A 57671-nucleotide genomic window follows, 5' to 3' on the forward strand; every position below is an offset into this window, starting at 1 on the left:
ATCCAGGCCGCGCTGGATGCGCTGACGCAGTCGCCCGAGGTCTGGAGCAAGACGGTATTCCTGGTCACGTATGACGAAAACGATGGTTTCTTCGACCACATGCCCACGCCATCGGCGCCGTCGCGCAACGACGACGGCACGCTGGCCGGCAAGTCCACGCTGAGCGATGCGCAGATGGCCTTTGAGTACTTCACCTACCCGCCCGCCACGCCCAAGCAACTGACGGCCGATGGCAAGCCGTACGGCCCGGGCATGCGCGTGCCGATGTGGGTGATTTCACCGTGGAGCCGTGGCGGCTGGGTCAATTCGCAGGTGTTTGACCACACGTCCGCCTTGCGCTTTCTGGAGCAGCGTTTTGGCGTCGTCGAGCCCAACATCAGCGCCTTTCGCCGCGCCGTATGTGGCGACCTGACGTCCGCCTTGAATTTCGTGTCGCCCAACAGCGCCACCCTGCCCACCTTGGCGGGCCGCACCACCAAGACGGATGCCGACGGGCTGACGACGTGGCAAGAAGCGCAGCCGGCCATCGCCATCCCTGCGCAGCAAACGCTGGCCAAGCAGGCCGCGGGCACGCGCCCGTCGCGCGCGCTACCGTACGAGCTGCACACCAGCGCGCGCGAGCAAGCCCGCGAGAACCGCGTGCAGCTATTGTTTGCCAACGCCAGCAGTGCGCAAACGGCGGCGGTCTTTCACGTGTACGACAAGCTGCACCTGGACCGCATCCCGCGCCGCTATGTGGTCGAAGCGGGCAAGTCGCTGGATGACGTCTGGGACGTATCGGGCGACAGTGGCCAGTACGACTTGTGGGTGTTGGGCCCCAACGGCTACCACCGCTCGTTCACGGGCGACTTGATGCGCACCGCCGGCGCGCAGCCCGAAATCCAGGTCTGCTACGTGCCCTGCGACGACGCCCAAATACAGGTGAAACTGCACAACAACGGTACGCAGGACTGCGTCTTCACGGTGCAGGCCATGGCCTATCGCAACGATGGCCCATGGACGGCAACGGTGGCGGCGGGACAGGTCGGCGAACTGAGCTGGCCGGTCAGTGCCAGCGGCCAGTGGTACGACTTTGCGGCAACTTGCGACGGCTACCCGGCGTTCAAGCGGCGCTTCGCGGGCCGTCTGGAAACGGGCAAGGACGGCATCAGCGACCCGGCGATGGGTCAGTTGGACAACTGAAAACAAAACGGGACGGCGCCTGGGCGTCGTCCCGTTTTGCTGTCCGGCGATCGTTGGATCAATCGTCGGATCAGTCCGCCAGCAGCGCGCCCGCGAACTCATCAGCCACGAAGGGCTGCAGGTCTTCCAGGCTTTCGCCCACGCCGATCCAATACACCGGAATCGGCCGCACGCCCTGGCTACCCGCGGCCACGGCGGCCAGCGTGCCGCCCTTGGCGGTGCCGTCCAGCTTGGTCACGACCAGGCCCGTCAGGTTGATGGCCGCATCAAAGGCGCGAATCTGCGCCAGCGCGTTCTGGCCGGTGTTGCCGTCCACCACCAACAGCACTTCGTGCGGCGCCGATGCATCCGCCTTGCCGATGACGCGGCGGATCTTTTTCAGCTCTTCCATCAGGTGCAACTGCGTGGGCAAGCGGCCGGCGGTGTCCACCATGACCACGCCCATTCCCCGCGCGCGACCGGCGTTGACGGCATCGAACGCCACGGCGGCGGGGTCGCCGCCATCCTGCGAAATCACGCTGACGTTGTTGCGGCTGCCCCATTCCACCAGCTGTTCACGGGCCGCGGCACGGAAGGTGTCGCCCGCCGCCAGCAGCACGCTGGCGCCCTGGCGCTGGAACGTGTGCGCCAGCTTGCCGATGGACGTGGTCTTGCCCGCGCCGTTGACGCCGGCAATCATCACCACCAGCGGCTTCGCGCTGGTCAGGTTGAAGCCGCGCTCCAGCGGACGCAGGTGGTCGGCCAGCAACTGGCGCAGCGCCGTCTTCACCTTGGCGGGGTCTTCAATGCGTTCTTTCTTGACCCGCGCACGCAGCGCGGTCAGCAGCTTCTCGGTGGCCTCCAGGCCCGCATCGGCCATAATGAGCGCCGATTCGAGTTCCTCGAACAGGTTTTCGTCGACCTTGACGCCCACGAAAATGCCGCCAATGCTCTGCCCGGTGCGCGACAAGCCCTGCTTCAAGCGCGACAGCCATGACGACTTCTTGGGCGCCTCGGCGACGGGATCAGGTGCTGGAGTGGGTGCTGGCGTGGGTACCGGCGCGGGGGATGGCGCAGTCACCGGCGTTACGATCGGAGCAGGCGCGGCAGTCGGCGCAACCGAAACCGTAGGCGCAGGCATCGGCGCTGGCGCTCGGACCGGCTCGATAGCCGGCGCGGGTGGCGCGGCGGGTGCCGGTGAAATCACCGGCGCGGGCGCGGCAGCCGGCGTCGAATGGGTCGGTGCGGCGGTTCGCGTCAGAGTCGGTGCAGCGGTCCGCGTCAGAGTCGGTGCGGCTGCCGGCGTCGAAACAGTCGGTGCAGCAATCGGAGCAGCAGCGGGCGCCACGGTCGGCGCAGCAGGCGAAACCGGCGGCGCAATCGAAGGTGACACCGGCGGTGCAATCGAAGGCGAAACCGGTGCGGCGACGGGATCAATGGCCGGCGCGGGAGCGGGTGCGGGTGCGGGTGCGGGTGCGGGTGCGGGTGCGGGTGCGGGTGCGGACACCGGCTCTACAACCTCGGGACGCGGCGCGGGCGGCGGAATCACCGGCGCGGCGGCGGGCTCCGTGGGCGCGGCGGCGGGCTCCGTGGGCGCGACGGCGGCGTCCACGACCTCCGGCGGTGGCACGGGCTGAGCCGGTGCGGCGGGCGGAGGGGATTTTTTCTTGAAGAAGCGGCTAAACATGGGTAACAAGTATATTCGTATCGTCGGGGGCCAATACAGGCGCACCCCCATCGCCGTTCCCGACGTGGAGACGCTGCGCCCCACGCCCGACCGGGTCCGCGAAACGCTGTTCAACTGGTTGAATCATCTTTGGGCCGGCGAGTTCGCCGACAAGCAGGTGCTGGACCTGTTTGCCGGCAGTGGCGCGCTGGGCTTTGAAGCGGCCTCTCGCGGGGTGGCGCATGTGCAGATGGTCGAGCGGGACAAAACCGCCGCGTCCGCGCTGCGGACACTGCGCGACAAGCTCAAAGCCGACATGATACGCATCCATGTGGGCGACGCGATGCAGGTTGCCGAACGCATGGACGCGTCCCGCTTTGACCTCATCCTGTTGGACCCTCCCTTTGGACAGGGTTGGCTGGCGCGCCTCTGGCCCATTCTGCCGGGCATTCTGAACGAGCACGGGCTGGTCTACGTCGAGGCGGAAGCCCCCATCGAAGCCCCCGAAGGCTTCCAGATCTTGCGGCAGGACAAGGCAGGCGCGGTCCACTACCACCTGTTGGAATTTGCTGCATTGCGGAAATAGATCAATAATCCGAGCTTCGGAGGATGGTGTACACCACTAATAACGGTACGGAGCTCGCATGATCATCGCTGTATATCCCGGCACTTTCGACCCGCTGACCCGCGGCCACGAAGACCTGGTCCGCCGTGCGGCCACGCTCTTCGACAAGGTCGTGGTGGGCATTGCCCACAGCCGCAACAAGAAGCCTTTTTTCAGCATCGACGAGCGCGTGGAGATCGCGCGCGAAGTGCTGGGCCACTATCCCAACGTGGAAGTGCAAAGCTTTGGCGGCCTGTTGAAGGACTTTGTCCGCGACCAGAACGGGCGCGTCATCGTGCGCGGCCTGCGCGCCGTGTCCGACTTTGAATATGAATTCCAGATGGCCGGCATGAATCGCCATCTGCTGCCCGACGTTGAAACGCTATTCATGACGCCGTCGGACCAATACCAGTTCATTTCGGGCACCATCGTGCGCGAAATCGCCCAACTGGGCGGCGACGTCAGCAAGTTCGTGTTCCCGTCCGTGGAACGCTGGTTGCAGGAAAAGGCCAAGGAGCGCCGCGAGCAATCCTGGCCGGGCTGATCGGCCCGCAAGCACCATCCCGAAGGGCGCATCTTGCGCCCTTCTTGCGCTTTGCGGGCCGGCGGTACAATGGCAGCCGCCCCCGGCTTTACACCGCTGCCCACCATGGCCTTGCTCATCACCGAAGAATGCATCAATTGCGACGTTTGCGAGCCCCAGTGCCCGAACGACGCGATCTCCATGGGTGATGACTATTACGTCATCGACCCTGACAAATGCACCGAGTGCGTCGGCCATCACGACGAACCGCAGTGCAAGGTGGTATGCCCCGTGGAGTGCATTGAACTGCACCCCCAGTGGAACGAAGGCCAGGAACAGCTCATGGCCAAGTACCGCCGCCTGACCGGTGCCGCATGAGCGACGCCACGCAAGGCGGTATTCCCCTTTCCTCGAATTCCCACCACGCCCGCCGCGATGTGTCCGCATCGGCCATCGCCGCGGGCGTGGTGGCCGTGCTGGTCAGCTTTGGCGGCACCGCCGTGCTGATGGTGCAGGCCGGCCACGCGGCAGGGCTGGACGCGGCCCGCATCGGTTCGTGGATCGGCTCGCTTAGCCTGGCGTTCGGATTCGGCGGCGCGTTCTACAGCCTGCGCACCGGGCTGCCGATCGTCATGGCCTGGTCCACGCCCGGCGCCGCGCTGCTGGTGACCGCGCTGGTCGGCGTACCGTTCAACGAGGCCATCGGCGCTTACATGCTGGCCGCCGGCCTGACGCTGGCCTGTGGCCTGTTTGGCTGGATCGACCCCATCCTGCGCCGCATCCCCGGCGAAATCGCCGCCGCCATGCTGGCCGGCGTGCTGCTCAATTTCGGCATGGGTATCTTCAGCAACGTCGCCCTGCAACCAGGCCTGGTGCTGACCATGTGCGCCACCTACCTGTTGTGCCGACGCTGGGCGCCGCGCTATGCCGTGCTGCTGGTGATGGTGGTGGCCATTGCCCTGGCATTCGCGCTGGACATGATCCGGCTGGACCTGCTGGACTGGCGCCTGACGGAATTCGTCTGGACCACGCCCGAATTCAGCATGCAGGCGGTGGTCAGCCTGGGCATTCCGCTCTTCGTGGTGGCCATGGCGTCGCAGAACCTGCCCGGCCTGGCGATCCTGCAAGCGGCCGGCTATCGTCCTCCGGCGTCCCGCATCGTGGCCGCCACGGGCTTGCTGGGCCTGTTGGCCGCGCCCTTCGGCGCGCACAGCGTCACCATGGGGGCCATCAGCGCCGCCATCTGCACCGGCCCCGAAGCCCATCCCGACCCCGGCAAGCGCTATATCGCCGCCGCCACCTATGGCTTGGGCTACGTGGCCCTGAGCCTGGTGGCGGGCGCCGTGGCCGTCTTCTTCCAGGCCTTGCCCGCCGCCCTGCTGGCCGCGCTGGCGGGCCTGGCGTTGCTGGGTACGATCATGGGCGGCATGGCCGCCGCCATGGTCAACCCGCAACGGCGCGAAGCCGCGCTCATCACCTTGTTGGCAACGGCGTCCGGCTTCAGTTTCTGGGGTATCGGGTCAGCCTTCTGGGGCCTGGTGGCGGGCCTGCTGGCCCACGCGGCCTTCGAGTTCAAGCGCCGCGCCTAGCCCGTAGCACATATAGCGCTGGCGCGAGCCCTGCCCGCGCGGCGGCTTGTGACGCCGGCCGGTAAGGTCAGGCCGGCCAGGCGGTGACCGGCGTGTCCGGGTGCACCTTCATGATGCGGCAGGGCACCTGCACGAAGTTCGAAATCCAGGCCGCGGCCAGTTCGCCTTCGTCGATCACGTCTATGGTCTGGTCGCCCACGTTCATGCTGTAGCGCACGCTGTCGTCGTCTTCGATGACGTCCAGCGGGATGTCCATGCGCAGCATGCCGGGCGCTTTCAACACCAGATAGCCCAGCCGCAGCTCCACCGACACATCGGCCAGCTTGGGACACAGCTCGCGATTCAGCCATTGGCCGGAATCATTGGCAATGAGCCATTGGCGGTGATAAGCCGCCGCATTGGGCTGCGTGGTGGTGCCGCATTGTGCGATGGGCTGAAACGTATCGGTGCTCATTTGCCAAGCAATCCCTTTAAAGCCTTGTCCACGGCCTCGCCGCCCTTGCCCTTGCCCGTGACGGCCTCGCGCAGCTTGTTTTCCAGGCTGCGCTTGAGGATGCCGCCGATGGCGTCTTTCCACAGCAAGGTGTACGTCGGTTTCTCGAACGGACCCTGTACGTGCACGGGAATGGTCACGTCTTTCAGGTCGACCAATTCCTGGCCTTCCGGGGAAGCTGCGGGGTTGACGATGCGCGCGCGCACCACCACGTCCAGCTCGCTTTTCACGAAGTCGATATTCGCCGGAGAACCCTGGGTCACGCGCAACAGCGGCGACACAATGTTCAAGCGCTTCACCGCCGCAACGCCCTTGGTAAAGGCCAGGTCCGCGTCCATTTCCGAGAATTCGGTCTGCTTGCTGGAGTCAGCCGGCACGGTCTCGTCTTGCGATTCCGGCTTGAACGCCGCCTTCAGCTCGCGCAGCGTCTGCGTCAGGTTGATGCCCTTGACGGCACCATCACGCAAACGCACTTGCAGGCTGCCACCCAGGGCGTTCTTCATGGCGTAGGCATTGGCGCCGGCGGTCTTCAAGTCCAGCGCCAGGCTACCCGTGCCGCTAAGCATGTTGCGCTTGACCAGGTCCATCAGCAACGGCTCGATGGCGATACCGGCCAGGGACATCTTGGTGGCCAACTGATTGCCTTGCGCGGCGTCCACCGACATGGCGCCCGCCAGCTTGCCGCCATACAGGCCGGCCGTGAGGCTGGAGATTTCAAGCTTGCCCTTGTCCAGCTTGACCACGGCCGACACCTCGTCGGCCTTCAGGCCGCGCACCACCAGCTTGCCCACCTTCAGGGTGCCGTTGACGCTAGGCCCCACCAGCGCGGACAGGTCGATGGTGTCGTCCACCGGCGCGGCTGGCGCCGCGGGCGTGGCGGGCTTGGATTCGTCTTTCTTGCCATCGGCGGGCGGCTTGGCCGGGGGCTGCACGACGGGCGGCGCCAGCTTGTCCAGGTCCAGCGTGTCCACGGCCAGTGCAAACTTCACCACCGGCATTTCAGACAGCTTGGTGATGTCGGCGCTCAGATCGAATTTGCCGCCTTCCAGCACGGCATTGATCTTGCTGGTGGCCTGGTCTTTAAGCAGGTCGACGTTCACGCTGCCGATCACCGGAATCTGCAGGTTGCCCTTGGGCAGGCCGGGGTCGGTGATGTTGACGTCGCCCCGCAGCGCGGACAGGCTACCGGTACGCTGCCACAGGTTCAAGCTCAGCGGCGACGCAAAGTTCAGCTTCACGACGCGCTCGCCATTCTTGGACGTGCTGTCCACCTTGGCTTCCTTGATGTCCAGCTCGGCGGCGTTGCCGCTGATGCCGTTCAAGCCGAAGCTGGCGTCCAGGCCGCTGAGGCGCACGCGCCCGGTCAGGGCTTCGCCCGTGGCTGATGCCGGCGATATGTTCAGCGCGGGCGCGTCCACCGCGACCTCAAAGGGGCCATCGGCGGACCCGCCCTTGGCGCGCACAGCCAGCTTTTCAATCTGCAGTTGGCTCTTGTGGGGGTCGATGGCCAGCTTGGGCATGGCCACGCTGGCTTCCACATTGGTGGCGCGCGCGGCCGGGTCCGTGATGTCGCCCTGGAACACCACTTCCAGGCCGGCGATATCCAGCGACGACTTCTGTCCGTTGAAGGCCAGGTTGCCGCGCATGGCAAGGCTCTTGGCCTCGGCGCCGGGCAGCTTGCCGTCCAGGCGCAGGTCCAGCTTCTGGGCCGCGTAACGCTTGGCCGACGGGTCCAGCGTCAACAGGGCCTGCCCTGTCAGATTCGCGTCCACGCGGGGGTTGCCGCCTTCCACGCGGGCGGTCATACGCACGTCGAAAGGCTGGTTGAACGTGACACGGCCCGTGTTGGCGTTGATCTTCGTCACCGCCACGGCCATGCCCGAGATGGCGTCCTGCAGCAGCACTTCGCCGTCCTTCAGGTCCAGGCCGGCGATATCGATCTGCATGTTGTTGCGCGTGGCCGGCAAGGTGCCGCTGGTGATGACCTGGGCCGCGGTCTGGGCCGCGCCAACCAGCGCTTCGGCCGGATTGGACGGCGCTGCCGTCACGCCTGGCGTGCCGCCCACCAGATTGCTGAAATTGAACTGGCCGTCCTTGTCGCGCACCACTCGCGCCTTCAGGCCGCTGATGGCCACGTGGTCCACCACGAAGCTGTTGGACAGCAGCGGCCAGACGGCTACCGCCAGGCGCGTGCTGTCGATGGATGCAAAGGTGTCCGGGCTATTGGGCTCGGACAGCGACACGCCCTGCACCGACAAGCCGATGCGTGGGAAGAGCGATAGCTCGATCTCGCCGTCGATCGTGAGGGTACGGTGATAGCGTTCCTGAACAAGCTCTTCCAGCTTGTACTTGTACGCGTTGGGGTCGAATGTCAGCAAGAAGATGGCCAGGCCAACGACGGCCACGACAACCAACACTACCAGGCCTATCAAAATGCGCTTGAACCACGTTTTCATTGCTGCCCCGTCGGTACCTCGACTGGAAATTCTTGGATGCCGCCCACCGCGCCGCGCGCGGGGATGGTGCTGTAGCGGCGGAAAAACCGCGCGCCGGATGGAACTATCTGCCTTTTAGGGCGAGTCCCCGCTCCTGCCAAAAGCTTGCGGCTGCGGCGTATGAAGGGAGGGTCAACCGTGGAAGGTCTGCTGAAGACGCCAGCATGGCCAGCGTGCAGATTTCGCTATCGTAACAAATCAGGCGAGGTTCGCGCGGCCTTGTCAGACCATGACACCAAATACGCGCCGCCCTGCGCCGCCCAAAGCGCCGCGATGCCGCCGATTCAAGCCCGCGAAGCTGACGATTTTCTGTTTGCGGATTGTAGGGCTAAAATAATTGATCCATCAATAATTGATGTATCCAACAATGCCCGCCCCCACCCCAAGTACCCCACATTCACCCGGCCAGGTGCTGCCCTTCCGGCAAACGCTGCTGGCCATGCTGGGCATGTGCTTTGTCATGATGATGGTCGCCATCGACCAGACGGTCGTGGGCACCGCGTTGCCCACCATCGTGGCCGAGCTCAAGGGCTTCGAACTGTACGCCTGGGTCGCCACGTCCTACCTGCTGACCTCGGTCATCACCGTGCCTATCTTCGGCCGCCTGGGCGACTACTACGGTCGCAAGCCCTTCGTGGTGGCCGCCATCATCCTTTTCACGCTGGCCTCGGCCCTGTGCGGCGCGGCCGACAGCATGCTATCGCTGGTGCTGGCGCGGGCCTTGCAGGGCATCGGCGGCGGCATGCTGGTGGGCACCGCGTTCGCCTCCATCCCCGACCTGTTTCCCGACCCGCACGTGCGCCTGCGCTGGCAAGTGATGCTGAGTTCGGCCTTCGGCATTGCCAACGCCGTCGGCCCCACGCTGGGCGGCGCGCTGACCGAGCACTATGGTTGGCGGTCCGTGTTCTACGTGAACCTGCCGATCGGCATCCTGGGCCTGTGGTTCGTGGCACGCTACCTTCCGCATCTGCGCAACCACACGGCCGGCAAGGTCCGCCTGGACTGGCAAGGCGCCCTACTGGTCGCGCTGGCGCTGGGCAGCCTGCAACTGCTGGTGGAACTGCTGCCCAAGGAAGGAATAAGCGGCCCCATCATGCTGCTGGGCCTGGGCAGCATCGCCTCGTTCGTGCTGCTGATCTGGTGGGAAAAGCGCTGCCCGCATCCCCTCTTGCCGCTGGACATGTTCCGCAACCGCGGCCTGGCCACGCTGTTCACGCTGGCGCTGCTGGTGGGCGTAACGATGTATTCGCTGCTGTTCTATGCGCCGCTGCTGCTGCAAGGCGGCTTTGGCCTGTCGCCGCAGGACGCCGGCATGCTGATCACGCCCATGGTTGTGTTCATTACCGTGGGCAGCATCATCAACGGCCGCATCATCACCCGCATCCGCAATCCCAACCGCATGCTCTACGCGGGCTTTCTGCTGATGGCGCTGTCATGCCTGGGCATCGTCACCACCCACAGCTACACGTCGCATGTGTTGATTGCCGTCTACATGCTGATGGCCGGCCTGGGCATGGGCTTCATCATGCCCAACCTGACGGTGTTCGCGCAGCAGACCGCGGGCCGCACGCACCTGGGCATCGCCACGGCGCTGTTGCAATCGCTGCGCATGATTGGCGGCATGCTGGGCACGGCGGTCGTCGGCACCATGGTCAGCCACAGCTATTTCAGCGGCGTCGAGTCCACGCTGCACGGCGCGTCGGCGCAATGGCTGCCGGAACTGAACGACCCGCAGATGCTGGTCAACCCGGCGGCGCAAACGCAGTTCCTGGCACAATTGGCGCATCAAGGCCAGGACGGTACGTCGCTGATCGAGATTGCGCGAGTCGCGCTGGTGGGCGCCATCCATGAAGGGCAACTCATCGCGCTGGCCGTCGCCATCTTCGCGCTCTGGTGCGTGCGGCGCGTGCCGCTGGTGCAATTGGCCCGCCCATCCAAGGCGGAGCCCGCCGGCGTCGGAGAATAGCTTTTGCCCAGACAACAACAAGGCCTGCAAGTCATCCAGCACATGGGGCAGACGTACCGCGTCATGCAAAGCGCATTCAGCAGCAAGGTAGGCCACGCCCTGCCTCGCTGGCGCATCTTGCTGGCGCTGCATGAAAACGGACAGTGTTCGCAAAAGCATCTGGCTGAGCGTTGCCGGCTGGATCCCGCGTCATTGACCCGGCAGTTGCAGGCGATGGAGAAAATGGGCTGGATAGCGCGTGCCGTGGATGCTCAGGACAACCGGCTGACAAATGCCACGTTGACGGCCGCTGGGCAGGTGGTGGTGAATGAAGCGCTGCCTAAACGGGCGGCGTTTTTTGAAGAGGCGTTGAAGGGGTTGAGCGCGGCGGACGTGGATACGCTGAACCGGGTGCTGAGCGTGCTGGAAGCGAATTTTTTACGGGCGGCGGGGGATAAGGCGGGGGGGTGATGGGGCGCGCGGAACCCGGGTCAGTCAGGCTTCAGTTCGTAGCTGGTGCTGCGACCTCCAGCCCCCGAGCGTTGCAACACGCCAAGATCAACCAGTTCGGTAATGTCGCGCAGCGCGGTATCGCTAGAACACTTCGCAAGCGCAGCCCACTTGCTGCTGGTCAGCTTGCCCTCGAATCCGTCCAGCAAACGGTTCAACACCTTCACTTGCCGGTCGTTTAATGCAGCGCCGGACACACGGTTCCAGAACCGTGCCTTGCCTAGCACCGTATCCAGCGTGTGATGTGCCTGTCGCACCGCCTCATCCAGCATCTGCACAAACCACAATAGCCACGCCGTCACGTCCAGCGAGCCCTTCTGCGTGCGCTCAAGGATGTCGTAATAGGCATTTCGCTGCCGCTGGATCTGCGCGGACAAGCTGTAAAAACGCTGCGGGCTGCCATCGGCGCGGGCCAACAGCAAATCGCCGATCGCTCGGGCGATACGGCCATTGCCATCATCGAAGGGGTGCAAGGTCACAAACCATAGATGCCCCAGTCCGGCGCGGATCAAAGCGGGCTCCGACGCCCGTGGCGCATTCACCCAGTCCAGAAAGCGCATCATTTCCGCCGGCAGGCTAGCTGCGGCGGGAGCTTCGAAATGAACCTTATGGCGCCCGACGTGACCCGACACCACCTGCATCGGCCCTTGGGCGTCATCCCGCCATCCACCAGTGATGATCTTGCCGAGGCCCGAGTAGCCAGTGGGAAACAGCGCGGCATGCCAACCGTACAAGCGCTCGGCCGTCAGCGGCTGACTGCTGTTGCCGCTGGCATCAAGCACCATGTCCACCACGCCTTCCACGTTGCGGTCGACTGGCTCCAAGGCACCGATATCAACACCAAGACGGCGAGCAATGGACGAGCGGACCGAGGCTGCGTTGAGGTGCTCGCCCTCAATCTCGCTGGTCTTGAGCACGTCATCCGTCAGGGCGGCCAGGCTGGCTTGCCCTTGTAAGCCAAGACCGACGTCGGCAAGCCGCCCCAGCAACATGCCCTGCACGCGGCTGACTCGCGCCAAGGGCTCGGCGAGAACAGCCAAGTCGTAGCGCCAGTTCGGCCAGTCGGGGGCCTGCCAGATATAAAGATAATCGCCGCAGTTCATGCGGCGATTATCGGGGCTATTCGCCGCAGCGGCAAGATATTCGCTGCGGGGGAATGGGCGAGATGTCACACGTTAAACAAGAAATTCATCACGTCCCCATCCTGCACGATGTACTCCTTGCCTTCGGCGCGCATCTTGCCGGCTTCCTTGGCGCCTTGCTCGCCCTTGTACGTGATGAAGTCTTCGTAGGCGATTGTTTGCGCGCGGATGAAGCCGCGTTCGAAGTCGGTGTGGATGACGCCGGCCGCTTGCGGGGCGGTGGCGCCGATGGGCACCGTCCAGGCGCGCACTTCCTTCACGCCTGCCGTGAAGTAGGTTTGCAGGCCCAGCAGCTTGAAGGCGGCGCGGATCAGGCGGTTCAGGCCCGGTTCTTCCATGCCCATGTCGGACAGGAAGGCCTGGCGGTCGGCGTCATCGAGGTCGACGATTTCGGATTCGATGGCGGCGCAGATGGCGACGACCGGCGCGTTGCGCGCGGCGGCGAATTCGGTCAGGCGGTCAAGCAGCGGGTTGTTGGTGAAGCCGTCGTCGGCCACGTTGCCCACGTACATCGCGCGCTTGGCGGTGATGAAGCACAGTTGGGCGATGTCGGCGTGTTCTTCCGGGCTGAGGTCCAGCGCGCGGATGGGCTTGGCTTCGTTCAATTGGGCCACGCACTTTTCCAGCACGGCCACGATGCGCTGCGATTCCTTGTCGCCGGAACGCGCGGTCTTCTGATGACGCTGCAGCGCTTTTTCAGCGGTTTGCATGTCGGCCAGGGCCAGCTCGGTTTCGATGACTTCGATGTCGGCAATGGGGTCGATCTTGCCGGCCACGTGAATCACGTTGGGGTCTTCGAAGCAGCGCACGACGTTGACGATGGCGTCGGTTTCGCGGATGTGCGACAGGAACTGGTTGCCCAGGCCTTCGCCCTTGCTTGCGCCGGCGACCAGGCCCGCGATGTCCACGAATTCGACGGTGGCGGACAGGATGCGCTCGGGCTTGACGATTTCAGCCAGCTTTTGCAGACGCGGATCCGGCACTTCGACCACACCGACGTTGGGTTCGATGGTGCAGAACGGATAGTTCTCGGCGGCGATGCCGGCGCGGGTCAGAGCATTGAAGAGAGTCGATTTGCCAACGTTGGGCAGGCCGACGATGCCGCATTGCAGAGCCATGGGAATCCTGTGTAAGTACGGTAGTGATCGTTAACGTTCTAGTTTACCCCGGGCGCGCCCCGGGGCAGTTTCGTCAGGGCCGGCGATACGGCCCCGCTATTTGGCGATGGATGGCGCCCAACGCATGACGGCCCAGATCATCAAAATGGGGCCGGCGTTGAACGTGGCGTGCAGCAGGATGGCCGCGCCGATGCCGCGTCGCACGCGCATCCAGCCCAGCACCAGCCCCGTCAGCCATTGCGGCAACACCAGCAGCGGCATCAGCCAGTACGGCGTCTTGCTATAGACGAAGTTGGTCAAGTGAACCGCGGCGAAAGTCAGCGCGACCAGATGGAACACCAGGCCGAAGTGCTTGAGGTAATAGCGCCGCCACGTCGTGTCCCAGCCCGTCAGCATCGTGTCGCGCGGACGCACGCCCCAGCAGGCCAGCAACATAAAAGCCGCCAGCAGCAGCCCCGTCCACAGTTGCGGGCCATACAAGACCACGGGCATCAATGCGGGCACCAACCAAAGCGCCTGCAAAGGCCGGCGCAAGCCGTAGCGAAACAGCATTTCTTCAACCAGCGGCGCCCAGATAACCGCCGTCAGCCACGGCAGGTTGGCCGGGTCGATGCGGTGGGTGGCGCCGCCCAGGCCAGCAGCCATCACGGCCACGGGACCCAGCGCAAAAAGATTCAACGCCCACAGCAACCCTGCCCAGGCCAAGAGACGCCCGGGGCGGATGCCCGGCCACCAGTCGGCCAGAAAGCCATTGCCCACACGCCCCGCCGCACGCCCCGACACGCGCGACAGCGGACGCGGGTGGCGGATGTAGCGCCAGAAATCCGCAACCTCTGAACGAAAGCGGGTTTTACCAGCGGGCGTGGACGGCGGAAGGTTGTTCATCCGGCAACGTTGCCGCTATGCAGTTGGCGCGTGGCCAGCGGGAAATCGCCTGCCAGCATCGCCGGCACCACGGCGCGGCAGCGATCAATGACGGCATCGATTTCTTTCTGCTCATCGCGCCGCGGGGGATGCAGTACGAAGTCAGCCACCTGCTGGGCCAGGCCCAGCGTGCGCGGATGGCCGATGCCGATGCGCAGCCGCCAGAAGTTGGGGCTGCCCAGCACGGCCTGTATGTCCTTCAAGCCGTTGTGCCCCGCATGGCCACCGCCTTGCTTGAGCTTGACCTGTCCGGGCAGCAGGTCCAGTTCGTCATGCAAGACCAGCACCTGTTCGGGCGCCAGCTTGTAGAAGCGCGCCAAGGCACCAACGGCCTGGCCGGATTTATTCATATAGGTGATGGGCTTGAGCAGCAGCACGTTGTCCGCACCCAGGCGCGACTTGGCGACCATGCCGAAAAAAGATTTCTCAAGCGCAAAAGAAGTGCGTAGATCGTCCGCCAGATGGTCGGCCAGCCAGAAGCCGGCGTTGTGCCGGGTCGTTTCGTAGTCGGGACCGGGGTTACCCAATCCCACAATGAGGCGTATGGGAATAGACATGATGGAGGGTGTTTAAACCAAAAAACCCTGCGCATGCAAATGCACACGCAGGGTTTCGGCACAAGCCGCGGAAAGCCCGAAGGCTTTCCGAGAAGACTTAGGCAGCCGGGGCAGCTTCTTCGGCTTCGTCGGCAGCGGCGGCACCGCCGCCCTTGACGATGGCGGCAGCCAGCAGCGGGTTGTCTTCACCGCCGTGGGGCACGTAGGTGACGCCCATGGGCAGCTTGATGTCGGCCAGGTGGATCGAAGCGCCGGCCAGGATGTTGGTCAGGTCGATTTCGATGAACTGGGGCAGAGCCTTCGGCAGGCAGGTGATTTCCAGTTCGGTCGTCACGTGGCTGATGATGGCGCCGGCCAGCTTCACAGCGGGCGAGATTTCGGCGTTGACAAAGTGCAGCGGCACCTTGGTACGCAGAGCCTGGTTGGCGTCCACGCGCTGGAAGTCCACGTGCAGGACTTGCGGCTTGTAGGCGTGCCATTGAACCGAACGCAACAACACTTGCTCATCCTTCGAGCCTTCGAGCTGCATTTGCAGGATCGATGCGTGGAATTCTTCCTTACGCAGGGCGTGATAGATCTCGTTGTGGTCGAGTTCGATGTTCAGGGGGGCAGCCGTACCACCATAGACAATGGCGGGAACGCGGCCCGCGCGGCGCAGGCGGCGGCTCGCACTCGAACCCTGGACGCTACGCGCAGTGGCGATGAATTTCATGGAAAACTCCAAAAACAAAATAAGGTGAAGAGGCTTCACCAGTTAACGGCACGGCGCGCAACATGCGCGCCGTGTTGATTGCGCCTTGCCGCGACCAGCAAGGTGCAAAAACTTGGGTGGGCTGTGTGGCCCGACCTACGCGAAGCGCGTCAGTCGACGAACAGCGAGCTGACCGATTCCGCGTTCGAGATACGCAGAATGGTCTCGCCCAACAGCGCGGCGCACGACAACTGGCGGATCTTGCCGCTGGCCTGGCCTTGCTCGGAGAGCGGGATGGTGTCGGTGACGACCAGTTCGTCCAGTTCCGACGCTTCAATGCGGTCAATGGCGCCGCCCGACAGCACGGGGTGCGTGCAATAGGCGTAAACGGCGCCGGCGCCGCGGTCTTTCAGGGCCTGGGCCGCCTTGCACAGCGTGCCGGCGGTGTCGACCATGTCGTCCATGATGATGCAGGTGCGGCCGTCGACTTCACCAATGATGTTCATCACTTCCGACACGTTGGCGCGCGGACGGCGCTTGTCGATGATGGCCAGGTCGGCTTCCAGTTGCTTGGCCAGCGCGCGGGCACGAACCACGCCGCCGATGTCCGGGGACACCACGACCAGGTTCGAGAAATTGCGGCGCCAGATGTCGCCCAGCAAGATCGGACCGGCGTAGATGTTGTCCACGGGAATGTCGAAGAAACCCTGGATCTGGTCAGCGTGCAGGTCCATCGTCAGGACGCGGTCAACGCCAGCCACTTGCAGCATGTTGGCCACGACCTTGGCCGAGATGGCGACACGCGCCGAGCGCGGGCGGCGGTCTTGGCGGGCGTAGCCGAAGTACGGAATCGCGGCGGTGATGCGGCCGGCCGACGCGCGGCGCAGGGCATCGACCATGACCATGATTTCCATCAGGTTGTCATTGGTGGGCGCACAGGTGGGCTGCAGGACGAAGACGTCCTTGCCACGCACGTTCTCGTTGATTTCGACCATCACCTCGCCGTCTGAGAAGCGACCAACGGTCATCTTGCCCAGGGACATATCGAGGTGGTTGACTACGTCCACGGCCAGCCGAGTGTTGGCCGTGCCCGTGAAGATCATGAAGCTATCGTTTGCCATGATGGATGATGCGATGGTCGTTGTAAGACACTAACGAGTGATGCGGGGTGAAAACACCAGCGGATCCGGAAAATAAAAAAGCTGCTGAACCCGGGCCAGTGTCTTACAGGCGTGTTCAACAGCTTTTTTATGTATTCGGTTGGCTGGGGAGGAAGGATTCGAACCTTCGCATGCCGGAATCAAAATCCGGTGCCTTAACCAGCTTGGCGACTCCCCAACTATCTTGCAATCCAATTCCGCAACGGATGTTCAGTTAAACCAGTACAAGCCTGCACTAACCGAAACCGTGGATGCGATGTGCTGTTTGTTTCAACAGCGCCGCGCATTATAGCGGATATTTTTGCTTTCGCCAAAACGGCTTCGGAAAGTTCAGAGAATTCGGCGAATAAACACGCGCCTGATCCCGACATGCGTACAGGGTAACCCTGTTCTGCAAGCCACCGCGATGCCCTGGAAACTTCAGGATAAAGACGGTGAACCACCGGCTCCAAGTCGTTTTTCCCGAAGGAAAAAGTTGGCGAAGCAAGAAAGTCCGCTATTGTGATGTAAGAAGAATCCCTTGTCAAATCGGGGGCTGAGAATATTCCAACCGTCGGCACGCTGCTGTCCGGTTGCGCCACCAGATAGGCGCGATCAGGCAGCGTCACGGCAGTGAGTGCCTCGCCCACGCCTTCCGCGAACGCCGATTGCCCGAACACGAAGACCGGCACGTCGGCCCCCAGGGGCAAGGCCAGATCCATGAGCTCGCGCCGCGTAAGCCCGGTGTTCCACAGCTTGTTCAACGCGATCAGCACTGTGGCCGCGTCGCTGGAACCACCTCCCAACCCACCGCCCTGCGGAATACGTTTCTCAAGGCCGATTTGCACGCCCTGGCGCGTGCCGGTGGCGTGCTGCAAGGCGCGCGCGGCACGCAAGGTCAAGTCATCGGCTTCGGACACGCCGGCAAGCTCGGTGGCCCGGCTGATGACGCCATCAGCGCGCGCGTCGAAATGCAGCGTGTCGCACAGGTCGATGAAGCGGAAGACGGTTTGCAGCAAGTGGTAGCCGTCGGCGCGGCGGCCCACCACATGCAGGAACAGGTTCAGCTTGGCGGGAGCGGGAACGTCGTACAGAGTCACAGAGAGCAGCCGATGCGTGCGGGACAAGCCCACATTCTAGCCACGCGCCGGACCTTGCGCCGTGTAGTAAGGCACGTCGGCGCGCGCAAGCGGCGTGCGGCCGCGAAGGTGGTCGGCGATTTTCTCGGCCATCATGATGACCGGCGCGTTCAGGTTGCCCGTGACGATGTCCGGCATGATCGACGCATCAACCACGCGCAAGCCCTCCAGCCCGTGCACGCGGCCGTAGCCGTCCACCACCGCCATTGGGTCGGACGCCGCGCCCATCTTGTTTGAGCACGATGGGTGGTACGCGGTTTCCGCGTGCGCGCGCACGAAGGCATCCAGGTCCGCATCGCTGCTGAGAGACGCGCCGGGCGAGATCTCTCGACCGGCGTATTGCGCCAGGGCGGGCTGCGCGAACAACTCGCGAGTGATGCGCAGCGCGGCACGAAATTCGCGCCAGTCCTGCGCGTCGGACATGTAGTTGAAGAGGATGCTGGGATGGTCGCGCGGCGAACGCGAACGAATGCGTACGCGCCCGCGGCTGGGCGATCGCATGGAACCCACGTGCATCTGAAAACCATGCACCTTGATGGGGTTGGACCCGTTGTAGTTGATGGCAATCGGCAGAAAGTGATATTGCAGATTCGGCCATTTGAAATCGTCATGGCTGCGTATGAAGCCACCCGCTTCAAATTGATTGCTTGCGCCGATGCCCGTGCCCGTGAACAGCCACTGCGCGCCGATCGCCGCTTGATTGTGCAGCTTCAGCGACGGGGCCAGCGACACGGGCTGCTTGCATTCGTACTGAACGTATAGCTCAAGATGATCTTGCAGGTTTTCCCCCACGCCCGGTAGCTCATGCTGCACGGCGATGCCCATGCCACGCAGCATGCCGCCCGCCCCCACGCCCGAACGTTGCAAGATCTGCGGCGAAGCGATGGCGCCCGCGCACAACAGCACTTCACGCAGCGCGTAGCTGCGATGATGTTGGCCGTGCTGCTCCCAGGCCACGCCTTCGGCGCGCTTGCCGGAAAACAGGATCACATCGGTCCAGGCGCGTGTGACGATCGTCAGGTTGGCGCGCCCGCGCGCCTGGTCCAGATAGCCGCGCGCGGTGCTGGCACGCCGGCCGCGCGGCGTCACCGTGCGGTCCATCGGCCCAAAGCCTTCCTGGCGATAGCCGTTCATATCCGGCGTTTGCGCGTATCCCGCCTGCACGCCCGCCGCCACCATCGCCGCAAACAGCGGGTTGTTACCGGCCTTGGGGGTGGTGACGCTGACCGGCCCCGCGCCGCCGTGATAGTCGCAAGCGCCCACGTCGCGGCTTTCGGCTTTCTTGAAGTACGGCAAGCAGGACAGGTAGTCCCAATGCGCCAGGCCATCGATGCGCGCCCAGTGGTCGTAGTCCAGCGCGTTGCCGCGCACGTAGCACATGCCGTTGATCAGCGACGACCCGCCCAGCCCCTTGCCGCGCCCACAATCCAGGCGGCGGCCGTTCAGATGGGGTTCCGGGTCTGTCTTGTAGCCCCAGTTGTAGCGCCTGCCCTGCAGGGGCATGGCCAGCGCGGCCGGCATCTGCGTTCGGAAATCCAGCCTGTGATCCTGGCCCCCGGCTTCCAACAGCAGCACGGTCGTGCCTGGGTCCTCGGTCAGTCGCGCGGCCAGCGTGTTGCCCGCCGATCCCGCGCCGATGATGATGTAGTCGTACTCGCGCTTGATGGACATTTTCTTCCCCCCGAACACGTGCAGAAATCGGGCCGCCCGCCAGCGTGGCGGGCACCCGTCGCCGAATCGTCAGTACGATCAGAACACCGACGCGAAAGGGCCGAGTTCAACCTGCACGGATTTTGTCTGCGTGTACTGGGCCAGCGCGTCCATGCCGTTTTCGCGGCCAAGGCCAGACTGCTTATAGCCACCCACCGGCATTTGCGCAGGCGATTCGCCCCAGGTGTTGACCCAGCAAATGCCCGCCTGCAAGCGATGCGCAACGCGATGCGCGGCGGCCAGATCGCGGCTGACCACGCCCGCCGCCAGACCGTAGCGGCTGTCATTGGCGCGCTGCACGACTTCGTCTTCGGTGTCGAACGCCAGGATGCTCATGACGGGGCCGAAGATTTCCTCTTGCACGATTTCCATACGGTCTTCGCAATCCGAAAACACAGTGGGCGCCACGTAAGCTCCCTTCGCCAAGGCGCCTTCCATCAAGCGCACGCCGCCAGCCAGCAGCTTGGCGCCCTCGCGCTTGCCGATTTCAATCCAGCTCAGCACGTGGTCCATGTGCGCCGCGCTGACCAGCGGGCCGAAGTTCGTGCGGGGATCGAAAGGATCGCCGATGCGGATGCGGGCCACCCGTTCGAGCACGGCGGCTTCGAACGCCGCCTTGTGCGATCGGTGCACGAACACGCGCGTGCCATTGGTGCATACCTGGCCCGAGCTGAAGAAGTTGGCCATGACCGCGATGTCGGCGGCGCGCTCAAGGCAGGCGTCGGGCAGCACGATCAGCGCGGACTTGCCGCCGAGTTCCAGCGTGACGCTCTTGAGTGTTGCCGCTGCCACGCCCATGACTTGCTTGCCGGTGTCCACCCCGCCCGTGAACGACACTTTCGCCACGCCGGGGTGGCCGGTCAGCCAGTCGCCGATTTCACGGCCGCTGCCCAGCACCACGTTGAATACGCCGTTGGGCACGCCCGCCTGCGTGTAGATCTCGGCCAGCCGCAAGGCCGTCAACGGCGTGATCTCGGCGGGCTTGAACACCATGGCGTTGCCCGTGGCCAAGGCCGCGGCGGACTTCCACATGGCAATCTGGATGGGATAGTTCCACGCGCCTATTCCTGCGATCACGCCCAGCGGTTCACGGCGCGTGTAGAAGAAGCTGGATTCGCGCAGAGGCACCTGAATGCCCTCCACCGCCGCCGCCAGCCCCGCGTAATACTCGATGACGTCCACGCCGGTGGCAATGTCGACAGTACGGGTTTCGGACAGCGGTTTGCCCGTATCCAGCGTTTCAAGCTCGGCCAATTCGTCGTTGCGTTCGCGCAGCATCTGCGCCGCCTTCAGCAGCACGCGCCCGCGCTCGGCAGGGGTGCGCGCCGCCCATGCCTTCTGCCCTTCCTGCGCGCTGGCCACCGCGCGGTCTATGTCCTGCCGCGCGGCCACCTGCACTTCCGCCAGCACCGCGCCGTTGGCGGGGTTAACCGTGGTGATGGTCTTGCTGCTGATGGCGTTGGTGCGCCGGCCGTGGATGTAGAGTTGCTGGATGGGCAAGGGCATGGGAATCTGTCCTGTTGTCAAAGTAAGGGCGGGCCCAAAGCCGGCTCGCCCTTGAATTGGCTGCGGTCAAGCAGCAGGTCCACATAGTCGTAAGCAATGTCGCGCGCCTTGTCGCTGGCAAAGTCCGCGCCCTGCAGGCTGCCACGCAGCCACAGGCCGTCGATCAGGGCGGCAAGGCCGCGCGCGGCGTCTCGCGCTTGCGCCAGCGGCAACACGCGCAGGAATTGGCAGCACAAGTTGGAATACAGGCGGCGGTCGTTGGCGCGTTGCAGCCTGCGCAGGCGGGGCTGGTGCATGCTGGCGGCCCAAAAGGTGAGCCAAGCGCGCATGGCGCTGCGTGATACCTGGGTGGGCACGAAGTTGCCGTCAATGATGGCGCGCAGTTGCGCGCGGGGCGTGGCCTTGGCACCCTGCCGCGCACGCGACACCGAGTCGCGAAGGTTGCGCAGCAATTCCCGCATGGTGGCTTCCAGCAGGCCGTCCTTGTCGCCGAAGTAATGGCTGATGATGCCGGTGGACAACTTGGCGGCGCGGGCGATATGGGCGATGGAGCTTTCCGCCAAGCCGACCTGGTCGATGGATTCAAGCGTGGCTTGGATGAGTTGATTGCAGCGGATGGGCTGCATTCCGACTTTTGGCATGGTGCGCGCGGTTCCTGGGCTGGCGAGGGCGGGAGCGAAAGGGGCGGGGACGACTGGGACGACTTCGGCGCAACCCTGGACTGCCCGGCCGGGTGCGGTCGAGTCTAATTTATATTAATTGATCATTCAATATAAAAACAGTAAGGTCCCGCAGACACCACCACGCAGTATCGGAAGCAGCAATATCAGAAGCAGCACATCGGAAGCACCACGGCAGTATCACCACACGGGGAGACAGCGGTGCAGCAAGATCAAAAAACCACGGCGCTGGCATCGGGGGCCGCGCCGCCCAGGCGCGGCTGGCTTGCGCACACCAACCCCATCGTTTTCCTCTGCGCGTCCGGCGCCGTGCTGCTTATCGGCGCCCTGCTCATCGTGCGGCCCGGCGCGTCGCAAGCCTGGCTTGAAGCCGCCCAGTTATTGGTGGCGGCGCATTTCGGCTGGTACTACATGCTGGCCATGGCCGTCAGCGTGGGCTTTGCGTTATGGCTGGCACTATCGCGACACGGCGCGCTACGCCTGGGCGATGACGACGAGTCACCGGAATTCAGCTATCTGTCCTGGGTATCCATGCTGTTCTCATCCGGCATCGGCATTGCGCTGGTGTATTACGGCGTCTACGAGCCGCTGGACCATTTCCTGATGCCGCCCACCGGCGCGGGCGGTACCCAGGAAGCCGCGCGCAACGCACTGACCCTGACCTTCCTGCACTGGGGCATCCACGGCTGGACGCTCTACGCCCTGACCGCCACCGCGCTGGCCTATTTCGCGTACCGCCACAAGCAGCCTCTGGCGCTGCGCTCGCCCTTGCAGGGGCTATCCGGCAAGCAGTTGCCCAAAGGCGTGGGCCACGCGGTCGACGGTTTTGGCGTGCTGGCCACCATCGTGTCCATGGTCACCAACCTGGGGCTGGGCGCCTTGCTGCTGCATGCGGGGCTGACGTACCTGTGGGGCGTGCCGAACACCGCCGCCGTCCAGGTGCCTATCGTGATCATCATGATGGTGGTCGCCACGGGCGCGGCGGCGCTGGGCATCAAGCGCGGCATCGCCATCCTGTCCAACGTCAATACCGGCCTGATGTGCCTGTTGCTGCTGTTCGTTTTCTTGGCCGGCCCGACCCGCCTGCTGCTGGACGGCCTGGTGCAGAACCTGGGCGATTACCTGAACGCGTTCCTGGGCAAAAGCTTTGACCTCTACCTGTACGACCGCAAGGCCGTGCGCTGGACCAGTGCCTGGACCATCTTCTATTGGGCATGGTGGATCGGTTGGGCACCGTTCGTTGGCATGTTCATCGCCCGCATTTCGCGTGGCCGCCAGATCCGCGAATTGATCTTCGGCGTGATGCTGGTGCCGCTGGGTTTCACGCTGGCCTGGCTGTCCATCTTTGGCAATACCGCCATCAACCTGGTGCTGAACGACGGTGCGGTCAGCCTGGGCCGGATGGCAATGGCCGATCCGCCGATGGCGTTCTACACGTTGATGGAATACCTGCCGATGACCCAGTTTGTGGCCGGCGTGGGCGTGGTGATGTCATTCATGCTGTTCCTGACGCCGGTCGATTCAGGCACGCTGATGATCGCCAACCTGTCGGCCCGCAACGCGGACGCCGGCCACGACGCGCCCATCTGGTTGCGCGTCTTCTGGGCGGCGCTGACGACAATGCTGGGGGTGGGCCTGCTGCTGGCAGGCAATTTCAATGCAATGCAGACGGCGGTGGTGCTGTGCGGCCTGCCCTTTTCCGTGATCTTGCTGTGCTACATGGTCAGCTTGTACAAGGCGCTGGTCCGAGACAACCCCGAACCCAGCAGCCTGCCCGCCACGCGCTGATGCTCAGGGTTGGTTGACCACCAGCCGCACCATGATGCGGCGGCCCGGCTCTTGGCGCTGCAGCACCAGCATCCGCGGGCCCAGGTTGTCATAGCGCGACAGGTTGGCCCGCCAGCCGCCTTGCTCGAACGACGTGGGCCGGCCGAGTTCGTCACGGGCGACGTCAGACGCTTCCGGATCGGCCGGCAGCCTGCCGCGCAGCCAATCACGCAGGCCCGACACCGGCATGCTGCTGCCCAGCGCTTCTTCAGCCAGGGCGTCGGGGTTGTCGGCCTGCAGGCGGGTGCCGTCGGCCTTGGTCAGGCTGGCCGCGCCGGGGCGCCCTTCCACGCGCGCTTCGGTTGAGCCCAGCGGATTGGTCAGGTCCAGCACATAGCGCTGGCCGTCGTCGGACCAGGAAAAACCGCCCTGCACGGCATTCTGCTTGCCGCCTTCCTCGTTGACCGTAATGGCAAAGCGGCCGATGCGTGAAAATGCGTCGGCGCTGGCGCCTTCAATGGGTTTGGGCGTGGTGGTGCAGGCGGCAAGCGCCACGGCCAGCATCGTCAGCAGCGCCAGGCGCAGCCAGCCAGAAAAGCCGGCCAGGCTGCGCATCGCAAACATCGTCACAGGTTGACTCCCAAGCGCTTGACCACATCCTGCACGGTCTTGTTCTTGGGATCTTTCATCAGCGCGGCGCGCAGCAGTTCCATGGCCTGATCGCGCTTGCCCTGGCTCCACAGCACTTCGGCCAGGTGAGCGGCGATGTCGGCTTCAGGGCGCACGCTGTAGGCGCGGCGCAAGTATTCCGCCGCGGACTCGGATTCGCCCATGCGGTACTTGACCCAGCCCATGCTGTCCAGAATGAATGGGTCATTGGGCGACAGTTCCAGCGCCTGGGTGATCAGGTCCAGCGCTTCGGGCAGGCGCTTGTTGTGGTCCGCCAGCGTGTAGCCCAGCGCGTTGTAGGCGTGCGCGTGGTCCGGGTCCAGCGCAATGACCTGGCGCAGCATGCGTTCCAGATCATCCAGCCGGTTCTGGCGTTCGTACAGCATTGCCAGTTCGTACTTGATTTCAACGGTGTCGGGCAGGGCTTCGTCGGCGGCTTCCAGCGTGCTGATCGCCTGGGGTACGCGATCGGCGTCGCGCAGGATCTGCGCCTTCGTCAACACGCCCAGCGTGCGTTCCTCTTCGTCTTGCGGGCCGGCCGCGTCAATCATGACCAGCGCGTCGTCGACGCGACCACTCTTGGCGCGCAGCGCCGCCTGGCGCATGCGCACGGAATAGCGCAGCGTAGGGTCGTCGATGCGGCCCAATTCATTGATGGCTTCGTCGTAGTTGCCCTGGTCTTCGGCAATGCGCGACAGCAGCACGTGCGCGTCGGCGGCGGCCGCGCCGGCGTCGGTGGCGCCCGGCACCGTGGCGCGCTGGCGCTGGTGCTGCACTTCCAGATACTGCTGAAGCAGGTTCTTGGCTTGCGGCAGTTGGCCGGCCTTGTAAGCCAGTTGCGCCTGCATGAAGAGCAGATCGAAGTCTTCCGGCGACCGGCGCGACATGGCTTGCAATTCAGCCAGCGCCCCGCTGTAGTCGCCGCTGTCGGCCAACTGGCCCGCCAGCATCAGGCGAACCTTGCGGGCGCCGGGATTGCGGTTGATATAGGTGCGGGCCTCGGCCTGCGCGCGTTGCGGATCCACCTTGAACCCGTATTCCAGCACGCGCTGGGCGGCAGGTTCGGATTTGGGATCGGCAGCCAGCGCCGCGCGGGATTCTTGCGCGGCGCGTTCGTAGTCGCCCGCGGCGGACGCCACGTCGGCCAAGGCCAGATGGGCAGCGGGCAGCTTGCGCACGCTGTCGCTCAGGGATTCGTCAAGAATGCGCAGCGCCAGGCGGCGGTCGTTCAGGCGGCTGAGCACGGCCAGCGCCTGACCGATGGCGGCCGGTTTGTCGCGCGAGGCGTCGATGCGGTTGCGCAGCGCCTGCGCCAGGCCCTTGGTCTGCCCATTGGCGGCGGCAAGCGCCAGTTCGGTGGAACTGGCTTCGACATCGTTGGGAGACAGGCGCGCCCAGACCCGGGCCGCTTCCAGCGCGCCGGGCAGGTTGCCGCCCGCCAACTGGAATTCCAGCCCGCGCCGGGCCAGGCGGGGGTCGCCTGTGTCGCGGGCCAGCCCCACCATGGTGGTCGCCGCCGTGCCGTACATGCCACGCTGGGCGGCGATTTCTGACGCGAGGACGCGATAGAAGATGTCGCCGGTCAGCGAAACATAGGGCAGTTGGCCCGGCCGCAGACGGATCACTTCGGTTTCAGGCTGACGGTTCTGCGGGGCCATGCGTGGCCCGGTTGCATCTCGCGTCCGGCTGTCGGCCGCCTGGGCCGGCAGCGAAAAACCTGTTGCCAGCGCAAGCGCCAACACGGCGATCCCGATATTCATTTGTTTAAAAGACGACTTCACGCGGCCCGTCCGGTTGATGGCACAATCTTCGTACACGCAATTGATGATCTTACACTGGCTCATGCCGGAACTGCCTGAAGTCGAAACTACGCGCCGAGGAATCGACGCCGTCATCACCGGCCGGACGCTCAAGCGCCTGGTCATCCACGAACCCCGCATGCGCTGGCCGATTCCCTTGGACCTGCCGGCGCTGATCGGTGGCCGCGCCGTCCTGGAATGCGCCCGCCGAGGCAAGTATCTGCTGCTGAGGTTCGAGCACGGCACGCAAATTGTGCATCTAGGTATGTCGGGCTCGTTGCGCAGCGTGGCGCCGGGTGAATTCCTGCGCAAGCACGATCATGTCGAATGGATTTTCGACGACGCCGTCCTGCGCCTGCATGACCCCAGGCGCTTCGGGGCAGTGCTGTGGCACGCCGATGCCGATGGCCCCATCGATGCTCACCCCTTGCTGGCCAAGCTGGGCATCGAACCCTTCGACCCACGCTTTGACGGAGCCTGGCTGCATCGCCACTTCAAGAACCACGGCGCCGCCATCAAGCAGGTATTGCTGGCGGGCATGGCGGTGGTGGGAGTGGGCAATATCTACGCATCCGAAAGCCTGTTCCGCGCGCGCATCAACCCCAAGACCCCCGCCAACAAGCTGTCGCTGGCGCGCTGCGAACGGCTGGCCGACATGGTGCGCGCCACCCTGGCCGACGCGCTGACTTCCGGCGGCAGCACGCTGCGGGACTACGTGGGCGCCACGGGCGAACCCGGGTCGTACTTCGAGATTCATGCCGCCGTCTATGAACGCGAAGGCCTGCCATGCCGGGTCTGCGAAACGCCCATCCGGCGCTTTGTCCAAGGGCAGCGCGCCACGTATTACTGCCCGAAGTGCCAGCGGAACTAGGCGCAACACCCTGAAATTACTGGGGAAATCCCTGCAAAAGCGGCACAATTTGTTTATAGCGAACGTATTGCACAAACACTAACGCCAAGCTATATTCCTTCCACACACCTATTCCTATAACAGTGGAAGGAGCCTCCATGAGCAAGCAATTCGCCTCGCACGCCGATATGGACGACAAGGTCGTCTCGTTCGAAAAACTGTCCGACAACGCCTATGCCTACACGGCCGAGGGCGATCCCAACACGGGCGTGATCATCGGCGACGAGGCCGTCATGGTGATCGACACCCAAGCCACGCCGGTCATGGCACAAGACGTCATCCGCCGCATCCGCGAAGTGACGGACAAGCCCATCAAGTACATCCTGCTGTCGCACTACCACGCCGTACGCGTGTTTGGCGCCTCGGCCTACAACGCCCAGGAAATCCTGGCCAGCCGCGACACCTACGACCTGATCGTCGAACGCGGCGAGCAGGACAAGGCCAGCGAAATCGGCCGTTTCCCGCGCCTGTTCCGCAACGCCGAATCGATTCCGCCGGGCCTGGTCTGGCCGACGATGACGTTCAAGGGCGAAATGACCGTCAACCTGGGCAACCTGGAAGTCAAGCTGCTGCAAGTGGGCCGTGGCCACACCAAGGGCGACACCATCGCCTGGCTGCCCGAGCAGAAAATCCTGTTCGCGGGCGACCTGGTCGAATACCAGTCCACCCCGTACTGCGGCGACGCGTACTTCCGCGACTGGCCCAGCACGCTGGACGCGCTGTCGGGCTTTGAAGCCGAAAAGATGGTGCCCGGACGTGGCCCGGCATTGAAAGACGCCACCGAAGTGCGCCAAGGCCTGGCGGGCACGCGCGCTTTCCTGACCGATCTGTACGGCGCCGTGAACCGCGGCGTGGCCGAAGGCAAGGACCTGAAGACGATCTACCGCGAGGTCTACGACTTCATGAAGCCGCGCTACAGCGACTGGGTCATCTTCGACCACTGCATGCCGTTTGACGTGTCGCGCGCCTTCGACGAGGCCTCGGGCCACACGCACCCGCGCATCTGGACCGACAAGCGCGATCTGGAAATGTGGGCGCAGCTGGAAGGCTGATCCCGCTGGGCCGCTGGGGCTACTGCCCCGCGGCCCTGTGACTGAAATTGCAAGAACCGAACCGCGCGTCGCCAGACGGCGCGCGGCTTCGCACATAAAAACAAAATGACCCACACAGGAGACAGCCGTGGGAGACATCGACTTTCAGGCGATGGAGTTCGCCTATGAAAAGCACGCCGACCAAAGCGCCCAGGGCGCGGCGCGGCACAAGGTCGTGGTGGTGGGCGCCGGCCCGGTCGGCCTGACCACCGCGCTAGACCTTGCCCGCCAAGGCGTGCGAGTGGTGGTGCTGGACGACGATTACCGCTTGTCCACCGGTTCACGCGCCATCTGCTTTTCCAAGCGCACGCTGGAAATCTGGGACCGCCTGGGCGTCGGCCAACGCATGATCGACAAGGGCGTGTCGTGGAACGTGGGCAAGGTGTTCTTCCGTGAACAGGAAGTGTGGCGCTTTGACCTGCTGCCCGAACCGGGCCACCGCCGCCCCGCCTTCATCAACCTGCAGCAGTACTACGCCGAAGGCTATCTGTACGAGCAGACGCGCCAGGAACCCAATATCGACCTGCGCTGGAAAAACAAGGTCGCGGGCGTGACGCAGACCGATGCCGGCGTGGACCTCACCATCGAAACACCCGAAGGCCCCTATACGCTGCACGCCGACTGGCTTGTTGCCTGCGACGGCGCGCGCTCGCCGGTGCGCAAGCTGATCGGCCAGGAAAGCCATGGCCGCATCTTCCGCGACCGCTTCCTGATTGCCGACGTGAAGATGAAAGCCGACTTCCCGACCGAGCGCTGGTTCTGGTTCGATCCGCCCTTTCATCCGAACCAGTCCGTGCTGCTGCATCGGCAGCCAGACAACGTGTGGCGTATCGACTTCCAGCTTGGCTGGAATGCCGACCCCGTCGAGGCCGTCAAGCCTGAAAACGTGCTGCCTCGCATCCGCGCCCTGCTCGGCCCCGACGCGCAGTTCGACCTGGAATGGGTCAGCGTCTACACCTTTGCGTGCGAGCGCATGGACAAGTTCCGCCACGGCCGCGTGGTGTTCGCGGGCGACTCCGCGCACCGCGTCTCGCCGTTTGGCGCGCGTGGCGCGAACAGCGGCGTGCAGGACGCCGAGAACCTGGCGTGGAAACTGAAGCTGGTGCTGGCGGGCCTGGCGCCCGAGACGCTGATCGACAGCTACAGCGCCGAGCGCGAATACGCGGCCGACGAGAACATCTTGAATTCATCGCGGGCCACGGACTTCATCACGCCCAAGAGCGATATCAGCCGAAGCTTTCGCAACGCCGTGTTGAACCTGGCCAAGACGCATGCGTTTGCGCGGTCGCTGGTCAACAGCGGCCGCTTGTCGCTGCCGGCGACCTACATCGGGTCGCCATTGAACACACCGGATGCCGACGCCTTTACCGGTCGCATGGTGCCCGGCGCGGTCGCGCTGGATGCGCCGGTGTCTGTGAATGGCGAAGACGACTGGTGGATGGCGCAACTAGACGGCAGCTTCGTGCTGGCCGTGTTCTGCGGCAACACCTTGCCCGGCCGTGACACGCAGTCGGCCTTGCAGGCACTGCGCATGGCCCCGGTGCCGGTTAAGGCGGTGCTGGTGGTCGACCCGCAATGCGATGTGACGGGATTGTCGGCGGACCTGCCGGTGGTGGCCGACCGCGAAGGGTGCCTGGCCAAGCGCTACGACGCGCAGCCCGGCACCACGTACCTGATTCGCCCCGACCAGCACATCGCCGCGCGCTGGCGCGCCTTCAATGCCGAGGCGGTTGCCGCCGCCGTCAAGCGGGCCACGGGCCACGCCTGATTCCAGAGGTCACCATCATGCTGATAACCGACACCAACCTGAGCGCACCCGACGATTTTTACGAGGCGCTGATCGAAACGCATCGCGACCTGACGAACGAGCAAAGCCACGAGCTGAACGCCGCACTGATCCTGCTGCTGGCCAACCACCTGGGCGACATGGCACTCTTGCGCGAAGCATTGCAGCAAGCGCGAGAATCAGTGGTGGGATGTAGGATGGGTGAAGCGCGATAAAAAAATAAAGAAGAACGAAAACGCCGAACGCGCGCAACCCATCAAGCAACGGTGAATTCCTGGAAGATTCAGCCATAACGCAGACGCTGCATGATGGGTTACGCGCGTTCCATATCGGTTTTCTTTTTACCGGTCCTTCGCGCTTCACCCATCCTACGATCACCAACATTTATCCCGCGACCATCTCGCATTCATCTCCCCACCCCAAACGTATTCACAATCAACCCACGCAGCCACTGATTCCCACTATCCCGATCAACCCGGCGTTGCCAATACAGGTTCGTCTGTAGCGCCGGCACCTTGACCGGCGGCGTCATGAAGCGCAACCCAAACGGCGGCGCGGCGCTGGCGGCCAGCTTTTCCGGCACGGTAGCCAGCAGATCCGTTGCGCTCACGATATACGGCACGGCCGAAAAGTGCGGCACGCTGAAATGCTCCGCCAGCACCACCCCCGCGCGCTCCATCGATTGATTCACCTGCCCGTAGGGCGCGGCGCGCGACACGATCAAATGGCGTTCCGCGCGAAACGCCTTGATGCCCATGCCGGCATGCGCCGTGGGATGCGCCTGCCGAAACAGGGTTGCGTAGCCCTGACGAAACAGCATGCGCTGCATTGTGCCCGCGCCCATCTCGTCGAACGCGCCGATCGCCAGGTCCACCCGACCCGACTCCATCTCGCGCGGCAAGTCCGGCCCCTGCACCCGCACTGAATCAATGCGCACCTGCGGCGCCACCTGCACGCACACTTCCATCAGGCGGGGCATGAAGTGGATTTCACCCACGTCCGTCATCGCCACGCGAAAGCGCCGGTTGCTGGTCGCGGCGTCGAACACGTCCTGGTCTTGCAGCGCCTGCGTCAGCACGGTCAGCGCTTCGCTGACAGGGCCGGCCAGGCGCTGCGCCCGGGGTGTGGGCAGCATGCCCTGTCCGGTCCGCACGAACAGCTCATCGCCAAAGGCCTCGCGCAGGCGACGCAGTGCGTTGCTGACGGCGGGTTGCGTCAGATCCATGCGGCGCGCCACGGCCGACAGGTTGCGGTCTTCCAGCAAGTGCTGGAACAGGATCAGCAGATTCAAATCGACGTCGCGCAGTTCGGCCATAGCCGCCCCCTACTATTCACAAAATTTATAGTCTGTATTTTTGCATTCCCGTAGCCGTGGTGGTGAATTTTTCCGACAATGGCCCATTGCCGCTGTTTTTGCAGACGGCCCCATACCGACCGCGCGGCCACGCACCGCGCCGCCACCCAGGAGGATTCCATGGAACTGCAATATCTGACCGGTTTCGGCAACGACTGTGCTACCGAGGCGCTGCCCGGCGCCCTGCCCGTGGGGCGCAATTCGCCCCAGCAATGTCCCTACGGCCTGTATGCCGAACAGCTTTCCGGCACCGCCTTCACCGCCCCGCGCAACGAAAACCGCCGTTCCTGGCTATACCGCATCCGCCCGGGCGCGCAGCACAAGCCGTTTGAAGCGTTTGACGGCGCGGCGGGCTGGGAAAGCACGTTCGGCCACGGTCCGGTCACGCCGAACCAGCTGCGTTGGAGCCCGATGCCGATTCCCGCCGCCCCCACCGACTTTCTGGAAGGCGTGAAAACCTGGGGCGGCAATGGCGGCCCCGACGCACAGGGCGGCGTCGCCATCCACCTGTACGCGGCCAACCGGTCGATGCAAGGTCGCTACTTCTACAACGCCGACGGTGAACTGCTGCTGGTGCCGCAGCAAGGCCGGTTGCGCCTGGCTACCGAACTGGGCTTGATTGATCTTGAGCCCCTGGAAATTGCCGTGATCCCGCGCGGCGTGCGCTTTCGCGTCGAACTGCTGGACGGCGAAGCGCGCGGCTACATGCTGGAGAACTTCGGCGCGGCCCTGCGCCTGCCCGAACTGGGCCCCATCGGATCAAACTGCCTGGCCAACGCCCGCGACTTCAAGACGCCGGTGGCCTGGTACGAAGACGTCGAAGGCGACTTTGAATTGATCGCGAAGTTCACCGGCGGCTTCTGGCGCGCGTCCATCGACCATTCGCCGCTGGACGTTGTGGCATGGCACGGCACGCACGCGCCCTACAAGTACGATCTGCGCCACTTCAACACCATCGGCTCGATCAGCTTCGACCATCCGGACCCGTCGATCTTTACCGTGCTGACCGCGCCGTCGGACACCCCGGGCACGGCCAACATGGACTTCGCGATTTTCCCGCCGCGCGTCCTGGCCATGGAAGACACCTTCCGTCCGCCCTGGTTCCACCGCAACGTGGCCAGCGAATTCATGGGCCTGATCCAGGGCGTGTACGACGCCAAGGCCGATGGCTTCGCGCCCGGCGGCGCCAGCCTGCATAACTGCATGAGCGGCCACGGCCCGGACGCCGAGACGTTTGAAAAGGCCTCGCACGCCGACACGCACAGCGCCCACTACATCCGCGATACGATGGCGTTCATGTTTGAAACGCGCCGGGTGATTCGTCCGACCGCGCAGGCGCTGGCTTCCAAAGACCTGCAAGGCGATTACTACCGGTGCTGGCAGGGCATCGTGAAGCACTTCGATCCCAACAAGGCGTGACGGCGATTCCTCGCTGACCCACGCTCACGGCGATGCGCGCAAACGCATCGCCGTTTGGCGTTCAACGGTCGGCGTTCACCCTTTGTTATTCAACGTTTAGCATTTGTTCGGCTTGCCGCCCCCAACACACACATCAACGAGACATGCAGCCATGACCACCTCGATCAACGAAACCCACGACCCGTCCTTGAAAAGCTGGGTCGCCAGCGCCAACACCGGCACGTCTGACTTCCCGGTGCAGAACCTGCCTTACGGCGCTTTCCGCCGCAAGGGCACGAACGAATCGTTCCGCCCTGGCGTGGCAATCGGCGACCAGATCCTGGACCTGGCCGCGCTGGCAGCGGCAAAGCCGTTTGAAGGTCAGGCCGCCGAGGCGCTGGCCGCTTGCGCCAGCGATAGCCTGAATGCATTGATGGCCTTGGGCCAGGCACATTGGAGCGCCCTGCGCCTGGCCTTGTCGCGCGCGCTGCGCGAAGGCGCCGCGTTGCGCAACGTGGTCGAGCCGCTGCTGGTTGCGCAAGCCGACGCTGAGCACACCACGCCCGCGCGCATCGGCGACTACACCGATTTCTACATCTCGGTGCACCACGCCACCGCGATTGGCAAGCAGTTCCGCCCGGACAACCCCTTGCTGCCGAACTACAAATGGGTGCCCATCGGCTACCACGGTCGCGCGTCCAGCATCGGCGTGGACCAGAAGTTTCCGCGCCCCGTGGGCCAGACCCGCCCCGCGAACGAAGGCGACACACCGCAATTCGGCCCGTGCGCCCGCTTGGACTACGAACTGGAACTGGGCATCTTCGTGGGCACCGGCAACGCCCAGGGCGATCGCATCGACTTGGCCGACGCCGATGGCCACGTGTTTGGCCTGTGCATCCTGAACGACTGGTCGGCGCGCGACATCCAGGCTTGGGAATACCAGCCGCTGGGGCCCTTCCTGTCGAAGAACTTCGCGTCGACGATCTCGCCGTGGATCGTGACCATGGAAGCGCTAGAGCCGTTCCGCACGCAGTACAACCGCGGCCCGTCCGAACCGCAGCCGATGCCGTACCTGGCCTCCGACGTCAACCGCGCCAAGGGCGCCTATGACGTGCAACTGGAAGTGCTGATGACCACCGCGCAATCGCGCGACGCCAAGCAGCCGCCGGTGACCTTGTCGCGCAGCAATTTCCGCGACGCTTACTGGAACGTGGCGCAACTGATTGCGCACCACACGGTGAACGGCTGCAACCTGCAACCGGGCGACATGCTGGGTACGGGCACGCTGTCCGGCCCGCAGCCGTCGGAAGCGGGATCCTTGCTGGAATTGAGCAATGGCGGAAAGACGCCGATTGATCTGCCCTGGGGCGAAAAGCGCACCTTCCTGCAAGATGGCGACCAGATCATCATGCGCGCCGCGTGCGAGAAGGCGGGATACCCGAAAATCGGCTTCGGCCAATCGTCCGGCGTGGTGCTACCCGCCAAACTGTAGGATGGGTGAAGCGCGGCAAGCCGGGGAGAAGAACCCCGGCATTCGCCGCGCGCAACCCATCATGACTGCGTATAGGAAAGATCTATCGCTTGCGGGGTGATGGGTTACGTGCGATCGGAAATGGAGTTCTTGGGTGAAGGGTTCTCGCACTTCACCCATCCTACGCGACCACGACTTCATCACGACGCGAGAAACCCTGCCCAGCAGCCGACACGTCACATCCCATCACGGCAGCCGATATTTTTCTTTCCGATACGCCCAGCTTGCCCACAGCGCATGCGCCAGCGCTTCTTCCGTCAACGCCGGGTCTGCCGGCTGCACGGGCGCATACGTTTCATTTTGCCCAACCGGCGCCGCTTCATATCGGAATTCGCGGGGTTCCTTCGCGGGTTCCAACACCAGCAGCTTGTCGCCTTGCAAATACCCGAAGTTGTCCGCGTACTGCATGATCGCGCGGTTCGGGTCGCGTTGCGTCAGGTCGGCGCCCAGCATCGGGTTCACGTTGTCCAGGCCGATCAGCGACAGCAGCGTCGGCGCCATGTCGATCTGGCTCACCAAGCGTTCGTCCTGGCGCGGCGCGATGCCGGCGCCCAGGAAAAGCGCGGGTATCTGGAAGTGGCGCACCGGCACGGGTATTGACCCATACACACGCGAATCGTGGTCCGCGATCACCAGGAACACCGTGTTGTTCCAGTACGGTGCCTGCTTCGCCTTTTCAAAGAACTGCCCCAACGCCCAATCCGCGTAACGCACCGTGTTGTCCACAGTAGCGGGGTCGCCCACCGGCTTGATGCGGCCTTCCGGGTATTCCCACGGCGAATGGTTCGACACGGAAAACGCCAGTGTGAAGACCGGCTTGTCGCCGTCGGCGCGCAGCAGGCGGTCTACCTGATTGAACATGTCTTCATCGGACGCGCCCCATGAGCCTTCGAACACCGGGTTCACGAACTTGGGCCGGTCCACCACTTCATCAAAGCCATTGCCCAGGAAAAACGCCCGCATATTGTCAAAGTGCGACTCGCCGCCATACACGAAGCGCGAGTGGTAGCCGTGTTTACCCAGCACCTGCGCCAAGGTGAAAAAGCCGGTTTGCGAGCGCGGCAACTTGACCACCGCGTCGGCCACGCTGGGCAGGAACCCCGCCGTCACCGCTTCAATACCGCGCACCGAGCGTGTGCCGGTGGCGTAGGCGCGGTGGAACATCCAGCCGTCCTTGGACAGGCGGTCGATGTTGGGCGTGAGATCCCGTCCGCCCAAGCTGCCCACGTACTGCGCACCCAGGCTTTCCTGCAGGATGATCACCACGTTCAGCGGCTTGTCGCGCCGCACGGTGGCCTTTTGTTCATGCAGGCTGGGGTAGCGTGCGTCCAGCGGCGCGCCGGTCAGGCCCGCCTTTTCGCGGACGATGGCGTTCATGCGGTCCACCGGCATCTTCGGATACATCGCGGCCGACGAGCGTTCATCCCGCATGCGGTAGGCCGCATCGAACACGCTGTACAGCGAGTTCAGCGCCAGCGCGTTCACCATGGAATCTGAACTGAACGCCACCTTGGCCGGATTGATGGGGCGATGTTCCAAAGTGCCGCGCGCGCCCAGCACCACCAGCGCCAAGATCACGAAGGACGCAATCGGCCGCTTCCACCAGGCCATGAACCCATCGCGCGACCGTGTCGGAAACAGCTTGAACGCCAGCCAGGCCGCCACCACCAGCACCACGAACGCGGCCAGCAGCACGCCCTTGTAGCCCTGCCACAGCATTGACCCCACTTCCTTGGGATTGAGCAGGTAGATGAAGTACAGCCGGTTGGGCCGCGTGTCGTACTCCGCGATGAATTGCGGCGTGGACACTTCCAGCAGCACATACAGCATCCACCATACGCGGAACCACCACGCGGTAATGCTCGCGGCCAGCGGGCGATGCCCGAACCACGGCGAGAACACCGCCGGCAGCGCAATCACCATGGACAACAGGCAGACGTCGATGCGCAGCCCGCCCAGCAGCAGCGGCCACAAGCCGCCAGCCGCTTGCACGCGGTCCCACATCCAGAAAGCCAGCCCCAGGCGCGACAGCGTCAGCAGCACCAGGATGGCAAGAATGAATCGAAGTGTCAGGCGACGCATGCGGCGGCCCTCCGCAAGCGGTGAAGCGCGATTGCCGCTACTGATAAAAGAATGCCGCTGTCCATGCCAAGCAAAACCATGCCGCCTCGTCGTTCGAAAATGAAACCGGGCAAAGATTAACGCGGTTTTTCAGTCGACGCGGCGCGATCGCAACGGCCAAACGTTGTACGACATCGTATTTCAACAACACGCAAGCCAGGCCGGCCTGTCGAGTTATTGCGCGCGGCGCAGCCGTTCGCGGCTGTTGCTCAGGTGCGTGCGCATGGCGGCGCGCGCGGCTTCCGCGTCCTGGCGCATGATCGCGCTGTAGATGTCTTCGTGTTCCAGATTCACACGCGCCAGATAGGCCGCGCGATCTTCATGCGCGAACTTGGCGGAATTGATGCGGGTGCGTGGGATGATCGCCGAACCCAGATGCGACATCAGGTCCGCGAAATAGCGGTTGTCGGTGGACTGCGCCACCAACAGATGAAACTGGAAGTCGGGCGTGATGGTGTCGCCGCCCACGTCCAATGCGCTTTTGAAAAGATCCAGCGCGCGGCGCATTTCCTGCAACTGCACGTCGCTGCGCCGAATGGCGGCCAGGCCCGCGGCCTCGCTTTCCAGGCAGATACGCAGCTCAAGCAGCACCAGCACGTCGCGCACCGTGGCGATGTCGGCGGGGTCAACCCGGAAGTCGACACTGCCGCTGGGTTCCAGCGCATAGGTGCCCACGCCGTGATGCGTTTCGACCAGACCCGATGCCTGCAAGCGCGACAGCGCCTCGCGCACGACGGTTCGGCTGACGCCAAACTGACGCATGATCTCGGACTCGGTGGGTAGCTTGTCGCCAGGGCGGATTTCGCCGCTGCGGATGCGTTCGGAGATGCTCTCGACCAAGCCTTGAGCCAAGTTCCGGGGACGACGCTGCGGCAAGACAGGAGTAGCGACAGGAGCGTTCATCAGGGTTAATCCGAAAATGAGTACAAAAGCTTGACGCTGAAATTTGGGGCTAATTATACTTTGCGCACGTTGTACGACAACGTACCAGATACGTTCCCACTCCGCACCTTTCACCGAGCGTTGCGACATGAGCAGAACCGTCAACCCGCCGCCAGCGACCACCCGCTGCCAGCGTCTACTACTGACCGGCGCCGCCGGCGGCCTGGGGCAAGTGCTGCGTCCCCGACTCAAACCCCACGCCAAGGTACTGCGCGTTTCCGACGTGGCGCCCTTGGGCCCCGCGGGTGAGGGCGAAGAAACCATGCCGTGCGATCTGGCCGACGCCGCCGCCGTGTCATCGCTGGTGCAGGGCGTGGACGCCATCGTGCACCTGGGCGGCGTGTCGGTCGAACGCCCGTTCGAAGACATCCTGCCCGCCAACATCCAGGGCGTCTACAACCTCTACGAAGCCGCCCGCGTGCATGGCGTGCGGCGCGTGGTGTTCGCCAGTTCCAACCACGTCATCGGCTTTTACGAACAGGGCCAGCAGTTGGACGCCGACGTGCCGTTGCGGCCCGACGGCTACTACGGCCTGTCCAAAGCCTACGGAGAGCACCTGTCGCGCTTTTACTTCGACCGCTACGGCATCGAAACCGTGTGCCTGCGCATCGGCTCGTCATTTCCTGCGCCCAAGGATCGCCGCATGCTGATCACCTGGCTCAGCTATGACGACCTGACCGACCTGATCACGCGCGCGCTGTTCACACCCGGCGTCGGGCATCTGATCGTCTACGGCGCCTCCGCCAACCGCGATAGCTGGTGGCGCGACGATGCGGCGAAGGTGCTGGGCTTTGTGCCCAAGGACTCTTCCGAGCGCTTTCGCGCGCAGGTGGAAGCGCAGCCGCCGCTGCCCGCCGACGACCCCGCCGCCCGGTATCAGGGCGGCGCGTTCGTCAAGGCTGGCCCGTTTCCCTTTCCCGCCAACACCTCCAAGTAGGCGCCGCCATGCCCACATGCGCCGAACGCGTTGGAGACATGCTGTGCGGCGTCGGAGAAAGCCCGGTATGGCGCGCCAGCGACCAGACATTCACCTGGACCGACATCCCGAATAAAACGCTGTGGCGCTGGTCGCCCGCCAGCGGCGAATTCGCGCTTTGGTCGCTGCCCCAGATGGCGGGCTGCATCGCCATGCGCGGCGCGGGCTGGTTGCTGGCGATGGAAGATGGGGTGTACACCTGCGACGCGCTGCTGCCCGATACGCCGTGCCAGCCTCGCCTGCTGGCCGGCGTCACGCACACGGCCGCCCACATGCGCTTCAACGACGGCCGCTGCGACCGGCAAGGCCGCTTCCTGGCGGGCACCATGGTGATGGACATGGGCCGGGCGCAAGCGGCCGGCCGCCTGTATCGCCATGACGCCAGCGAAAACAGGCTAGCGGTGCTGCTGGACGACCTGATCGTGCCCAACGGCCTGGCCTTCAGCCCGGACGGCAAGACGATGTACCTGTCCGACTCCCACCCGTCGCGCGCCATGGTCTGGGCGTTTGATTACGACGTGGACAGCGGCACACCCCACAATCGCCGCCCCTTCATCCCTGCCCTGCCCGCCGGCCGCCCCGATGGCGCCGCCGTTGACGCGGACGGCGGCTATTGGATCTGCGGCAACGACGCGGGCCGCGTCTATCGCTACACGCCCGATGGCCGGCTGGACCAGACCTACGTCGTTCCCGCCCGCAAGGTCGCCATGTGCGCCTTCGGCGGCGCGGGCATGGACACGCTTTTCATCACGTCGATACGCCCCGCCGACGCCGCCCCCGGCGCCTTGGACGGCGCGTTGTTCGCCCTGCGTCCCGGCGCGCGGGGCCTGGAGGAAACCGCCAGCGCCGGCTAGCACCCGACCGGGGCGGCGGTGCCGCGCCCCACGCAACACAGGTCTGTACACGAAGAGCTTCGAGGCCGTCCTGGCCCATAACGAAACGCCGTACTCCAACCGGAGGTAGACATGCTGCGCCCCACCCTGACCCGCGCCATTTTGGCGGCGGTTGCCTTGCTGACGCTGGTCCCCCTTGCCAACGCGGCCGAGCTGCGATCCGCCGACATCCATCCCGACGACTATCCCACCGTGCAAGCCGTGCGCCAGTTCGGCGAACTGGTCAAGCAACGCACCAACGGCCGCATCACCGTCAAGGTCTACGCGGGCGGCTCGCTGGGCAATGAAGACGATTCGATCGAACAGGTAAAGCTGGGCGCCCTGGCCATGGCGCGCGTGTCCAGCGCCGCCATGCACAACATCTGCCAGACCACGCGGGTGCCATCGCTGCCGTTCCTGTTCCGCTCGAAAGAACATCTGCACAAGGTGCTGGACAGCGAGATCGGCGATCAGATCCTGCGCTCTTGCGAGGCCGCCGGCTTTGTCGGCCTGGCCTGGTATGACAGCGGTTCGCGGTCCATGTACACGCGCGACAAGCCCGTCAAGACGCTGGCCGATGCCAAGGGCATGAAGATTCGCGTACAGCAGTCGGACCTGTCCGTCGCCATGGTCGAGGCCATGGGCGGCAATGCCACGCCCATGCCGATGGGCGAGGTCTATACGTCGTTGAAGACCGGGCTGGTGGATGCGGCCGAAAACAATTTCCCCAGCTACGAAAGCGCGCACCACTACGAAGTCGCCAAGTACTACTCCATGACCGAGCACACCATGACGCCGGAGATTCTGATTTTCTCCAAGCGCCAATGGGACAAGCTTGCGCCCGAGGATCAGAAGATCCTGCGCGAGGCGGCACGCGAATCGGTGCCGTTCATGCGCAAGCTGTGGGACGAGCGCGAACAGAAGTCGCGCGCCGTGGTCGAGAAAGCCGGATCGCAGATCGTGACGGTGGACAAGGCGTCGTTCCAGGGTGCGATGAAGCCGGTGTACGACCGCTTCGTGACCACGCCCGAAATGAAAGACCTGGTCGCGAAGATCCAGGCTGTTCAGTGAGGGCGACATGTTGGCTACACCCACGAATCACACCCACGTAGCGGAGGATGGCCGGGCGCAAGCCCTGGCCGGTCCGCTGGACGCCTACACGCGCGGCTGCGCCATGCTGGCGCGGGCCTGCATGTGGACCAGCGTGTTCGGGCTGGTCTGCCTGATCATCGCGGTCAGTTTGCAGATCTTCGGCCGCCACGTGCTCAACAGCACGCCCACCTGGGCCGAAAGCCTGTCGCTGCTGCTGGTGTTGTACGTCACCATGCTGGGTGCGGCGGTCGGCGTGCGCGACGCCGGGCATATCGGCTTCGAGCTGCTGCTGGACGCGCTGCCCGCGCGCGGACAACGGCGGCTGCGCATTGTCATCCATCTGCTGGTGCTGCTGTTTGGCGTGTTGATGGCCTGGAATTGCGGCGTGCTGGCAGAATCGGTACACGCCTACAAGATTCCCAACCTGGGTATCTCGAACGCCTGGAAGTACGTCCCCGCAACCCTGTCGGGCACCTTGATCGCGCTCTTTTCGCTTGAGCACATCATCGCCATCCTGCGCAACCATAAGGTGGTACCAGCATGGCGCTGACACTGCTTTCGTTTACGTTCATGGGGTTCCTGGTGATCGGCGTGCCGGTGGCCTTTGCCATCGGTTTGTCGTCTCTCACCGCGATCATGGTCGAGGACCTGCCACTGGCGGTGGCGTTCCAGCAGATGACGTCGGGCATGAACGCGTTTTCGTTTCTGGCCATTCCCTTCTTCATCTTCACGGGCGAGCTGATGCTGTATGGCGGCATCGCCGAGCGCATCGTCAATTTCGCCAAGTCGCTGGTGGGCCATGTGCGCGGCGGGTTGGGCATGTCCAACGTGGTGGCCTGCACGCTGTTCGGCGGCGTGTCGGGCTCGCCGGTGGCGGACGTGTCCGCCATGGGCTCGGTGATGATTCCGATGATGAAGCGCGAGGGCTATCACGCCGACTACGCCGTCAACGTCACGACCCACGCGGCGCTGGTGGGCGCGCTGATGCCGACCAGCCACAACATCATCATCTACACCTTGGCGGCGGGCGGCAAAGTATCCATTGCCGCGTTGATCGCGGCGGGGGTCGTGCCGGCGTTGATCCTGACGCTGTGCAATCTGGCCGCCGCGTATTTCGTGGCGCGCAGCCGGGGCTATCCCGCCGGCACGTTCCCGGGCTGGCACATCGTGCTGCGTTCGCTGGTGGCTGCGACACCCGGGCTGTTCGTGGTAGTGCTGATCATCACCGGGATACTCAGCGGCGTGTTCACGGCAACGGAATCGGCGGCGGTGGCGGTGTTGTATGCCTTGGCGCTGACGGTGTTCGTCTACCGCTCGTTGACCTGGGACCAGTTCGTGCGCGCCGCCAGCAAGGCAGTCAAGACGACGGGCGTAGTGCTGCTGCTGATCGGCATTTCGGCCACTTTCGGCTATCTGATCAGCTTCTACGGCGTGGCCGAAAAAACGGGCCAACTGATGGCCTCGATCTCGACCAGCCCGTGGGCCATCTTCCTGATGGTCAACATCATCCTGTTCGTGCTGGGCACCTTCCTGGACATGGCCGCCACCATCCTCATCTGCACGCCGATCTTCCTGCCGATCTGCATGCAGTATGGAATGGGCCCGGTGCAGTTCGGCATCGTGATTCTGCTGAACTGCGCGCTGGGATTGAATACGCCACCGGTGGGCACCACCCAGTTTGTGGGGTGCGCCATCGGCGGGGTATCCGTGGGGACGGTGATGCGCACGATATGGCCGTTCTACGGCGCGTTGCTGGCCGCGTTGGCGCTGGTGACTTACGTACCGGCGTTTTCTCTGTGGCTGCCTGGCGTGCTGCTTGAATGAGCGAGCGACGACGGGGATGGGCCGTTCGCACCGGCCCGTCCCACGATGACCGGAAGGAAGAACAGCGCCGCAAGAAACCACAGCAACGTGGCGGACCACAGCGTCTGACTCAGGAAATGCGCGCCTTGCAGGATGCGCACCATCGAAAACAAGACCCCGGCCGACATACCCACCGCCAGGCCCCACCAGCGCCACGACGGCCGGTTAAGCGCCCAGCCGGCAAAGTAAAGCGTCAGCATCGAATAGCCCGCGCCCGCGTGCCCGCTCGGCAGGGCGCCCCCCGCCTGTGCGCGCGCCCAAGTCCACCAACGCAGCGGGTAAGGCGTATAGCCCCCTAACGTATCCAGGTCGTAAGGACGCGGCAAGGTCGTGTAGTGCTTGATCTGATTCACCAACAACTGACCGACAAGGCAGGTCGCCGCCAATGCCAATGCCGGCCCGCGCCACCTGCGCCACGACGGCACACGGAAACTGGCGGCCACCACGCCCGCGGCGCCCAGGGCCACGCCGATGGGCAGCACCAGCACCAGGCGATGGCCCAACAGCTCCAGCAGACGGTTCGCGCGCAAGGGAAAGTTGTCCAGCGCCGGGTTGAACAGCGCGTGCGCGATGCGCAGGTCCAGACCCGACACATTGGCCCACCATGAGACGGCCGCCAACGCCACGGTCACGCCGATGAGTTGGCTGCATGAGTACCAGGCAAGCGTGGGCGCGCGCGCTGCGGGCGGCAAAGGGGATGGCATGGGGAGCGTCGACGAGGAACGGTTCGAAGGCAAGCGCAGAGCGTAGCCGGTCGAAGGTCGAAAATTCGTCAAATTTGCGTCGGCGCGCTTGGCTCGGCAGTACTGGAATAGGCGTCAAACCGCAGCAGGAACCGCGTCCCGCGCGACGCGGGTGCCTGAGAAGACTCTACCGTCAGCAGCCAGCCTTGCATGTCGCAGACGCGCTTGGCGATCGCCAGGCCCAGGCCACGCGCGGCCTCATGCTGCTCGGCGGCGCCCGAGTCGCGCATGCGCCCGCTGTAGTAGCGGCGGAACAGGAACGGCAGATCGTCCGCCGCAATGCCCTTGCCGTCGTCGCGCAAATCAAGCACGCCGGGCGCGTGAAACCGAACCGTGAGCGTGGCCGGGGCGGCGTGCTCGACCGCATTGCGCACCAGGTTTCGCAACACGGTCAAGAGCGCGTAGCGGTCCAGGGTCAGCACGTGGCCGGGGCCGATCTGATTGTCGAAGCGCAAGTGCGCCAGCCCGGCCTGGGCCTCGTAGCCGCGCCAGGCGTCATCCATGCAGACGCCAATATCCACCGGCGCGGGCGGCAGCAACTGATCGCGCGCCATCGCGCGGGCGCTTTCCAGGCAGACGATCACGTCGTCCACGTTGTCCACCACGCGCGTCAAACGCTGGTGCTGGTCTGGCGTCAGCGATTGGGTCAGCAGCATCAACTCACTGTCGGAACGGATGGCAGCCAGCGGCGTGCGGATTTCGTGGCTGAGATTGCCGGCAAACTCGCGCTCACGCGCGATGGACCGGTCCACCTGGTTCTGCACGCGGTTGAAAGCTTCGATCAGGCGGCCGGCCTCGTCGTCGCGGGTGACGGCCATGTCGGGCGCGCCGGGGGCCCAGGTTGCCAGCCGGTCGGTCAAATCCAGCAAGGGCCCCACCGCCACCGCCGCCACCCGCCGCGACAAGGCATAGGCGCCCAGCACGCAGATGGCGCCCACGCCCAGCACGATCAGGCCGAAATCGTGAACCCGCTCTTCGTTATCGGTGGCGTCGTACAGCAAATACACCTTGCCGCGGCCCGTATCGGCCACCATGACGTGCCAGGTATAGGCGCCCGGTTCGATCAGGTGCAGGCCGTTGTCCAGCCCCTGCACCTCGTCGGGGATGCCGGGGGGACGTTGCCCGTCCACACTCATCCAGGCGCGCATCGAGCCGCCCAGTTCACGGACGCCCTGACGCGGCATGAACTCGTCGCTGGCGCGGGCATGCTGCACCAGCCGGTCCATTTCGGTGTTGAGGATGTCGTTGACCAGGTCATCTTCCATCTGGTCGAACGTCAGATAGGCCAGCAGGGCCAGTGCGGTCACGAACAGCGCCACCGTTCCGGTCAGCGCCCAGACGACCCGCTGGGTCAGCGTGCCGCCCGCCGCGCGCGTCATGCGGCGGCCCCGTTTAGTGTCAGGCGCCAGCCGGTGCCGTGCAGGGTTTCGATGCCGTCGAATCCGGCATCGGCCAAGGCGCGGCGCAGCAGGTGCACCTGGCTGCGCAACGCGTCGGACGACGGCGGCTCGTTGCCCCACAGCAGGGATTCCAGTTCTTCGCGGGCCACCACGCGGCCCGGGTCGCGCATCAGCGCGTCCATGATCAGGCTTGCCTTGCGCGTCAGGTGCACGGGCTGGCCATTGACCAACACGCCACGGCCGCGCGTGTCGTATTGCAGCGGGCCGAACACACGTACCGCATCCACCGTGGCCCCCTTGGCGCGCTGAATCAGCGCCAGCAGCCGGGCCTCGACTTCCAGCAGGGCGAAGGGCTTGGTCAGGTAGTCGTCGGCGCCATGCGAGAAGCCCGTGAGCTTGTCTTCAAGGCTGTCGCGCGCGGTCAGCATCAGCACCGGCACATCCGCGCGCATGTCGTTGCGCAGCGCATGCAGCACCGCATTGCCGTCCATGCCCGGCAAGCCGATGTCCAGGATCAAGGCATCGAAGCGCTGCGCCTTGACGCTCGCCAGCGCGGCGTGGCCGGTGTACGCGACGTCCGGCAGGAACCCGCGAACTTCCAGGAAGGAATACAGGTTGCCGGCAATGATGTGATCGTCTTCGACAATCAGCACCCGGTAATTCGCACCCGCCGCGGGGCTGACTGCCATGGTTGACGCTCCGTTTGGATTGAACGCGAGTCCGGCGCCGGCAAGCGCTAGGCTTGCAGCACCTTGCCCGGGTTCATCAGCCCTTGTGGATCCAGCGCACGCTTGATCCGGCGCATCAGCGCCAATTCAACCGGGCTTTTATAGCGCGGCAACTCGTCGCGCTTGAGCTGCCCGACCCCGTGCTCGGCACTGATGGAGCCATGGTGCGCGTGCACGCTGTCGTGCACCACGCCATAGATTTCGCTTTGCAGCGCCAGCAGTTCGGCTTCGGTCTGGCCGGGTGCGTTGGCCACGTTGTAATGCAGGTTGCCATCGCCCAGATGGCCGAAGATGACGTGGCGCACGCCTGGAAAGCGCGCCTGCAACAAGGCATTGGTCTTGTGCACGAAGCCGGCGATGGACGAAATGGGAATGGACACGTCGTGCTTGACCGACTTGCCCAGCTCGGCTTCGGCCAGCGGAATGCTTTCGCGCAGATGCCACAGCGCCTTGCTTTGCGACACATTGGCGGCAATGGCGGCGTCGTGGATCAGGCCGGCGTCGATGGCCTCGCCCAATACGGCTTCAAAGCGGTCACGCGCGTGCGCCTCGCTTTCGCTATCGGACAATTCCAGCAGCGCGAACCAGGGGGATTCGGCGGAGTCGCCCTCGAAAGGCAGGCGCTGTTGCGGGAACAGGCGCACCACCCCTTGCAGGCAGGCGTTGCTCATGAGTTCGAAGCCCGTCAGCGCCGCGCCGAAACCGGCGCGCGCGCGTGACAGCACTTCCACCGCCTGGTCGATGGTGTCCAGCGTCAGCAACGCGGTGCAGGAAGCGACTGGCCGGGGAAACAGTTTCAGCGTGGCGGCGGTGATGATGCCCAGCGTGCCTTCGCTGCCGATGTACAGGTCGCGCAGGTCGTACCCGGTGTTGTCCTTGCGCAGGCCGCGCAGCCCGTCCCAGATCTCGCCTTCCGCCGTCACCACTTCCAGGCCCAGCGTCAGGTCGCGCGTGTTGCCGTAGCGCAGCACCTGCGTGCCGCCGGCATTGGTAGCCAGGTTGCCGCCTATGGTGCAACTGCCTTCGGCGGCCAGGCTCAAGGGGAACAGTCGGTTGGCGCCCGCGGCGGCTTCCTGCAGCGCTTGCAGGATGCAGCCCGCTTCCACGGTGATGGTGTCGTTGTCGGTGTCCAGGTTGCGCACCGCGGTCAGGCGGGCCGTGGACAGCACCACGGCGCGGCCGGTGTCGTCGGGCGTGGCGCCACCGCACAGGCCCGTGTTGCCGCCCTGCGGCACCACCGGCACGCCATGGTGCAGGCAAAGCTTCACGGCGTCGGCCACTTCCTGCGTGGAACCCGGTCGTATCACCGCCAGCGCCGAGCCACGGTAACGGCGGCGCCAGTCCAGCACATAAGACTCGGCGTCCTCGCCGGTCAGCACATGGGCAAAACCCAGGAGGGACTGTAGATCGCTCAGCAATGTCATAGGCGCCGCACAAAAATGGCCTGGGACGCGCCCAGGCTTGGGTATGGGGATGTGCGGGCTATTGTAGGGGCGGAATCGCGCGGGCTGAAAGCGCCGCGCTAGCCGACGGCCTGGTCGAGCCGAGTGCCGGTCAGGCCCGAGCAATACGCTCGGGAGGCGATGCGGTTCATCAGGAATGCGCGGTCGATGCCGGCCGGGCCGGGCATTTCGGACAGCGCGCGGTAGGCGCGGCGCAAGGCCTCGCCGCGGGTGGCGCCATACACCAGCAGTCGGGTGCAAGGCAGGCGGCGGTCAACGCAGCCGTCGATGCGCATTTCCAAGGCGTGGGCGCCCAGGGCGTCGGGGCTGGCCGCGATGGCGCCGGCGTGGGGCTGCACGTCGGCGCTGATCACGCGGAACACGCCGCTGCGGTCATCCAGGGAAAAGGCCACGGCGCCGGTACCCTGCCAGCCACGGTCGCGTGCGACCTCGGTGGCGACGCCGCGCAAGGCGGCTTCGATGGAAGCCGGCAGATGCGGAGCGGGACATTCGGCGATCAACACACGGGCCTCGCGCCAGACGCAGCGTTCCCACGCGCGGCCAGCGACCATTTGGCCCGTCTCGGAGACGAATACATGGATATCAAGCCGGCGTTCCTGGCCAGCGCCCGGCCCGGCGTAGTCCGTGGGAGGACCGCGCCGGCTGGTGGCGCGCCCCGATGACATCACAGTAGAAACTTTGGCACCCATGGCCCCTCCTGTCATTCTGCTTGCAGCGCAAGCGTATCACCTTCGGATGACGAGCAAATTGTGTGCCATGCGCGCGGCCCCCGGCGCGGCCCCGTCCCCCCTTCCGACGCGCACCGGATCAAGGCGGCACGCCACGTGCTACGCACCAATCCAGGGCGGGCGCCACCCCCAAGACGCTCTACGGCTCCCGTCGGATGAGGGCCATGCGCCGATGGGGGATAATTCACTTTTGATGCTTAACCCCGGTGGGTTTTGATATACGGGTTTACCACTAGCCCAATCAGAACTGGCGCTGCAACTCCCCTACTCAAGGAATCGTCGTGGGTAACAACAACACGCAATTTCCCGCTTCCGTCTTCAAGGCTTATGACATTCGCGGCACGGTGCCGGACCTGATCGACGCGACGTTTGCGCGCGCCCTGGGCGTGGCGCTGGCCGCGCGCGCACGCGACGAAGGCGTGCAGACCCTGGTCGTGGGCCGCGACGGCCGCCTGAGCAGCGAAATGCTGTCCGACGCCTTGCAGGAAGGCATGCAGGAAGGCGGGGTAGACACGCTGGACGTGGGCATGGTGCCGACGCCGCTGGTGTACTTTGCCGCGAACATCATGCAGACCGGGTCCGGCGTGGCCATCACCGGCAGCCACAACCCGCCCAAGTACAACGGCTTCAAGATGATGATGGGCGGCCGCGCTCTGTATGGCGAAGACGTGCTGGCCTTGGGCGCCGCCATGAACGGCGCGAGCCCGGCCCCGGCCGAACGCCCCGGCGTGCGCCGCCAGCTGGACCTGGTGGCCGCCTATATCGCGCGCGTGGCCTCCGGCGTGAAGCTGGCCCGCCCCATGAAAATCGCGATCGACTGCGGCAACGGCGTGGCTGGCGCGGTGGCCCCGCAACTTTTCCGCGCGCTGGGCTGCGAAGTCACCGAACTGTTCTGCGAAGTGGACGGCACCTTCCCCAACCATCACCCCGACCCCGCCGAACCCAAGAACCTGCAAGACCTCATCAAGTGCGTGGCCGAGACCGACTGCGAACTGGGCTTGGCGTTCGACGGCGATGGCGACCGTCTGGGCGTGGTCACGAAATCGGGCCAGATCATCTGGCCCGACCGCCAACTGGTGCTGTTCGCGCGCGATGTGCTGGACCGCAACCCCGGCGCCACCATCATCTACGACGTCAAGTGCAGCCGCCACGTGGGCCTGTCCGTGCAAGCCGCGGGCGGGGTGCCGCTGATGTGGAAAACCGGCCATTCGCTGGTCAAGGCCAAGCTGGCCGAAACCGGCGCGCCCCTGGCCGGCGAAATGAGCGGCCACATTTTCTTCAAGGAACGCTGGTACGGCTTTGACGACGGCCTGTACACCGGCGCGCGTTTGCTGGAAATCGTGTCGCGCGAAGCCGATGCCTGCGCGCCCCTGGAAGCCCTGCCGCAAGACGTTTCCACGCCCGAGCTGAAGCTGGAAATGGAAGAAGGCCAGCCGTTCACACTGGTCAAAGCCTTGCAGGAACAGGGGCAGTTCGCCGACGCCAAGCGTGTCATCACCATCGACGGTGTGCGCGCCGAATACGCCGACGGCTTTGGCTTGGCCCGCCCGTCGAACACCACGCCCGTCGTGGTGCTGCGTTTTGAAGCCGAGAACGCCGAAGCCCTGCAACGCATCCAGGCCGACTTCCGCCGCGAATTGGGCAAGCTTGCGCCAGAAGCCAAACTGCCCTTCTGACCCACTCATGTCGCTACCGAACAGCCCAGCCTGGCAAGCATTCACCGCGGCGGCCAAAGCCGCACCCCTGCGCGGTGAACAACTCAGGGTGATCAACGCGCCGGGCCTGCGCCTGGACCTAAGCACCCAGGCGCACTCGCCCGCCTTGCACGCAGCGTCTGAAGCGCTGCTGGCGCAGCAGCAGTTTGACGCCGCCCGCGCCACGCTGTTTGACGGTGGCCACGCCAACTGGACCGAGGGGCGCGCCGCCTGGCACACCGCCTTGCGCGCGACCGAACCGCCCGCCGCGGTTGCCAATGCCGTGCAGGCCGAACGGGATCGCTTGCGCGAATTCGTGCGTGAGGCCGACCGCGCCGACCGCTACGGCCACGTGCTGCACCTGGGCATTGGCGGCAGCGATTGGGGGCCGCGCCTGGTGAACCGTGCGCTGCGTCATGCTGGCGCGCGGCGCGAAGTGCGCTTTGCGTCGAACGTGGATTCGCATTCCGTCGCCGATGCCATGAGCCGGCTGGATCCGCACGATACGCTGGTCATCGTCGCGTCCAAATCGTTCACCACGACCGAGCCGCTGGCCAATGCGGAAGTAGCCATGAACTGGCTGCGCGACGCCGGCGTGGCCGACCCCATCAAGCAAGTGGTGGCGATCACCGCCAACGTGGAAGCCGCGCTCAACCTGGGCATATTGCCCGACCACATCTTCCAGATCTGGGACTGGGTTGGCGGCCGTTATTCGCTGTGGTCCGCCATCGGCCTGCCGATTGCGCTGGCCTTGGGCAACGAGGCATTCGATCAGTTGCTGGCGGGCGCCGCGGCCATGGACGACCATTTTCGCACTGCCCCCAACGCAGAGAACGCGCCGCTGCAACTGGCGCTGGCCGGCGTGGTCAACCGCAGCGTGCTGGGCTATGACTCGCTGGTGATTGCGCCTTACGACTCGCGGCTGGTTCACCTGGTGCCCTGGGCGCAGCAGTTGGAAATGGAATCGCTGGGCAAGGTCGCCACCGAAGACGGCAGCCCTACCGGCGTGCCGACCGGCCCCTCCGTCTGGGGCATGGCCGGCACCGACTGCCAGCACACCTTCTTTCAATGGTTGCACCAGGACGCCATGGGCGCGCCGGTGGACTTCATTCTTTGCGAGCAGCCCGACCACGCCTATGCGCGCCACCATGAACTGTTGATTGCCAACTGTCTGGCGCAGCGTTCGGCGCTGCTGCGAGGCAAGTCCTTCGACGAGGCGCTGGCCGAAACCTCGGCCACGGAAAGCGATCCGGCGCGCGCGCGGCTGCTCGCGCAGCATCGTGTGCATCCGGGCGGCCGCCCGTCGTCGCTGATCGTGCTGCCGCGCCTGGAGGCCTATACCCTGGGTGCGCTGCTGGCCTTGTACGAACACAAAGTCTTCGCGCAAGGCGTTATCTGGGGCATCAACCCGTTCGACCAATGGGGCGTGGAGTTCGGCAAGGCGCTGGCCAAGAACATCATGCGCGAGCTGGATGCGCCGCAGACCAGCCAGCAAGACCCGTCCACCCGTTTCTGGATCGACGCGATCGCGCGTGGTCGTTAGGCAGGCTCAATCAATCCTGAATCCAAACCCGCCGAATTCGCCGTATCAGCCGTATCAGCCGATCAACCACCAAGGGCGTCGTAGAGTTCGACATGGACGCGGGCGACCCGCTTGATGTCGAATTCGCCCTCGGCCAGCGCACGCCCCGCCGCGCCCATGCGCTGGCGCAAGGCGGCGTCCTCGGCCAGGCGCGCGATAGCGTCCGCCAGCGCTTGCGCGTCGCGCACCGGCACCAACAGCCCGGTCTGGCCGGGTTCGATGGCGTCGCGGCAGCCTGGCACGTCGGTCGTCACCACCGCGCGCCCGCAGGCCGCGGCCTCGATCAAAGATTTCGGCAAACCCTCGCGATACGAAGGCAGCACGGCGATATGACTGGCCGCGTAGAGTTCAGCAATGTCCGAGCGTTCGCCCAAGGCCTGAACCGCGCCATCGCGTTGCCAGGCATCCACCTCTTGCTGCGTGGCCGATGCGGGGTTGCCCGCATCCAGCCCACCCACCAGTTGCATGGTCACCGGCACGCCGCGCGCGCGCAGCATGGCCGCCGCGTCAACGAATTCGCGCACACCCTTGTCGCGCAACAGGCGCGCCACCATGGTGACCACGACGGGCGGCGCAGGCGGTTCGGGCGACGCGCGATAGGCATCCAGGTCCACCCCCGCGCCGCGAATCATGACGACCTGCTCGTCACGCACCGCCCCCAATGACTTGAGCAGGTCGCGGTCATTGGCGTTCTGGAAAATCACGCGGCTGTTCGCGTGGCCCAGCGCCACGCGGTACAGGCGCGCCACCACCGCACGCACCAGCCGCATCTTCAGGGAATTGGACAGGAACACGAAGCCCAGGCCGGAAATGGCGGCCACCATGCCCGGCACCCGGGCAATGCGCGCGGCGATGCCGCCATACAGCACGGGCTTGATCGTGACCAGGTGCACCACGTCCGGGCGCACGCGGCGAAACAGGCGCACCAGCGCCAGCAGCGTGCCCAGTTCCTGCAAGGGATGCTTGCCGCTGCGCGTCATCGGAATGGCGTGATGGGTCATGCCCATCGCCTGGATGTCGGCCACGGCGGGGCCATCCATCGTGGCCACATGCACGTCATAGCCCGCTTGCTGCGCGGCCAGCGCCACCGGCACGCGATGCGACATGAAGAACGCGGGGTTATTGACCACGAACATCAAGCGACGGCTCATGCCTGGCCTCCCGCAATGCGGCGCCATACGGCAAGGTAATGCTGCACCATGCGCGCCAGATCAAAGTTTTCCAACACGCGCGCGCGGCCTGCCTCGCCGGCGCGTCCGTGGCCGCGTGCGGCCACGTCGCACAAGGCGGACTCGACGCCGCGTGCCAGCGCCTCGGCTTGCTCGGGGGGCACGACGACGCCGGTGTCGGCGACGATGTAGGCGGCGTCGCCCACGTTCGTCACCACACAGTAAACGCCGCAGGCCATGGCCTCGGCCACCACGTTGGGAAAGCCCTCCGCGCAGCTGGACAGCACGTGCACGTCCAGGCCGTTCATCACGGCAGGCACGTCGTCGCTGGGGCCGGCAAGGATGAGACGGTCGCGCAGGTTCAGCTTGTCGACCAGCGCGCCAAGTTCGGCGTTGTCGGCTGTCATGCCGCGCCCGACCAGCACGCAGCGCAAGCCGCCGTCGCGGCCATCGCGTACCAACGCAGCCACGGCGCGCAGCAGGTTGGCGTGGTCTTTGAGCGGGTCCCAACGGGCCACGCTTCCGATCACGGGCGCGTCTTCCGACAGCCCCCACTGCGCGCGCATGCGCGTGCGGGCTTGCGCATCGGGCGCATAGCGCGACAGGTCATAGCCGTTCGGAATTACCACCATGCGGTCGCGCCGGTAGCCGCGTTCGGCGTGCCGTTCGGCCGCATTCTGGGCGGCGCAGACAATGGCGCGCGGCACGCTGCCGGACAGCCAGGCGCAGGCGCGCAAGACCAGGCGCGCCGACCGGCTGCTGCGTTCAAGATGCGCACCCGAATTGCGGATGCCCCAGGCAACCGCGCGCACGCCCGCCAGCCGCGCGGCCAGGCCTCCGATCAGGTCCGCGTGGTACATCCAGGTCTGCACGACGTCAGGACGCTGGGTGGCGATCAGCCGGCGCAGCGCCAAAAAGCCGCTCGCGCTCACGCGTCCGCGCTTCATGCCCAAGGCATGCACGGCGACGCCGGCCGCGCGCAGGCGCTCGCCGTAGATACCTTCATCAGTCAGCGACACGACCGTGTGCGACGCGCCCGTTTCCGGGTACGTCGCCAAGCGCATCAGCACGGATTCCGCGCCGCCCTGCCCCAGGCCGGTGATGACATGCAGAACGCGCAAGGCGGGGGTGTTCATCGCCCCTCCCGCACCGCGTCGAACAGTTCATCCCATTCGGACAGCACGGTGGCCAGGGCGTAGCGCTGGCGCACGGCGGTGGCGGCGCGCACGCCCAATTGCCGGCGCAGCAGCAGATCGCTCATCACGCGCTGCAGGGCATCTTGCAAGGCTTGAGCGTCGCCGGCGGGCACCAGCAAGGCGTCCTGGCCGTCGCGCGTCATTTCGCGGGGGCCGCTGGGGCAGTCGAAAGCCACGCAAGGCAGGCCCAGCGACATGGCTTCCAGCAAGACATTCGGAAAGCCTTCTACCAGCGAACTCAGCACAAAAGCCTGGCCGCGCGCCAGTTCTTCCCACGGCGCCTCGGTGCGGCCCGGCAGGCTGACGCGCGATTGCAGGCCCAGCTTTGCCACCTGCGCCTCCAGCGCCGCGCGCTCGGGGCCTTCGCCCCAGATACGCAGGTTCCAGTCGGGGTGCGACGGCGCCAATTGCGCGAACACATTGATCAATACATCGAACTGCTTGTCGGGCACCAGCCGGCCCATCGCCAACAACTCACGCGGGCCATCGTCTTCACGCTGGGCCACGCGCGGCGCGTCGAGCAAGGGCGCGGGCAAGGGGTTGGGAATGACAGCCAGGCGCTTGATGCCCGGCACCTGACGCGAGAACGGGCCAGCGGTGTCTTCGGCCTGCACCGTGACCATGTCGGCGCGCGGATACAGCAAGCGGCGCAGCTTGCGCCACACCGTGCCGGTGGAGGTTTCGGCCACGGGGTTGGTGCGTTCGCAAACGATAAGCGGCACGCCCAGGCCCCGCGTGGCGAGGATGGCGGCCACGTTGACGTTGGTCAGGAACGACACGACCACATCGGGCTTGGTGTCGCGGATGTGCTTGCGCAAGGCCATCAGGCGCTTGAACGCGGCCATGCCGCCCGATGCGCGCGTGCCGGCGATATCGGCCAGCCAGGCGAGTGAGACCTTGTCCGACACGGGATAAAAGCAGGTGCCCTTGGACGAGTAGGTAGGCGTCAGCGTGACAATGTCGCCGCGTTCGGCCCATGCATTCACCAGCGTTGCGGCGACGCGTTCGGCGCCACCCGCGTGCATGGAACTGACCAACATCAATATTTTCATGCGTCAACGACTCCCAATAGTTCCCCCTTGATCCGGCGCGGCACGATAACGGTCCAGCCAGGCCTGCATCATCAACACGCCCCACAGGTGGCTGTCCCAATTGCGATGGCCCGAGGTGTGTTCGCGCCATTTGCGCAGGATGGGTTCCGGTTCGAACCAGCCTTCCTGGCGCAGTCGCGCGGGGTCGAGCAGCGCATCGGCCCATTCGCGCAACGGCCCGCGCAGCCAAGCGGCCAGCGGCACGGCAAAGCCGCGCTTGGGGCGGTCCACCAGCGCCTGCGGCACATGGCGATGCAGCACCTGGCGCAGCAGCCATTTACCTGTGTTGCCGCGCACCTTGTACTGATGCGGCAGGCTCCAGGCGAATTCATAGACGCGATGGTCGATGAGCGGCACGCGCGTCTCCAGGCTCACGGCCATCGCGGCGCGGTCGACCTTGACCAGGATGTCGTCGGGCAGATAGGTGACCGTGTCCAGCTTCATCATGGCTTCGAAGGTCGAGCCCTGCATGTCGCGCGCGAATTCCGACACGGGTTCCACGCCGCCCTTGACCACCTGCGTGGGGTCGGCCCAGTACGACACGAAGTGCCGGTAGAAGTCGCCACGCGTATCGGTGCGCAGCAGTTCGCCCAGCTTGCCGACCTTGCCGCGCCACGCGCCACGTCCGGGCAGGTGGGTGGTCGCGGCAAGCATCGCGCCAGCGGGCTTGCGCAGCATGGCGGGCACGCGCTCGCATTGCTGCCACCAGTTATTCACGCGGAAATAGCGCGAATAGCCGCCAAAGAGTTCATCGCCGCCGTCGCCCGACAAGGCCACGGTGACGTGCTGACGCGCCATCTTGGTGACGAGCGACGTGGGGATCTGCGACGAATCGGCAAACGGTTCGTCGTACATGTCGGCCAGCGACGGCACCACCGCCAGCGCGTCGTCCGCGGTGACGTAGAGTTCGGTGTGGTCGGTGCCCAGGTGCGTGGCGACGGCCTTGGCGTGTTGCGCCTCGTCGTAGCCTTTCTCGTGGAAACCGATGGCGAAGGTGCGTACCGGCTTGGCGCTTTGCGCCTGCATCAGCGCCACGATGGTGGACGAATCAATGCCGCCCGACAGGAAGGCGCCCAGGCTGACGTCGGACAGCATCTGGCCGCCCACCGCCTTGGACAGCACGCTTTCCAGCGCCTGGGCGGCCTCGGCGTCGGAGCCGAAGGTCAACGGCGACCGGGCCGCGCTGTCGGCGGCTTCGCGGGCGGACCAATACACGCGCGGCTCCGGCATGCGTCGGCTGCGCGCGTCATCGGCGGTGAATTCAATCCAGGTGCCGGGCGGCAGCTTGGCGATGCCCTGGTAGATGGATTGCGGCGCCGGAATGTAGTTGTGGCGCATGAACGAGGCCAGCGCATTGCGGTTCAGCTCGCGGCCGAATCCGGGGATGGGCATCAGGCCCTTCAACTCGGAAGCGAACACCAGCTCGGCGCCCGAAAATCCGTAGTACAGCGGCTTTTCGCCCATGCGGTCGCGCGCCAGCATCAGCTTGCGCGACGCGCGGTCCCACAGCGCGATGGCGAACATGCCGACCGCGGCCTGCAGCGTGGCTTCGATGCCCAGCGCGGTGAAGCCGGCCAGCAGCGTTTCGGTATCGGAATGGCCACGCCAGGACGGCGCCAGCCCTGATTTTTCAAGCTGCTGGCGGATGTCCAGGTGGTTGTAGATCTCGCCGTTGAACACCATCACATAACGGCCGCAAGCGGACGTCATGGGTTGATGGCCGGCTTCGGTCAGGTCCAGGATGGCCAGGCGCACGTGCCCCAGCGCCACTTCGGCTTCCGGGTCTTCCCAGAAACCGTTGCTGTCCGGCCCGCGATGGCGGATGCGGCGGCAGCTTTCGGCCAGCACGCGCTCCTTGTTCCCGATGGGGCCCCAAATTCCGACTATTCCACACATGATGAGGTTCTCGTGGTCACCGTAGCAACGGCGCGCGCCGCGCGGACCCTAGCGGCCCGGCTTGCGCACGCCGTCAAAAAGTTCTTGCCATTGCTGCAACACGCGCGCGGCGGAAAAGCGGTCGCGCACATCGGTTGCCGCTTGCGCCATCCGCTGGCGCCTTGCGTCGTTTTCCATCACATCGGACAGCGCCTTGCACAAGGCCGGCACATCGCCATTGGGCCGCACCAGCACGCCGTCGATGCCATCGCGCACGATCTCGCGCGGCCCGGTATCGCAATCGAACGAGACGGCGGCCAAGCCGCTGGCCATGGATTCAAGCAAGGTATTGGACAGCCCCTCAAAGCGCGAGGTCAGCACATACAGGTCTGCGCTGTCGTACCAGTCGCCCACATTGCCGGCGCGGCCGGGCATCGAGATGCGCGAGGCCAGGCCGGCCTGGTCGACTTGTGCTTGCAGCGCGCCGCGTTCATGACCTTCGCCCAGAATAACCAGATCCCAATCCGGATGCGATGGGGCCAGCTCGGCAAACGCCTGGATCAGCAAATCAAAACCTTTGTCGGCGTGCAACCGGCCGACCGCCAGCAGGCGCTTGCGGCCATCACCCGTGGTGGGAACCAACAGGGGTTCGGCGCGCGGCAAGGGCCAATGCACCGGGTTGGGGATGACGGCCAGGCGCGAGCCCGGCACGTGCCGTTCGATCCAGTCGGCCGTGCCACGAGTCAGCGCAACGACTCGCGCCGCACGTGGGTAGGCGATGCGGCGCAGGCGCTGCCACAGGCCGGACAGGGTTTGCGATGGCGGATGCGTGTGTTCCGTGGCGATCACCCGGCACGGAATACCCGCGCACGCCAGTACCGACAGCACCGACGCCGTGGTCATCATGCCCAGCACGATATCGGGGCGGAACGCCTTGACCACGCGGCGCAGCGCCCGCACGCGCTGCACGTTGCTCCAGATGCCGCGCAAGCCACCGCCCTCGCCCGCCGTATGCAGGACTTCGCGGCGCACCTTGGGATGCAGCGCGTAGACATCGCCGTCCGCGCTGGCCTGCGTCACCACCATGACCTCGCGGCCCATGCCGGCCCAGTGCGCGCTCAGGTCCGCGGCAACGCGCTCAGCGCCGCCGCCATGCAGCGAATGAATAAACAGCAGCACGCGCAATGCGCGGCCGGAGTCGGCGTCGGACATTCAATCGGCCTCCTTGGGTTCAGCCTTGCGCAGCGCCACCACCAGGTAGCACGCGAAGGACAGCACATACATGAGGCTGGTTGCCAGCATGATGCCGGCCGCGCCCATCTTGGGCGCCAGCACGGTGTTCAACACCGCTTTCAGCGCAAAGTTGGCCACGGCGATGGCGGCCATGATGCGGTAGCGGTTCTGGCTGGCCAGCAGTTGCACCAGGATCAGCACGCCAAAATAGAAAGGCAGTTGCAACAGGCCCCAGCGCAGCACGTGCGCGACGACCTCGGTATTCTCGGCGGTAAAGGCGCCGCGCTGGAACAGCACGGTCACGCCCCACGGGGCCAGCACCCAGCCGATGGCAACGACCACGGCGCCCGCGCCCACCATCAGCACGGACCATTTCAGCGCCATGCTGCGCGCGCGGGCGGTATCGCCGCGCGCCTGCACATCGGCCAGCACGGGCAGCGCGGCGCGCCCGACCGACACCGCGCCGATGCCAAGCAGCAACGACAGCAGCCGGCTGGCGTAACCCAGCGTGGCGTTGGCGTTGGCGCCCAGGTTGGCGGCGGCGTATTGGTCCAGCGGGCCGACAAAGCTCATCGCCACCTGGCCGATCAGCATGACCCCGGCGGCACCCATCAGTTCGGGCCAGTGCGGCGAACGCAGCGTCAGCCGTGGCGCGCCCCAGAATCCGCCATCGGCACGCGCGGCCAGCCACGCCAGCCACACGGTCTGAATGGCATAACCCACCAGCGTGCCCCATAGCAGCGGACCCACGCCGTCGGCGCTGACGGCCAGCATGACCCAGGCCAGTGTCGCCACGGCGGGCACGCTGTCCAGCAAGGTATTGACATGGCGTTCGTGCGCACGCAAGCGCGCGGCGCTGATGCCGGCGATGAGCAGCAGCGCCGACACCGGGGCAAAGGCGATGAGCAGGTCGCCCGTCATGCCGCGCACGCGCTCGGGCAAGCCCTTGCCCAAGGCGTCCACAACATAGGGCCAGGCGAACCAGGTTGCGATGGCCAACGCGATA

At 65.1% G+C, this 57671-nt stretch carries 51 protein-coding genes and 1 tRNA gene (2 of these 52 running past the window's edge); 22 read left to right on the plus strand and 30 right to left on the minus strand.

The window, feature by feature from the left end; genetic code table 11:
• Positions 1–1182: the 3' portion of a phosphocholine-specific phospholipase C gene (locus P8T11_RS15240; RefSeq protein ID WP_268081161.1), read on the plus strand. It extends 1017 nt beyond the left edge of the window; 1182 of the gene's 2199 nt are visible here — the last part of the coding sequence; its start codon lies off the left edge, out of view; its stop codon occupies positions 1180–1182.
• Positions 1183–1252: 70 nt separating this feature from the next.
• Here P8T11_RS15240 and ftsY read toward each other — a convergent pair whose 3' ends face one another.
• On the minus strand, positions 1253–2302 hold the full coding sequence (gene ftsY / locus P8T11_RS15245) for a signal recognition particle-docking protein FtsY (protein WP_268081160.1): 1050 nt from the start codon (positions 2300–2302) through the stop codon (positions 1253–1255).
• Between the two features lie 295 nt (positions 2303–2597).
• Here ftsY and P8T11_RS15250 point away from each other — a divergent pair, with 295 nt between their 5' ends.
• The 5 genes from P8T11_RS15250 to P8T11_RS15270 all read left to right on the plus strand — a co-directional run bounded on the left by P8T11_RS15250 (position 2598) and on the right by P8T11_RS15270 (position 5543).
• Positions 2598–2798 (plus strand): hypothetical protein, encoded by a 201-nt coding sequence (locus P8T11_RS15250; protein ID WP_268081159.1) that lies wholly within the window; start codon positions 2598–2600, stop codon positions 2796–2798.
• Positions 2799–2846: 48 nt separating this feature from the next.
• Positions 2847–3413, plus strand: a complete 567-nt coding sequence (gene rsmD / locus P8T11_RS15255; protein ID WP_050448038.1) for a 16S rRNA (guanine(966)-N(2))-methyltransferase RsmD — start codon at positions 2847–2849, stop codon at positions 3411–3413.
• Between the two features lie 58 nt (positions 3414–3471).
• A complete protein-coding gene (gene coaD / locus P8T11_RS15260; RefSeq protein ID WP_046807920.1) occupies positions 3472–3975 on the plus strand; it encodes a pantetheine-phosphate adenylyltransferase in 504 nt (167 codons plus the stop codon).
• Between the two features lie 105 nt (positions 3976–4080).
• Positions 4081–4332 (plus strand): YfhL family 4Fe-4S dicluster ferredoxin, encoded by a 252-nt coding sequence (locus P8T11_RS15265; RefSeq protein WP_006221659.1) that lies wholly within the window; start codon positions 4081–4083, stop codon positions 4330–4332.
• Positions 4329–5543, plus strand: a complete 1215-nt coding sequence (locus tag P8T11_RS15270; RefSeq protein WP_268081158.1) for a benzoate/H(+) symporter BenE family transporter — start codon at positions 4329–4331, stop codon at positions 5541–5543. The genes P8T11_RS15265 and P8T11_RS15270 overlap by 4 nt, the downstream gene beginning before the upstream one ends.
• A 67-nt stretch (positions 5544–5610) precedes the next feature.
• Here the strand turns inward: P8T11_RS15270 and P8T11_RS15275 are convergent, their stop codons facing one another.
• Complete coding sequence (locus P8T11_RS15275; protein ID WP_100854473.1) at positions 5611–5997, minus strand: MOSC N-terminal beta barrel domain-containing protein; 387 nt, start codon at positions 5995–5997, stop codon at positions 5611–5613.
• Positions 5994–8492 (minus strand): AsmA family protein, encoded by a 2499-nt coding sequence (locus P8T11_RS15280; protein WP_268081157.1) that lies wholly within the window; start codon positions 8490–8492, stop codon positions 5994–5996. The genes P8T11_RS15275 and P8T11_RS15280 overlap by 4 nt, the downstream gene beginning before the upstream one ends.
• Before the next feature lie 406 nt (positions 8493–8898).
• On the opposite strand from P8T11_RS15280, the gene P8T11_RS15285 reads away from it, so the two are divergent.
• Together P8T11_RS15285 and P8T11_RS15290 are read left to right on the plus strand one after the other, a co-directional pair.
• Positions 8899–10497 (plus strand): MDR family MFS transporter, encoded by a 1599-nt coding sequence (locus P8T11_RS15285; protein ID WP_268081156.1) that lies wholly within the window; start codon positions 8899–8901, stop codon positions 10495–10497.
• A gap of 3 nt (positions 10498–10500) precedes the next feature.
• Positions 10501–10947 (plus strand): MarR family winged helix-turn-helix transcriptional regulator, encoded by a 447-nt coding sequence (locus tag P8T11_RS15290; protein WP_268081155.1) that lies wholly within the window; start codon positions 10501–10503, stop codon positions 10945–10947.
• Between the two features lie 20 nt (positions 10948–10967).
• On the opposite strand, the gene P8T11_RS15295 is transcribed toward P8T11_RS15290, so the two are convergent.
• From P8T11_RS15295 to betI, 11 genes are all read right to left on the minus strand, one after another.
• Positions 10968–12089 carry a Fic family protein gene (locus P8T11_RS15295; RefSeq protein WP_268081154.1) on the minus strand — a complete coding sequence of 374 codons (1122 nt, stop codon included), beginning with the start codon at positions 12087–12089 and terminating at the stop codon, positions 10968–10970.
• Between the two features lie 65 nt (positions 12090–12154).
• Positions 12155–13246 carry a redox-regulated ATPase YchF gene (gene ychF, locus P8T11_RS15300; protein ID WP_050448045.1) on the minus strand — a complete coding sequence of 364 codons (1092 nt, stop codon included), beginning with the start codon at positions 13244–13246 and terminating at the stop codon, positions 12155–12157.
• 96 nt (positions 13247–13342) lie between these two features.
• Positions 13343–14131 (minus strand): CPBP family glutamic-type intramembrane protease, encoded by a 789-nt coding sequence (locus tag P8T11_RS15305; protein ID WP_268081153.1) that lies wholly within the window; start codon positions 14129–14131, stop codon positions 13343–13345.
• Positions 14128–14727 carry an aminoacyl-tRNA hydrolase gene (gene pth, locus P8T11_RS15310; protein ID WP_050448047.1) on the minus strand — a complete coding sequence of 200 codons (600 nt, stop codon included), beginning with the start codon at positions 14725–14727 and terminating at the stop codon, positions 14128–14130. Before pth ends, P8T11_RS15305 begins: the two co-directional genes overlap by 4 nt.
• 97 nt (positions 14728–14824) lie before the next feature.
• Positions 14825–15439, minus strand: coding sequence for a 50S ribosomal protein L25/general stress protein Ctc (locus P8T11_RS15315; protein WP_268081152.1), 615 nt, complete (start codon positions 15437–15439; stop codon positions 14825–14827).
• A gap of 149 nt (positions 15440–15588) precedes the next feature.
• Entirely contained in the window at positions 15589–16539 is a 951-nt protein-coding gene (locus tag P8T11_RS15320; protein ID WP_006227587.1) for a ribose-phosphate pyrophosphokinase, read from the minus strand.
• A 140-nt stretch (positions 16540–16679) separates the two neighbouring features.
• A tRNA-Gln gene (locus P8T11_RS15325) sits at positions 16680–16756 on the minus strand.
• Position 16757: 1 nt separating this feature from the next.
• Positions 16758–17657 (minus strand): 4-(cytidine 5'-diphospho)-2-C-methyl-D-erythritol kinase, encoded by a 900-nt coding sequence (gene ispE, locus P8T11_RS15330; protein WP_268082347.1) that lies wholly within the window; start codon positions 17655–17657, stop codon positions 16758–16760.
• 36 nt (positions 17658–17693) lie between these two features.
• A complete protein-coding gene (gene betA, locus P8T11_RS15335) occupies positions 17694–19367 on the minus strand; it encodes a choline dehydrogenase (RefSeq protein WP_268081151.1) in 1674 nt (557 codons plus the stop codon).
• A gap of 78 nt (positions 19368–19445) precedes the next feature.
• Positions 19446–20912 (minus strand): betaine-aldehyde dehydrogenase, encoded by a 1467-nt coding sequence (gene betB / locus P8T11_RS15340; RefSeq protein ID WP_268081150.1) that lies wholly within the window; start codon positions 20910–20912, stop codon positions 19446–19448.
• Between the two features lie 17 nt (positions 20913–20929).
• Positions 20930–21553: a transcriptional regulator BetI gene (gene betI, locus P8T11_RS15345; protein WP_268081149.1), complete on the minus strand. Its 624-nt coding sequence runs from the start codon at positions 21551–21553 to the stop codon at positions 20930–20932.
• A 240-nt stretch (positions 21554–21793) separates the two neighbouring features.
• Here betI and P8T11_RS15350 point away from each other — a divergent pair, with 240 nt between their 5' ends.
• The gene (locus P8T11_RS15350; RefSeq protein ID WP_268081148.1) at positions 21794–23380 is read left to right on the plus strand and encodes a BCCT family transporter; all 1587 of its coding nucleotides are present in this window, start codon (positions 21794–21796) and stop codon (positions 23378–23380) included.
• Positions 23381–23383: 3 nt separating this feature from the next.
• On the opposite strand, the gene lolB is transcribed toward P8T11_RS15350, so the two are convergent.
• Together lolB and P8T11_RS15360 are read right to left on the minus strand one after the other, a co-directional pair.
• Positions 23384–23983 (minus strand): lipoprotein insertase outer membrane protein LolB, encoded by a 600-nt coding sequence (gene lolB, locus P8T11_RS15355; RefSeq protein ID WP_418910329.1) that lies wholly within the window; start codon positions 23981–23983, stop codon positions 23384–23386.
• 2 nt (positions 23984–23985) lie between these two features.
• Positions 23986–25872 (minus strand): tetratricopeptide repeat protein, encoded by a 1887-nt coding sequence (locus tag P8T11_RS15360; protein WP_268081147.1) that lies wholly within the window; start codon positions 25870–25872, stop codon positions 23986–23988.
• Between P8T11_RS15360 and mutM the strand changes: the two genes are divergently transcribed.
• From mutM to P8T11_RS15380, 4 genes are all read left to right on the plus strand, one after another.
• Positions 25871–26698, plus strand: coding sequence for a bifunctional DNA-formamidopyrimidine glycosylase/DNA-(apurinic or apyrimidinic site) lyase (mutM, locus tag P8T11_RS15365; protein WP_268081146.1), 828 nt, complete (start codon positions 25871–25873; stop codon positions 26696–26698). The genes P8T11_RS15360 and mutM overlap by 2 nt on opposite strands.
• A gap of 137 nt (positions 26699–26835) precedes the next feature.
• Entirely contained in the window at positions 26836–27789 is a 954-nt protein-coding gene (locus P8T11_RS15370) for an MBL fold metallo-hydrolase (RefSeq protein WP_100854456.1), read from the plus strand.
• 127 nt (positions 27790–27916) lie between these two features.
• Entirely contained in the window at positions 27917–29596 is a 1680-nt protein-coding gene (locus tag P8T11_RS15375) for an FAD-dependent oxidoreductase (protein ID WP_268081145.1), read from the plus strand.
• Positions 29597–29613: 17 nt separating this feature from the next.
• The gene (locus tag P8T11_RS15380; RefSeq protein ID WP_268081144.1) at positions 29614–29829 is read left to right on the plus strand and encodes a DUF2783 domain-containing protein; all 216 of its coding nucleotides are present in this window, start codon (positions 29614–29616) and stop codon (positions 29827–29829) included.
• A 191-nt stretch (positions 29830–30020) separates the two neighbouring features.
• Here P8T11_RS15380 and P8T11_RS15385 read toward each other — a convergent pair whose 3' ends face one another.
• The gene (locus P8T11_RS15385; RefSeq protein ID WP_268081143.1) at positions 30021–30929 is read right to left on the minus strand and encodes a LysR family transcriptional regulator; all 909 of its coding nucleotides are present in this window, start codon (positions 30927–30929) and stop codon (positions 30021–30023) included.
• Between the two features lie 159 nt (positions 30930–31088).
• Between P8T11_RS15385 and hmgA the strand changes: the two genes are divergently transcribed.
• Complete coding sequence (gene hmgA, locus P8T11_RS15390) at positions 31089–32387, plus strand: homogentisate 1,2-dioxygenase (RefSeq protein WP_268081142.1); 1299 nt, start codon at positions 31089–31091, stop codon at positions 32385–32387.
• 151 nt (positions 32388–32538) lie between these two features.
• Complete coding sequence (fahA, locus tag P8T11_RS15395) at positions 32539–33858, plus strand: fumarylacetoacetase (protein WP_268081141.1); 1320 nt, start codon at positions 32539–32541, stop codon at positions 33856–33858.
• Positions 33859–34083: 225 nt separating this feature from the next.
• Here the strand turns inward: fahA and P8T11_RS15400 are convergent, their stop codons facing one another.
• Positions 34084–35979 (minus strand): LTA synthase family protein, encoded by a 1896-nt coding sequence (locus P8T11_RS15400; RefSeq protein ID WP_268081140.1) that lies wholly within the window; start codon positions 35977–35979, stop codon positions 34084–34086.
• 213 nt (positions 35980–36192) lie between these two features.
• A complete protein-coding gene (locus P8T11_RS15405; RefSeq protein ID WP_100854449.1) occupies positions 36193–36921 on the minus strand; it encodes a FadR/GntR family transcriptional regulator in 729 nt (242 codons plus the stop codon).
• A gap of 127 nt (positions 36922–37048) precedes the next feature.
• Here P8T11_RS15405 and P8T11_RS15410 point away from each other — a divergent pair, with 127 nt between their 5' ends.
• The 5 genes from P8T11_RS15410 (at position 37049) to P8T11_RS15430 (ending at position 41724) form a co-directional block, all read left to right on the plus strand.
• Positions 37049–37897, plus strand: coding sequence for an NAD-dependent epimerase/dehydratase family protein (locus P8T11_RS15410; protein WP_268081139.1), 849 nt, complete (start codon positions 37049–37051; stop codon positions 37895–37897).
• Between the two features lie 8 nt (positions 37898–37905).
• Positions 37906–38790, plus strand: coding sequence for an SMP-30/gluconolactonase/LRE family protein (locus tag P8T11_RS15415; protein ID WP_268081138.1), 885 nt, complete (start codon positions 37906–37908; stop codon positions 38788–38790).
• Between the two features lie 111 nt (positions 38791–38901).
• Entirely contained in the window at positions 38902–39879 is a 978-nt protein-coding gene (locus P8T11_RS15420) for a TRAP transporter substrate-binding protein (protein ID WP_268081137.1), read from the plus strand.
• Between the two features lie 7 nt (positions 39880–39886).
• Positions 39887–40450 (plus strand): TRAP transporter small permease, encoded by a 564-nt coding sequence (locus P8T11_RS15425; protein ID WP_268081136.1) that lies wholly within the window; start codon positions 39887–39889, stop codon positions 40448–40450.
• On the plus strand, positions 40441–41724 hold the full coding sequence (locus P8T11_RS15430; RefSeq protein ID WP_268081135.1) for a TRAP transporter large permease: 1284 nt from the start codon (positions 40441–40443) through the stop codon (positions 41722–41724). The genes P8T11_RS15425 and P8T11_RS15430 overlap by 10 nt, the downstream gene beginning before the upstream one ends.
• On the opposite strand, the gene P8T11_RS15435 is transcribed toward P8T11_RS15430, so the two are convergent.
• From P8T11_RS15435 to P8T11_RS15455, 5 genes are all read right to left on the minus strand, one after another.
• Entirely contained in the window at positions 41676–42467 is a 792-nt protein-coding gene (locus tag P8T11_RS15435) for a phosphatase PAP2 family protein (RefSeq protein WP_268081134.1), read from the minus strand. The two genes, P8T11_RS15430 and P8T11_RS15435, sit on opposite strands and share 49 nt — an antisense overlap.
• A 68-nt stretch (positions 42468–42535) precedes the next feature.
• A complete protein-coding gene (locus P8T11_RS15440; protein ID WP_268081133.1) occupies positions 42536–43885 on the minus strand; it encodes a sensor histidine kinase in 1350 nt (449 codons plus the stop codon).
• Positions 43882–44595: a response regulator transcription factor gene (locus tag P8T11_RS15445; RefSeq protein WP_268081132.1), complete on the minus strand. Its 714-nt coding sequence runs from the start codon at positions 44593–44595 to the stop codon at positions 43882–43884. Before P8T11_RS15445 ends, P8T11_RS15440 begins: the two co-directional genes overlap by 4 nt.
• A 47-nt stretch (positions 44596–44642) precedes the next feature.
• Positions 44643–46058 (minus strand): FAD-binding oxidoreductase, encoded by a 1416-nt coding sequence (locus P8T11_RS15450; RefSeq protein ID WP_268081131.1) that lies wholly within the window; start codon positions 46056–46058, stop codon positions 44643–44645.
• A 98-nt stretch (positions 46059–46156) separates the two neighbouring features.
• Entirely contained in the window at positions 46157–46786 is a 630-nt protein-coding gene (locus tag P8T11_RS15455) for a BPTD_3102 family carboxylase-like protein (protein ID WP_418910298.1), read from the minus strand.
• Between the two features lie 320 nt (positions 46787–47106).
• Between P8T11_RS15455 and P8T11_RS15460 the strand changes: the two genes are divergently transcribed.
• Together P8T11_RS15460 and pgi are read left to right on the plus strand one after the other, a co-directional pair.
• Complete coding sequence (locus P8T11_RS15460; RefSeq protein WP_259250295.1) at positions 47107–48501, plus strand: phosphomannomutase/phosphoglucomutase; 1395 nt, start codon at positions 47107–47109, stop codon at positions 48499–48501.
• A 7-nt stretch (positions 48502–48508) separates the two neighbouring features.
• Positions 48509–50062: a glucose-6-phosphate isomerase gene (gene pgi / locus P8T11_RS15465; protein ID WP_268081130.1), complete on the plus strand. Its 1554-nt coding sequence runs from the start codon at positions 48509–48511 to the stop codon at positions 50060–50062.
• A gap of 62 nt (positions 50063–50124) precedes the next feature.
• Here pgi and P8T11_RS15470 read toward each other — a convergent pair whose 3' ends face one another.
• The 6 genes in view from P8T11_RS15470 to murJ are tightly spaced (at most 48 nt apart) and all read right to left on the minus strand, a layout consistent with a single transcriptional unit that may run on beyond the window.
• Positions 50125–51252 carry a glycosyltransferase family 4 protein gene (locus tag P8T11_RS15470; protein WP_268081129.1) on the minus strand — a complete coding sequence of 376 codons (1128 nt, stop codon included), beginning with the start codon at positions 51250–51252 and terminating at the stop codon, positions 50125–50127.
• Positions 51249–52406, minus strand: a complete 1158-nt coding sequence (locus P8T11_RS15475; RefSeq protein WP_268081128.1) for a glycosyltransferase family 4 protein — start codon at positions 52404–52406, stop codon at positions 51249–51251. The genes P8T11_RS15470 and P8T11_RS15475 overlap by 4 nt, the downstream gene beginning before the upstream one ends.
• Positions 52403–53518 (minus strand): glycosyltransferase family 4 protein, encoded by a 1116-nt coding sequence (locus tag P8T11_RS15480; RefSeq protein WP_268081127.1) that lies wholly within the window; start codon positions 53516–53518, stop codon positions 52403–52405. Before P8T11_RS15480 ends, P8T11_RS15475 begins: the two co-directional genes overlap by 4 nt.
• Before the next feature lie 3 nt (positions 53519–53521).
• Positions 53522–55453: an asparagine synthase (glutamine-hydrolyzing) gene (gene asnB / locus P8T11_RS15485; protein ID WP_268081126.1), complete on the minus strand. Its 1932-nt coding sequence runs from the start codon at positions 55451–55453 to the stop codon at positions 53522–53524.
• 48 nt (positions 55454–55501) lie between these two features.
• Positions 55502–56644 carry a glycosyltransferase family 4 protein gene (locus P8T11_RS15490; protein WP_268081125.1) on the minus strand — a complete coding sequence of 381 codons (1143 nt, stop codon included), beginning with the start codon at positions 56642–56644 and terminating at the stop codon, positions 55502–55504.
• Positions 56645–57671: the 3' portion of a murein biosynthesis integral membrane protein MurJ gene (murJ, locus tag P8T11_RS15495; RefSeq protein ID WP_268081124.1), read on the minus strand. It continues 323 nt past the right edge of the window; the window shows 1027 of its 1350 coding nt (coding positions 324–1350); its start codon lies off the right edge, out of view; the stop codon is at positions 56645–56647. It lies immediately after the preceding gene.

The organism is Achromobacter spanius (assembly GCF_029637605.1).
Taxonomy (GTDB): domain Bacteria; phylum Pseudomonadota; class Gammaproteobacteria; order Burkholderiales; family Burkholderiaceae_B; genus Achromobacter; species Achromobacter spanius_E.

Bases quoted from the DNA above. Each gene is read 5' to 3' on its own strand.
- ftsY (WP_268081160.1), bottom strand. From the start codon at position 2,302: ATGCCTGCGCCTACGGTTTCGGTTGCGCCGACTGCCGCGCCTGCTCCG.
- P8T11_RS15250 (WP_268081159.1), top strand. From the start codon at position 2,598: ATGGCCGGCGCGGGAGCGGGTGCGGGTGCGGGTGCGGGTGCGGGTGCG.
- rsmD (WP_050448038.1), top strand. From the start codon at position 2,847: ATGGGTAACAAGTATATTCGTATCGTCGGGGGCCAATACAGGCGCACC.
- coaD (WP_046807920.1), top strand. From the start codon at position 3,472: ATGATCATCGCTGTATATCCCGGCACTTTCGACCCGCTGACCCGCGGC.
- P8T11_RS15265 (WP_006221659.1), top strand. From the start codon at position 4,081: ATGGCCTTGCTCATCACCGAAGAATGCATCAATTGCGACGTTTGCGAG.
- P8T11_RS15270 (WP_268081158.1), top strand. From the start codon at position 4,329: ATGAGCGACGCCACGCAAGGCGGTATTCCCCTTTCCTCGAATTCCCAC.
- P8T11_RS15275 (WP_100854473.1), bottom strand. From the start codon at position 5,997: ATGAGCACCGATACGTTTCAGCCCATCGCACAATGCGGCACCACCACG.
- P8T11_RS15280 (WP_268081157.1), bottom strand. From the start codon at position 8,492: ATGAAAACGTGGTTCAAGCGCATTTTGATAGGCCTGGTAGTGTTGGTT.
- P8T11_RS15285 (WP_268081156.1), top strand. From the start codon at position 8,899: ATGCCCGCCCCCACCCCAAGTACCCCACATTCACCCGGCCAGGTGCTG.
- P8T11_RS15295 (WP_268081154.1), bottom strand. From the start codon at position 12,089: ATGAACTGCGGCGATTATCTTTATATCTGGCAGGCCCCCGACTGGCCG.
- ychF (WP_050448045.1), bottom strand. From the start codon at position 13,246: ATGGCTCTGCAATGCGGCATCGTCGGCCTGCCCAACGTTGGCAAATCG.
- P8T11_RS15305 (WP_268081153.1), bottom strand. From the start codon at position 14,131: ATGAACAACCTTCCGCCGTCCACGCCCGCTGGTAAAACCCGCTTTCGT.
- pth (WP_050448047.1), bottom strand. From the start codon at position 14,727: ATGTCTATTCCCATACGCCTCATTGTGGGATTGGGTAACCCCGGTCCC.
- P8T11_RS15315 (WP_268081152.1), bottom strand. From the start codon at position 15,439: ATGAAATTCATCGCCACTGCGCGTAGCGTCCAGGGTTCGAGTGCGAGC.
- P8T11_RS15320 (WP_006227587.1), bottom strand. From the start codon at position 16,539: ATGGCAAACGATAGCTTCATGATCTTCACGGGCACGGCCAACACTCGG.
- betA (WP_268081151.1), bottom strand. From the start codon at position 19,367: ATGTCCATCAAGCGCGAGTACGACTACATCATCATCGGCGCGGGATCG.
- betB (WP_268081150.1), bottom strand. From the start codon at position 20,912: ATGCCCTTGCCCATCCAGCAACTCTACATCCACGGCCGGCGCACCAAC.
- betI (WP_268081149.1), bottom strand. From the start codon at position 21,553: ATGCCAAAAGTCGGAATGCAGCCCATCCGCTGCAATCAACTCATCCAA.
- lolB (WP_418910329.1), bottom strand. From the start codon at position 23,983: ATGTTTGCGATGCGCAGCCTGGCCGGCTTTTCTGGCTGGCTGCGCCTG.
- mutM (WP_268081146.1), top strand. From the start codon at position 25,871: ATGCCGGAACTGCCTGAAGTCGAAACTACGCGCCGAGGAATCGACGCC.
- P8T11_RS15360 (WP_268081147.1), bottom strand. From the start codon at position 25,872: ATGAGCCAGTGTAAGATCATCAATTGCGTGTACGAAGATTGTGCCATC.
- P8T11_RS15370 (WP_100854456.1), top strand. From the start codon at position 26,836: ATGAGCAAGCAATTCGCCTCGCACGCCGATATGGACGACAAGGTCGTC.
- P8T11_RS15380 (WP_268081144.1), top strand. From the start codon at position 29,614: ATGCTGATAACCGACACCAACCTGAGCGCACCCGACGATTTTTACGAG.
- P8T11_RS15385 (WP_268081143.1), bottom strand. From the start codon at position 30,929: ATGGCCGAACTGCGCGACGTCGATTTGAATCTGCTGATCCTGTTCCAG.
- hmgA (WP_268081142.1), top strand. From the start codon at position 31,089: ATGGAACTGCAATATCTGACCGGTTTCGGCAACGACTGTGCTACCGAG.
- fahA (WP_268081141.1), top strand. From the start codon at position 32,539: ATGACCACCTCGATCAACGAAACCCACGACCCGTCCTTGAAAAGCTGG.
- P8T11_RS15400 (WP_268081140.1), bottom strand. From the start codon at position 35,979: ATGCGTCGCCTGACACTTCGATTCATTCTTGCCATCCTGGTGCTGCTG.
- P8T11_RS15405 (WP_100854449.1), bottom strand. From the start codon at position 36,921: ATGAACGCTCCTGTCGCTACTCCTGTCTTGCCGCAGCGTCGTCCCCGG.
- P8T11_RS15410 (WP_268081139.1), top strand. From the start codon at position 37,049: ATGAGCAGAACCGTCAACCCGCCGCCAGCGACCACCCGCTGCCAGCGT.
- P8T11_RS15415 (WP_268081138.1), top strand. From the start codon at position 37,906: ATGCCCACATGCGCCGAACGCGTTGGAGACATGCTGTGCGGCGTCGGA.
- P8T11_RS15420 (WP_268081137.1), top strand. From the start codon at position 38,902: ATGCTGCGCCCCACCCTGACCCGCGCCATTTTGGCGGCGGTTGCCTTG.
- P8T11_RS15425 (WP_268081136.1), top strand. From the start codon at position 39,887: ATGTTGGCTACACCCACGAATCACACCCACGTAGCGGAGGATGGCCGG.
- P8T11_RS15430 (WP_268081135.1), top strand. From the start codon at position 40,441: ATGGCGCTGACACTGCTTTCGTTTACGTTCATGGGGTTCCTGGTGATC.
- P8T11_RS15435 (WP_268081134.1), bottom strand. From the start codon at position 42,467: ATGCCATCCCCTTTGCCGCCCGCAGCGCGCGCGCCCACGCTTGCCTGG.
- P8T11_RS15440 (WP_268081133.1), bottom strand. From the start codon at position 43,885: ATGACGCGCGCGGCGGGCGGCACGCTGACCCAGCGGGTCGTCTGGGCG.
- P8T11_RS15445 (WP_268081132.1), bottom strand. From the start codon at position 44,595: ATGGCAGTCAGCCCCGCGGCGGGTGCGAATTACCGGGTGCTGATTGTC.
- P8T11_RS15450 (WP_268081131.1), bottom strand. From the start codon at position 46,058: ATGACATTGCTGAGCGATCTACAGTCCCTCCTGGGTTTTGCCCATGTG.
- P8T11_RS15455 (WP_418910298.1), bottom strand. From the start codon at position 46,786: ATGGGTGCCAAAGTTTCTACTGTGATGTCATCGGGGCGCGCCACCAGC.
- pgi (WP_268081130.1), top strand. From the start codon at position 48,509: ATGTCGCTACCGAACAGCCCAGCCTGGCAAGCATTCACCGCGGCGGCC.
- P8T11_RS15470 (WP_268081129.1), bottom strand. From the start codon at position 51,252: ATGAGCCGTCGCTTGATGTTCGTGGTCAATAACCCCGCGTTCTTCATG.
- P8T11_RS15475 (WP_268081128.1), bottom strand. From the start codon at position 52,406: ATGAACACCCCCGCCTTGCGCGTTCTGCATGTCATCACCGGCCTGGGG.
- P8T11_RS15480 (WP_268081127.1), bottom strand. From the start codon at position 53,518: ATGAAAATATTGATGTTGGTCAGTTCCATGCACGCGGGTGGCGCCGAA.
- asnB (WP_268081126.1), bottom strand. From the start codon at position 55,453: ATGTGTGGAATAGTCGGAATTTGGGGCCCCATCGGGAACAAGGAGCGC.
- P8T11_RS15490 (WP_268081125.1), bottom strand. From the start codon at position 56,644: ATGTCCGACGCCGACTCCGGCCGCGCATTGCGCGTGCTGCTGTTTATT.